The organism is Nocardiopsis sp. RV163, from assembly GCF_001029525.1.
GTDB lineage: Bacteria > Actinomycetota > Actinomycetes > Streptosporangiales > Streptosporangiaceae > Nocardiopsis > Nocardiopsis dassonvillei.
Genome location: NZ_LEKI01000003.1, coordinates 1 through 55749, shown reverse-complemented (window position 1 = coordinate 55749; position 55749 = coordinate 1). Strand labels below are relative to the sequence as shown.

Below are 55749 nucleotides of genomic sequence, written 5' to 3'. Positions count from 1 at the left end.
GCCCGGCGCCAGCGCGTCCGTGTAGGCGCGCACGATGCCCAGGGCCTCCTCCAGGTCGCCGAAGTGGCCCATCGTCCCCAGCAGGGACAGCGCGACCGGTCGGTCCAGGTCCAGGGTCGCGCCGGCGCTCTCCAGCACCCGGTCGGCGTCGCGCAGGTCCGCCCCCACGAACCGCGTCCGTCTGTCGTCGGTGCCCACCAGCAGGGCGCGCGCGTGTGCCAGGACCATGGGGTCGTCGTCCACGTAGACCACGCGCGCGTCCGGGGCGTGCGCCCGCGCCACCTCGTGGACGTTGTCGGCGGCGGGCAGCCCGGCGCCGAGGTCGAGGAACTGGCGGACGCCCTCCTCCCGGGCCAGGTGGCCGACCGCGCGGCGAAGGAAGAGCCGGTCCCCCCGGACGGCCTCGACTATCTGGGGCGCCAGCCCTCCGACGGCGTCGCCCATCTCGCGGTCCACCGGGTAGTTGTCCCTGCCGCCGAGCCAGTAGTCCCGCACCCGCGCGGTGTGGGCGACGCCGGTGTCGATGGGGATGTCCGTCATGGTGGCCTCTCGGGTGGGGCGGACCGTAACAAGCGGTACGCGCAGTCTCATGCGTCCCGCGACCCGCCCGCAACCCGGAAAACCCCTCACGAAGGCGTCGCTCTCCACCCCGCCCTTCCGCGGCGCCGACGCCGGGATCCGAGGCGCCGGCTCCGGACGTGAACGCGAGAGGCCCTTCCCGGGGGCGATTCCGGGAAGGGCCTCTCCTGTGCGGGGTCGGTCAGTCGGAGGACGGCTCCCGACCGGTCCGCGCCGTGTCCGCGGTGCCGACCGTGCTCGTCGGCTCCGTCGGGGACCCGGCCTCCGGGGCCCGTACGGGCTCCTCGGCCCTCCCGGTCCCCTCGGCCTCGGCGGACTCCGCTGCCGGATCGGGCAGGTCCAGGCTGTCCCGCAACTGGACCCGGGGCAGGAACAGCGCGAGCACCAGGCCGACGAGGGCGATGCCCGTGGCGAGCAGGAACAGGTCTCCGGTGGACGTGCCGTAGGCGCCCTCGACGATCTCGCGCAGGAACGGCGGCATGGCGTCCAGGTTCAGGGTGCCGGCGTCCCCGCCTCCGGCGGTGGCGCTCACCCCGGACTCGGACAGTCCGTCGGAGATGTTCGTGGAGACGCGGTTGGCCAGGAAGGCGCCCAGCACGGACACGCCCATGGTGCCGCCCAGGGTGCGGAAGAAGGCGACCGTTCCGCTGGCCGCGCCGATCTCGCGCAGCGGGACGGAGTTCTGCACCACCAGGACCAGGTTCTGCATGGACATGCCGACCCCCAGTCCCATCAGCACCATGCCCCCGCACACGATGAGCAGAGGCGTGGTCGCGTCGATGGTGGCCAGCACGAGGAAGCCCAGGGTCAGCGTGACCATGCCGGTGACCACGTAGGACTTGACCCGACCCGAACGCGAGACCATGCGCCCGGACACGGTCGAGGAGATCATCGTCCCCAGCATGAGCGGGGCGGTCAGCAGACCGGCCTCGGTGGGGGAGTAGCCGCGCGCCAGTTGGAAGTACTGGCCCAGGAAGACCGCGCCGCCGAACATCGCCATGCCGACCGCGGAGCTGGCCAGGATGGCGATGGCCGTCTCGCGCCGCATGACCAGGTGCAGGGGCACGACCGGCTCCGACACGCGCCCCTCCACCCACACGGCCAGACCGAGCAGCAGCAGGCTTCCGGAGACCATGGCCCCGGACTGCCAGGAGATCCACGCGAAGTCGTTGCCCACGAAGGTGACCCACAGCAGCAGGAGGCTGACGCCCGCCGCGATCAGCGCGGCGCCCGCGTAGTCCACCTTCGTGTCGGGGCGGCGCACGTCCACCAGCTTGAGCGTGCGGCTCAGCGCCACCAGGGCCACCAGCATGAACGGCACGCCGATGAGGAAGCACCAGCGCCAGCCCAGGCCCGGCAGGTCGGCCAGCAGACCGCCGATCAGCGGTCCGCCCACGGTGGCCACGGCCATCACCGCGCCGATGTAGCCGTTGAGGGTGCCGCGCTGCTTGGGGCTGACCATCGCGGCGATGATCACCTGTACCAGGACCTGCGAGGCGCCCATGCCCAGACCCTGCACGGCCCGGAACGCGATGAGCTGGCCGGTGGTCTGCGCGAAACCGCACAGCAGCGACGAGACGATGAACAGCCCGATCGAGAGCTGGAGCAGCTTCTTCTTGTCGAAGAGGTCGGCCAGCTTGCCCCAGACCGGAGTGGAGGCGGTGGAGGCCAGCAGGGTCGCGGTCACCACCCACGTGTACTGCGACTGACTGCCGTCCAGCGCCCCGACGATCTGAGGGAGGGCGACCGACACGATCGTGCTGCTGAGCATCGTCACGCCCAGCACTATGAGCAGGCCGCTCAGGGAGCGCAGGATCGAGGGTTGCCCGGTGTCGGGTAAGGGACGGGAAGTGCGCACGGATGGACCTCTGAGGGGAGAAGACGGGGCGGCGCGGGGGCCGCTGGACTACTGGGTTGCCGTGGGTGGCCAAAAATGTGCAGAAGAGGAATTTTTGCACCCACTGTAGAATATCACCGGGTTCACGATCCGAGGGCTGGCCAAACGTGGGAAAGGCGACATCCGTCCCCGGGAATGTCCGCGCCGTGCGCCGGGACGCTCGGTGCCGTCCCGCCCCCTCGCCCCTTGGCTCGCCCACTGCCGACCTGCGGCCTGCGCCACCCCTGGTCGGAGCGCCGTCGCGCCCGCGTGCCGCGTCCTTCGGGCCGGTTCCAGCTGGATGCCTGTCCCGAGGAGGGGCCCTCGGCGGCGGGGGAGGGGGCGAAGGCGGGGCCGATCCGCGCGCATGGCGCTTCCCCGATGGGGCAGACTGCCGAGGTAACCCTCGAAAAACTGTCTTCTCGAAAAGCGAGATAGAAGGACGCGCATGACATCCCTCCTCTTCGCCGCCTTCGCGCTGGCCCACCTGTGCCTGACCGTCTGGCTGGTCCGGCTGGCGCTCTCCCGACGTTCCCCGCACATCTGGTCGGCGGCGGCCGTGGCCGCCGGACTCGTCTACGACAACGGGATCGTGGCGCTGGGCTCCACCATCGGCGCCGGGGACCTCCTGCTCGCGCTGAACCTGCCGCGCTTCGTGGTGCACGCCCTGGTCACGCCGCTGCTGATCGTCTTCGCCGCCGGGGCGGCCCGCGACGCCGGGCTCGCCTGGGCCCGCCCGCGCGCGGTGCGCGCCGGGTTCTGGCTGCTGACGGCCGCGCTCATCGTCTACGGCGTCGTGACCGAACTCGTCGGGCTCGCCCTGGTGCCCGGCCGCGAGGGCGACGCGCTGCGCTACTCGGCCGCCGAGTCGGCCCCGCCGGTCCCGGCCGTGGCGACCGTCCTCGTGCTGCTCGTGGTCGGTGCGGCGCTGCTGGTGCGTGCGCGCAGCGGGTGGATGCTGCTGGGCGCCGCCGTCATGTTCGCGGTCTCTGCCGTGCCCACGGCACCGCTGGCGGTGGGCAACACGGGGGAGGTGGCGCTCATCGCCGGGCTCGCCCTCACCGCGCGAAGGGCTGGTCACGCCTCTTCCCATGCCCTGGCGTGACCTGCACGAACCCGTGCCCGAGCGGTGCGTGACGATCCGTTGAGAGAGCTTCGCAGCCGTTGAGAGCCGTTGGGAGGGGTTCCCGTCTCCCAAGAATCTCCCACTTCCGGATGGGAGACGGGAGCCTTGCACTACGTCGGGCCGAGGGCCCCGCCCCCTCGGTCTGGCTCCTCCAGCACCGGGATGAGCGGGTCGGAAGACCGTCTCCTTCTTGACCACGCAAAGTGACGAAGAAGGCTGCGCCGCTCTGCGGATACAGCACAACGGCGCCCTGCCCGTGTGGGCGTGGTCGTGCGTCGCGCTGTGATCGGCTCGGGTTGTGGCAGCTGACCGGTTGCCGTGGTGCCAGTGAGCCCTCATAAGCTGCCTAGAGTCCTCCGGCTTGGGTGTTCTGCGGGAGGGGTGTTGCGCTGAAGACTGAATCTGGATCAAAGACCGACTTGACCGCAAGAAGCCGTTCCGTGTTGGTGCCGTAGGCCTCGGTGACCTGCTTCTGGTGCTCAGGCCCGAGGAAGTTGACGTATCCGCCCGGGAATGAGTGCTGAGCCAGCGACTCGTGCACGGCCTCGGCCCATCGAAGATGTTCTTCGTCGCCGCGGCCATCACCCTCCCACAGTGCGATGAGTTCGACCATCCGGTGAGGTCGGCGCAAACCGAACGCTGTCGATGCGAGGTCAGGCAGTGTCGCAGCTCCGTGGAAGTCGTGTGCGAGGACCGCAGAGAAGGGTGAGGTGAATCTGCCAGCAGCGTCTTCAAGGCGGGCGCCGATGTCTTCGGAGATGTCCTGCACTGTCCTTGTCCGGATGGCTCCCCTTCGACCGACGGGGAACATCGCGTCCGTCGCCGCCAGGGTCGCCGAGCGAGCGACCGGCCCGATTTCTGCACTCAGCGGTGTCCCGAGCCGGGCCAGCGTGCGGACCGGGCCGTCGTCGGCGTCTCCCGCCGCGATGTCACCGGACCAGGTGGGTGCCACGTAGACCACGGGACACCCACTCGGGCCGGGCAGGAAACCGACGTCCACCGACAGCTCATCCGCGCTCTCCTGCCGGACCTCGCTGAGGTCAGCCAGTAGTCGGCGACTGTGCGTACCGGAATACAAGATGGTGCCGGAGACCACTGTCGGCACCGGATGCAATTGGATCCTCGCTGAGGTGACCACACCGAAGTTGCCTCCCCCACCACGCAAGGCCCAGAACAGGTCCGGATGGTGCTCAGCGTCGGCGTGTACCAGCGATCCGTCGGCGAGTACGACGTCGGCACCGAGCAGGTTATCCGCCGCGAGTCCGAAGCGCCCGATGAGCGGACCGTACCCGCCCCCGAGGGTCAGCCCGACTATGCCCACCGCCCCCGCTGTGCCCGTAACAGCCGTGAGCCCGACTCCTTCAGCAGCGGACACGACATCCGAGGACAATGTTCCGCCCCCTATTACAGCGTGCCGCTTCTCAACGTCGATACGGATACCACGCATGCCGGTCAGGTCCAGAACGATGCCACCAGGCCGGACCGCACGTCCCCAGAAGTCATGACCTCCGCCGCGTACCGATAACGGAACCTGATGGTCGCGGGCGGCTCGCACAACGGCCTGCACATCGGCCGTGCTCGTACACCGGACAACGACGCGCGGAATGGACTCCGCAGCGGCGTTGAACAGCGTGATCGCCCGATTGAATTCAGGGCCCGCTGTGTGGACCGAGCCGGTGCCAACGGTGGCGTGCAACTGAGCAGCAAGTTTCGGTTCGGCCAATGCCCGGCCGAAAGGATCGGGGTGATGTGAATGCACGGGTTCTCCAGGACGAGTGATGAACGATCGTGAGGTGCGATCGCCGCGAGTCGGTGTGTCGTCCGCCCTCTCCTCCTCAGGCAAAGCTCTGCTCCTCAACCGAGGCAACCTGCTCACGACGATTTTCCGGGTCCACTCGTTTGGACATGGGCCCATCGAGTCTTTATCTAGCATGGCTATGCTAACATGCCTGGCGTGCGGATCACCGAGGGGTCTGATGACCGTGCTGCACGCAGCCAGCACCACCCCCGGCCCGAAGGAACCGACCGACTCCAGTAGCTGGGCCTATGGGGATGGAAAGAGCGCTCGCCTCCCTCATCGCCGGCTCCACGACAGCGCATCCACCAGCTCGCACGGTGAACGCCGTGTGGGTCGAGGAGAAACACATGCCACGAGATCACCACTCCAGCCCATCCAGGCCTTCGACGATCGGGAGCGCCGGCAACGGCAATCGCGATGGCACGGCGGTCCTGCCACCGGGGCCGACCGAATACCACCAGTTCCTGCGTGCTCCTGGGTACCGCTGGTGGAAAGCCGTGCTGGCGATCGTGCTGATCCCCGTCGCCTATGTCGTGAGCACCTTGACGCTTACCTGGGGATTGACCTTCGTCTCCGAGTCGTTCGACCTCAGCCTGGTGCCGCCGGAGACGCCGGGCGACGGAGTGGTGACGATGAGCCCGGCTCGGCTGCTCGCCAGTAATCTCGCGATCGGATTGCTGATCCCAGTCTCCCTCGGCCTGCAGCGGCTCCTGTTCGGGCAATCCGGGCGATGGATGCACTCAGTGCACGGCCGCTTCCGGTGGAAGCTGGCGCTGACCTTGGCAGGCGCGCTGGTACCGGTGTGGACCGTATACGGCATCGTCTGGACGATGCTGAATCCCGAGGCGGCCGGTGTCAGCGGGCCATCGGCCACGCTGGTGAGCACCTTCACTCTGTTCGTGATCGTGCTATTCACCAGTCCCTTGCAGGCCGCCGGCGAAGAGTACGCCGCGCGCGGTCTGCTGGCACGCAGCTTCGGCTCCTTCACCACGCAGCCCGCACCCGCCCTACTGCTGGCCCTGCTTGCGCCGAACCTGATGTTCACCGTGATCCACGGTCTGGCAGACCCCTGGCTGTTCGTCTACACCTTCACATCCGGGCTAGCGTGCGCGGTGATCACTTGGCGCACCGGTGGAGTCGAAGGGGCCGTCGTGCTTCACGCAGTGAACAACACCATCCTGCTCCTGGTCGCCTCCTTCTTCTCCAGCGAGGTCACCATCGACCGCAGCTCCGGACACGGCGAGGCGATGGTGCCCGGCATCCTTCTGATGGTGCTGGCCGCCGCGGGGGTCTGGCTCTGGGCGCGGCGCCGCGGTATCGCCCGCTCCGCCGATCCGTTCGGTGACCACCCGACAGGCGAGTGAATTCCTGGGGTGCATTCATCGGCTCGGACCCACATACCGCAAGGAGCTACTACATAGCGTCCAGCTTGGCAGCCAGCGCATCGCCAATACAGCTCATCGGTCTCCGGGCCCTGGATAACCGCTAGTGCTGTGACCGGGAAGGTTCACCGGGTTGGTGGCACCTGCCAGGGTTAGACCCGACACTGCGCCTCCGCCCCCAGAAGGCACCCGGTGGCCGAGCCCGTCCGAGCCCGCAGACTCACCCCATCCGAAGGACGAGAACTCCAGCGCATCGTCCGCCGGGTCAGCACCGACACCGTGCGCTACCGGCGGGCGATGATGGTCCTGGCCTCATCCAGCGGCGACACCGTCCCCGCGATCGCCCGCCTGGTCCAAGCCCACGAGGACACCGTGCGCGAGGTGATCCACCGCTTCAAACGGATCGGCATGGGCTGCCTGTACCCGAACTGGGCGGGAGGCCGTCCCCGCCTACTCACCCGCGAGGACGAAAAACTCGTCGTCCAGACGGCCACCACCGGCCCCACCAAGCTCGGCCAACCCTTTACCCGCTGGTCGCTGCGCAAGCTCGCCACCTACCTGAACACGAGACGCGCACACCCCGTCCGCATCGGCCGCGAGCCCCTGCGCACCCTGCGCCACCGGCACCTGGAAGGTGACGCCCTTCCCCGAGTTGGACGCCAAACCCGACCGGATCTAGCGCGTCACCACCCACTTCCCCGACCGGATCTTCGCCTTTGACGAGTTCGGCCCGCTCGGCATCCGCCCCGACCACGGCGCCGACTGGGCTCCGCGAAAACCCCCGGACCGGATCCCGGCCGCCTACCACCGCACCCACGGGGTGACCTGCTTCCACGGCTGCTACTGCGTGGGCACCGAAACCCTGTGGGGCACCAACCAACGGCGCAACGGCGCGAACAGCACAATCACCGCGCTCAAGTCGATCCGCGCCGCCCGCCCCGACGGTGCTCCCGTCTACGTCCTCTTGGACAACCTGTCCGCGCACAAGGAGGACCCCAAGATCCGCGCCCGGGCGGCCAGGAACAAGGTCGAGTTGTGCTTCACCCCGACCTACGCCTCCTGGGCCAACCCGATCGAGGCGCATTTCGGGCCGCTGCGCCAGTTCACCATTGCCAACTCCCCCCGACCCAACCGCACGTTGCAGACCCGGGTCCTGCACGCCTACCTGCGGTGGCGCAACGCCAACGCCCGCCATCCGGACGTGCTCGCGGCCCAGCGCCACGAGCGCGCCCGGGTACGCAGTGAGGAAGGCGTCCGCTGGGAAGGAGGGCCGGTCGACCTCGCGGCCCGATCCTCAACCCGCTGAACCTTCCCGGTCACAGCACTAGGCAGCGGGAGGACACCCATAGTTTCCACCTTCCGGACCGCATGGTGCTGATATAGGAAAGTGCTTATTTCGCGACCTGTGGTACGGCGTTCGAACCGCCGCCTGACCCGTTCTCGCCCCACCGCCAGCCACGGGTGCGCGATCCCGTCGGGGCAGGCGGTGGCGAACGCTTGGTCAACGGCCAGGGTGTCCTCGTGCAGGTCCATCCGTAAGATCTGGCCGTCTTCAACCAAAGGTGCATGGCCGACGGCGTGGTGAACGTTCTGCCGGACGACGCTATCGTGTGCGTGAAGGTCCCCGGAAGGATCACGTCACCCTCGTCGACCAGGAATTACTCCAGAATCAATCAGCTCTTGCCTGGCAAGTAATGGGGCCGCATCGCGGCGAAGAAGGAGGCAACCTCCTGCTGACGGTAACGGCGGCCGGTCCAAGGCAATGTGTCGCTACCCGGGACTTACCAGTCGATCTGGTCCCCGAACGGCTATGGAGCCCATTCGCGTCCTGTCCTCCCAAACGACCCACGAACTACTCAACCACAGGGCGTGGCTTCGGTTTGTCTGTTGCCAGCGCCCTGTCCTCTCCTGCTGTTCTTGTGTGTCTTGTTCGTCGCCAGCCAAGGAGATACGGATGCCTCGCCGCGGGGTGGGTCACCGTTGATGGAGCCGGACCGTCAAGGGTTCGAGGCGGTTCCGTTGACATGCGGATAGGCGTCGCGGAGACGCTGTACGGTGGATGTCACCACGGCGCGCACATCGGACTCTTGCAAAGGCGCTGAGCGCAGTGAGGCGCTAAGCGAGAAACCTTCGACGAGGGTGACCAGGAGGGATGCTTCCCGTTGGAGTGCTTCCTCGTCGATGGCGCGGTCGGCCAGGACCTCACGCAGGATGGAACGGATCGCCGTGCCTGCCGCGACAGATGTCGCAGCGATCTCAGCTCCGATCTCCGGGTCGGTGCGCCCCAGTACTCGGTACTCGACAAGGGCGGTGTTCTCCTTGAGTTCCTGCTCGGTCGTCGGCGCGGTGAATGTGATCAAGTCGACGATCCGGATCGCCGGGTCGCTGGACAACTGGGGGGCGCGATTCTGCGCGCGTTGGATCAGGACGCTCAGTGTGAACCGCATCACCTCGCTCAAGGCGTCCCCGAAGTAGTGCCGAATGCTCCCGATCGCGAAGCCGCTCCGGGCAGCGATCCGCGCGAGGGTGACGGACCGGAGGCCGTGCGCGGCGATCTCCTCGATCACCGCGTCGGCGACTTCTTCCCTGCGTACGTCAGGATCCACTCGTTTGGGCACGCCCCCAGTTTAGCCGAAACTAACATGAGCATGCCGGGCTTGTAGCATGAAAATGCTGAAAAGAGTACGCCTTCCGTTGGCGACCTGTGGGTGTGCATCGTGAACGGCCGTGCCATCCCGCAGATGACCAGTCACCGCAGGGCCTGTGGGGGCTCGCGCCAGTCGATGGGAGCTCGGAGGAGGAGTGGCGGGTCTACCCCGGCTCCAGGGGCGGAGTTCCCTCCGTTTCGTACATCCCCTCATTGCAGCGCACGCGGTTCACGGCCAATCTTGGTGACGAATCGATCGTGAAGGTCGACATCGGTCACGCGTCAGGCCGCTTCGCGTGAGGTCATTCGGTTCGTGTGACCGATGGCGCGGCCCATCGTGTTCCGAATCATGAGGCCTGCGCGGGTACTGGGCACCATGATTCTGGAGACACGGCCGACGCGTCGCTGCCGCGGTCGCACTTCGCGGCGGAGCCGCGACTCGTAGGCGGCGAAGCCACGGGCGTGGTCTCCACGGTGGGAGGCGAGTTCTTCCGCGAGGGCATACGCTCCCGCCATCGCCATACTGGAGCCGTCGCCGAGCAGGCCTGTGGCGGCCGCCGCATCTCCGAGCAGTACAACTCGTCCGCGGGACCACGAGGGCATCCGGACGGTCGTCAGGGAGTCGAAGAACGGGGCTGGGTGGTCGAGGTAGGCCGCTACGAATTCCGGCGCCCGCCATCGCACGTCGGCGTACGTCTCGGCCACGGTCTGCTTGTGAAGGGCGATGTTCTTGCGGTCGTGGATCCCCTGTCCTGTGGCCCGGAAGGTGAATATCGCTAGTGGGGTATCGCGGGAAGGGTGGATGACCAGCATCCGGTTTGGCACGGTCAGCATTGTCAGCTCGCTCGGGTCGTCCACGGCGTCCGGTTCCAGAGGGACCGTCGCGCCGTAGAGACCCAGATCGCTCACGAACTGCCGTTCGGGTCCGAACACGAGACGCCGCATGGTGGAATGCGTCCCATCGGCACCGACCACCAAGTCGAAACGCCGTGGCGCGGACCGCCTAAAGACGACGTCGACTCCGCCTTCGTCCTGTTCGAGTGCGGTCACGGTGTCGTCGAACACGAACTCCGCATCGCCCTGCGCCGCTCGGTGGAGCACCTGGGACAGGTCGGCCCGGGTCACCTCGACTGTCGGCGACCCCCCGGAATAGGGGAGCCTGAGGACTCGTTCGCCGGCTGGGTCGAGCAGGGTCAACGACCGGTTGCGGGTGGCGAGCTGGCGGAGCTGCGGAAGAATCCCCATACGCTCGGCGACCGGTGACGCGGGCCCCTTCACGACGATCGCACTGCCGCCGGAGCGCAGTTGTCGGGCGTACTCGACGACGGTCGGCCTGTATCCATTCCGCGCGAGCCAGAAGGCTAGCGCCGGCCCTGCGATTCCGGCACCGAGTATCAACACCTCGGGCTTCTTCATGACCACACCTTCCTCTGATCGTTGACGGCTATCGTTCAGCCGCCCAAGGTACGGTTGTTTTCGTACCTTGGTCGAGTAGAGCACGTCCCGAGGTTCGATGCAAGTCGTACCTGAAGGAGCCGTTCGTGGCCAGTAAGAACAGCGTCGGCCTGGGGGTCGATGCGCTTGATCTGGGCGTGGTGCTTCACCCTTCGGCGGACGGGCATCGCCGTGCCCTGATGACGGAGTCGGCCGTTGACCACACCCCGCCGACGGCTCCCACCGTGCTCGTGACGGCAGTGGGCCCCACCTTCTCGTCGGTGGAGACGACATCCGAGGGCCACGCCCCACCTCCGATGGGGGCGTGTCGCCTGTCGGCGTCTACCCGAGCCCACCGCATGCCGGTCAGATCCAAGACGGTGCCGTCGGCGCGGTGGGCGATGGTCGCTTTGATCCCACGCCGACGCAGGTGGGCCCGGTTGGCGCGGCTGGAGTAGGCCTTGTCGCCCAGGACCCGGTCCGGGCGGGTCCTGGGCCTGCCCACGCTGCGGGCCAACCGCAACGCGGCCATCAACGGCTCGAACATCGGGCCGTCCCCGCGCTGGCCCGGCGTGGTGGCCAGCACCAGGGGCCGCGGGCCGGAGTCGGCGAGCAGGTGGACCTTGGTGGTCAGCCCGCCCCGGGGGCGGCCCAGGGCCTGGGCCCCGTCCGGTTCGTCCCGCGCTATCTCCCCTTTTTCGCCGCTCCGGCGGCGTGCTGGTGGGCCCGCCCCGCGGTGGAGTCGATGCCGACGATGAGTTCCTCGCCGCTGTCGGCGTCGATACGCAGCAGGTCGGCGATTCTCTGCCAAGTGCCGTCGATGGACCAGCGGCGGTGGCGGCCCGCGACGGTCTCCCAGGGGCCGTAGCGTTCGGGCAGGTCCCGCCAGGGGATGCCGGTGCGGGCGCGGAACAGGATGGCGTTGATGACCTTGCGGTGGTCGGCCCACTTCTTGCCCTTGTGAGGGTCGGCGGGCATGAGCGGGGCGAGCAGGGCCCACTCGGCATCGGAGAGTTCATGACGACCGGCCATGACACGACCCTGTCAGAGCAGGCCCCACCACACACCCACTTCTACAAAACAGTGCCTAGGCCGCGGTCGAGGTCGCCCAGTCCCAGCGCACCACCGTCAAGGGCGAGAAGACCGCCGCCGCGGTGGTCTCCAAGCTCACGGAGGAGGTGATCGCCCTCGAGACCGAGTTCGCCCAGACCGGTACGGCCATCGAGGGCCGGTTCTGCGAGCACGAACAAGCTGCGATGATCACCAGCCATGCCGGGGATCGGCAACCTGCGTCGGCCGCGGCGTTACAGCCGGCGCCTGCTGCGAGTCTTCTACACGTTCGCCCAGGTAAGCACCCGCTGTTGCCCGGCCTCGAAGGCGTTCTACGAGCGCAAGCGGGCTGAGTGCCAACGGCATGTCCGGGCAGTGCTCGCGTTGGCCGGGCGTCGGGTCAACGTGCTCTGGGCGATGCTCCGCGATGGTCGTCCCTACGTGGCCTCGCCTGTCACACGGCTGTCCGCGGCGGCCTGAACCACTCGCGGTCGGTTACCGTTCGGGGTTGACAACTTCATCGGCAGTCCTCTCGGTGATCTCTTGACGTCGTGCGGTTGCTGCGCCGGGAAGGAACGTTCGTCGACCGCGGTCCGGCGCCGGACGACGAACAGCGTCGGGCCCCGACCCGCTTCTTCGCCCTCGCGAGTGCGCGACCGCCCGGAGCTCAGACGGCGGCGAACGCCTGTTCGATGACGAGGGTGTCCTCGTACAGGTGCATCCGGACGATTCGGCCGTCCTCGACCACCAGGTGCAGGGCCGACGGCGTGGTGAACTTCCTGCCGGATGATGCGATCACGTGCGTGAAGGTCCCCAACAGGATCACGTCTGTCTCGTCGACGACGAATCGCTCGAGGGTCACCTCACTCTCACCCGGCGCGTAGTGGGGCCACATGGTGGTGAAGAAGGAGGCGACGTCGGCCCGCCGGGTACGACGGCCCGTCCACGGCAAGGTGTCGCTGCCCGGGACGTACCAGTCGATCTGGTCCGCGAACAGCTTCTGGATGCCCTCCGGATCCTGCCGGACCAGGCGCTCCACGAACTGCTCGACCACGGCACGGGGGCTCTTGGTGTCTGCTGCCATCGTCTTTTCCTCTTTCGCTCTCGTGCGTCATGTAGTCGCCACCGCAGGAAGCACGGCCGCCGTCTCGTCGTGTTGGTGCTGCAGGAGGACGTGCTTGCCGCTCAGGGTCCCCGGAGCTGTACGAGTGCGCCGCCCTCACCCAAGCCGCCGAGAGCGACGGGCGCGAAGCCGAATCCTGTCGGCATCTGCCCGATGGCGATCCTGGCCGTCTCGTCGTCCCGGGCGCAGAGGACCGCCTGGTGGCCTTCGGTGTGGCGAGGGTCAGGCGCCGTGAAGCCGGCGAACATCGCGTTGAACGCCTTGGCCAATGTGACCCCGGCCATCTGATGCTCGCCCCATTGGCTTCCGATCGGCGGCGCGCCGTCGGCGAAGCCACGGTAGGGCTTGGACTCGGCGGGCTGGTTGGTCATGTCAACCATGATGCGACCGGCCCGGCCCCAAGACGCCGTCCGACCACGGCGGCGTGGCCGAAGGGGACGGCGAACAACATCACGCCGACCTCCACCGCCCCCTCGAGCGCGGCCATCGATGCTTCAGGCCGACGTCGTCGGCGACGGCACGCACCGACCTGGGATCGCGGCCGTCGCTGAGCAGTACTCGGTGTCCGGCGCGCAGGGCGTGAGCGGCGATCGTTCTCAACTCCATGGGCCCTGTTCCTCTCGGTCAGTCCGGTCAGCACCTTCAAGCGCCTGGAAGTAACTATTTATGTTACATCTGTGGGCAGGGGTTCGAAGCAGCAACGGCAGGCTGGGTCGGTGTGAGAACCTCGCGCAGGACGTCCTCGAGCGTGACTTTCGACAGTTCGTCGTTCAGGGCGGACTCGATCCTGTCGTACACCCTTGTCATCGCCGGCCTGATACCGCGACCGATGACACACTCGGGATCGGGCGTCGAGCGGTGCAGGCCGAAGACGTGCCCAGGCTCGATGGCGCGATACACGTCGAGCAGCGTGATCGAGGCCAGGTCCCGAGAGAGCACCCATCCCGCACCCGCGCCTCTTCGTGAGTCAGCCAATCCTGCCCTGCGCAACTGGGCCAGCAGACGGCGAATCACCACGGAGTTCGTGTTGACGCTCGTCGCAATCTGTTCTGAGGTGGCCACCTGGTGACCACGGCGTTGGTACAGCCCGATCCAGGTCAGGGTGTGGGCTGCCACCGTCAGCCTGCTGTTCGCGCTCATCTCTTCTCCTCCGGGGCCGCCTGCGATCCGTCAGTGTAACCGTAAAGGTAACAACCAACCGTCCGGTGCTGACTCTCAGGTGATGCGGACCGTCGGAGAGCTCGGCGTCGCCCGGGCCGCGTAGTGAGAAGGTCCGATCCAAGGCATGCAGTGGTCGACGTGCGTCCACATTGCTCATCCGGCGCTCTGCGGGGCCGTGCGCTGTAAGGATTCGAGTCCGTGAGGGTCTCCGAACTTTGCCGGCTGCTCGGCGTCCAGGAGTCCGACGTCAGATGTGCCATCGCCGCTCGGAGTATCCCGACGAAGCCCGCAGGGGGTCGCCTCGCACTCTCGATCGGTCCGGTGAGGACGACCATGGCAACATGAGGCGCTCAGCCGGGCTGGTGCGCGTCCCTGAGGCGGTGCAGGGAGGACGTGATCGCGTGGAGAAGACTCAGCTCGTCCATGCTGACGGGACTCAGCGTCAGATCGGCCCCGCACCGGGGGCACGGGAGCACCCACGGGCGCAGCTGTTCTGGCGGCACCCCGGCATCGGGCGGTCCCCGCGGTGCTCGGAACGACCGAGCGAGCGCTCGCATTCCAGCACCGCGAAAACCTGCACATCGAGATGGACGGGCTTGATGCGTAACGTTGTCGCCCCGTGTGGTCACAGCTCTCGAGCCGACGGGTCCCGAGCCCCATTCCCGGAGCACACTTGAGCGCTTCGCCCCGGATCATGGCTCGCGCAGAGGAGCAACACATGCGTTTGCATCCCCCACGGCCGTGCCCAGGAGAGCCAGGACACGGGTGCGCCGCTTGCCTTCGTAGGCGTGGGAAAGGATCGAGGTGCCTCCGGTCGCGATGGAAGCAGCGCCTATGTCGGTGACGGTCCGTGCGATGCGAGGCTCCCGGCAAGCGCGCTCCAGCCCCCTCCGAACAGGACCGTGGCGAGACCGACCGCCACGGTCCGTCGCAGCCCGACCCGATCGCCGGTCCATCGCCAGAAGAGCGTCGAGATCGTCAGGGCGAGGTTGAAGCCGTTGACGACTCCTCGCAGTTTGGCCGGGTCACTGCCGAGTTCCCGCGAGACGTCGGGAAGCGCAATCGCAGTCCCGGGGAAGCCATCGGGGATCACGAAGACGCTCCACGGCACAACCGGCAGCAGCAGCCGCGACGGCGATCAGTGGTCGGCCGTGGCGTGCGGGGCCGACGTCAGAGCTCCTCCTTGGTGCTAAGGCTGCCGTGCCTACGCGAAAGCACATCGCTAAGGTACGATGCTAGCCAGACTTGAAAGGTGTGGCAGCAAATGGCGAAGGAACCGATTTCGGGCCCGACGGCCGCGCAGATGGAGCTCGGCGTGGTGCTCCGGGCGCTCTCGGACGAGCACCGTCGAGCGGTGATGATCGAACTCGCCACGGACGGGGAGGATCGCGAGCGCACCTGTAATTCTTTCGACCTTCCGATCTCGAAGCAAACCCAGACGCATCACTTCCGGGCACTTCGGGAAGCCGGGCTGATCTGCGAGATCGACTACGGCAATCGGAAGGGTATTCGGCTACGCCGCGCAGACATCGACCGACGTTTTCCTGGCCTGCTCACCCTTCTCGCGGCGGAAGCTCGTACCTCGGACTATGCGAACGGCTAAGGGTTGTCCCGAAGTCGTGTCCGACCTGTCAGAGCTGATCCGACGGGCAGCGGGGGCTGGCTGGGTGGCCGGAAAGGACGAGACGACGCTGTTTGCCGTACCTGCTCCGGAACGGGTTGTGTGGTCACGGTGGCGCCCTGGGTGGGGACTGCGTGCGAGGCGTGAGGCACGAGGCTCACGCACTGACCGCCCGGACACCGTGTCTTCGCTGCCAACACGCCACGTGATCCAGCGGACAGCTCTTGGACGGCCCGTTCACAGGTACGGAAAAAGCACCTGCGAGCACCCCGGACGCCATGCTGGGATGGATCATCACGAACCGCATGCACATCCCGTCCGTCAATGAATCCGACCTTCCGCTCGCGATGGAGCTGAATCTCGCCGAGCACGCCTGCCACCTGCACCGAACCCTCAAGGGTGCGTCCGTTACCGATACCGACGACCTGCTGATCGCCGACAGCGGTCTCGACGACGACACCTTCAACATCGTCGCGGGGGCCCGCTTCACCCCGGGCACCGCCCCGGCCCGCGCCGCGGAGACGGCCCGGACACCGGCCGCCACCGGTCGCCCCTTCTCCTGGTGGGTGGGCCCCGCCTCCAGGCCGGGCAACCTCGCCGAGCATCTTCAGTCCGCCGGTCTGGATGCGTCGGAAACGGAGGCGGGCATGTGGAAGGACCTGTGCGACCCCCTCCCCGACGCGCACGTCGACGGTCGGCCCGTCTGCTCGGCGGAGGTCTTCCTGCACGCGGGCGTCGCCGGGATCTACAACATCGCCACCCTCGCCACCGACCGCCGCCGCGGCTATGGCTGCGCCGTCACCGCGGCCACCCTGCGCACCGCCCGCGACGCGGGCTACGAGACCGCGGTGCTGCAGGCATCCACCGACGGGGAACCCGTCTACCGCCGCCTCGGGTTCACTGTCAGCGGCCACTTCATCGAGTACGCCCTCACCTCCTGACCCGTCACGGCAACTGCTCCGCCGCTCACAAACGCCTGGTAGTCCGTCGGCAACGCTTCACGCCCGGGGCATCGGCCTGAAGGGCCTCCAGCTTCGACCTCATGTCTGACCAGCGAGAACCACACATGGAGGTCGGAGAAAGAACGCCCTCTAAGCCCACAAGGGCCAGGTTGCGCAGGCGCGCGATGCCGGGCATCGCGTGGTGCACGCCGTCGCCCCTGAGACGGCAGTCGTGCAGGATCCTCCACCCCTTCATGCGGGCGAAGGCGTGCTCGACACGGGCCCTGACCTGTTTGCGGGAGCGGTCGTGCTCTTGCTTCCAGCCCGGCAGTTCGGCTTGGCCGTTCGCGCGGCGGTGGGGAATCACTGTCTCGTACCGGGACGGTCCTATAGATGCCAAGCGAGGCCGAGGTCGGTCTTGAGATCGTAGCGGCGGTGTAGGCGGCGGCATCCGGCCAGCCAGGCCATCGTGCGCTCGACCTGCCACCGGTGCCGCCCCGACCGCTGCGAGGACTCCACTCCCTTGCGGGCCGGGCGGTGAACGATCCCCCGTTGGCGCAGCCATCGGCGCAGGTGGTCATAGTCGTAGCCCTTGTCTCCGTGCAGCTTGGCCGGGCGACGACGTCGTGGTCCACGGCGGGACCGGACCGGGGGTATTCCTCGCACCAGGGGTTGCAGGGCCTGGCTGTCGTGGGTGTTGGCCCCGGAGATCGCCGCGCACAGGGGCAGACCGGCCCGGTCGGTGATCAAGTGGATCTTCGACCCCTTCTTGCCCCGATCGACAGGATTCGGACCCGTCAGGTCCCCCCTTTGAGGGCTCGCATGTTCACCGAGTCGATCGCGCACCGCGACCAGTCCAGCTCACCGCGGGAACCGAGTTCGTCCAGCACGAGTCGGTGGAGCTTGGCCCAGACCCGGGCGCGGGTCCACTCGGTGAAGCGCCGGTGTGCAGTAGGCCCGGACGGGCCGAACACCGACGGGAGTTGCGCCCAGGTGCAGCCGCTGGTGGCGACGAAGATGATCGAGGCCAGCACCTCGCGATCGCCGTGTCTGCGCCTGCCGCCGCCCTGGGGACGTGTGGGCGGTTCGGGCACCACTCGCTGGAATAGTTCCCACAGCTCATCAGGCACAGGACGTTCAACCATCGACACGCGGTCAGGCTACCGAGAATCCAAATGAGATGAGCTCACCGTAAAGGGGGGATCGGCGGTCCGTGGTTACCGCCGCGCGCGCGAGGTAGACACGGAGCAGCACCACCGGGAAGAAGGAGCGCCGTGATCGATCGCACCGGGCTGGCCGAGTTCCTCCGCACCCGCCGGGAGGCGCTGCAACCGGAGGACATCGGCCTGCCGCGCGGGCAGCGCCGAAGGACCAGCGGCCTGCGGCGAGAGGAGGTCGCCGCGCTCTGCCACATGTCGACCGACTACTACTCCCGGCTGGAACGGGAGCGCGGACCGCGGCCGTCGGGCCAGATGCTCTCCTCCATCGCCCAGGGGCTGCACCTGTCACTGGACGAGCGCGACCACCTGTTCCGCCTCGCCGGGCACAACCCGCCCCCGCGCGGCACGGTCAGCGACCACGTCAGCCCCGGACTGCAGCGGGTCCTCGACCGCCTGGACGACACGCCCGCGGAGATCGTCACCGAACTCGGCGAGACCCTGCGCCAGTCCCCGATGGGCGTCGCGCTCACCGGCGACACGACTGTCCACACCGGGCCCGAACGCAGCGCTGGGTACCGGTGGTTCACCGATCCCGACTCCCGGCGGATCTACGCGCCCGAGGAGCACCCGTTCCTCACCCGCATGTACGCCTCGGGTCTGCGCGAGCTCGTCACCCTGCGCGGCCCCGACTCGCGGGCCGCCCACCTCGCCGACCTGCTCCTGGGCCGGAGCGAGGAGTTCCGGCGGGTGTGGGAGGACCACGAGATCGGTGTGCGCCCCCACCACGTCAAGCGCTTCGTGCACCCCGAGGTCGGACCCCTGGAGCTGAACTGCCAGATGCTGGTCGACCCCGGCCAGGCCCACTCGCTGCTCGTCTACACCGCCGCCCCCGGCAGCGAGAGCCACGACAGGCTGCGCCTGCTGTCGGTCGTCGGGGCCCGGACGCCGGGCTGAGCGACCAGCCGCCACGCGCCTGCCGCCCGTCACGGGCCGGAGGCGGCGATCTCCTGTCCCCTGTCCAGGACGGCGCGCGGGTCCCCGTCCGGGGCCACGGCCGTGCCCAGCTCCCCGGCCATCGTGCCGCGCAGCTCGGCCCAGACCGGTTCGTAGGTGGGGTCCAGCCGTGCCTCGGGGATCTGCTCGACGTACTGTCCCACGTCGGGGTCGTCGCGGAACTCCTCGACGCCGGACTCGGTGGTCGGCAGCAGCCCCTCGACCTCCAGGTAGGCGGTGTAGTTCTCCGGTTCGTAGAAGTAGTCCAGGAACTCGGTGACCAGTTCCTGGTTGCCGGGGTTGTCGAAGGCCACCAGGTAGTCCTGGATGCCGTGGGCGGAGGGCTCGGCGCCGCCGTTGGTCGGGTGGGTCGTCGTGCCGTAGTCGACGCCCGCCTCGTGCACCGGGTCCAGGAACGCGCTGCCGCCCAGCGGCGCGTACACCATGGCGGCCCTGCCCTGGGCGAAGAGCGGCCACGTGCCGTCGGGGCGGTTGGTCTGCCCGGGGTTGGGCTGGGTGGCTTCGTGCTCCACCACCAGCTCCCGGAGGAACTCCAGCGTGGCGACGTTGTGGTCGCTGTTGACCGTCCACTCGCCGTCCCGCTTCCAGCCGCCGCCGTTGGAGCGCGCCCACGTGCCGAATTCGTAGTCGCCGCCGTCGAAGCCCAGCGCCAGCGCGTAGGGGACGTGGTCGCCGGGCAGCGCCTTGATGCGCTCCGCCGCCTCCAGGAACTCGTCCCAGGTCCCCGGGGGCTCGCTGATCCCGGCCTCGGCGAGGATGGTCCGGTTGTAGTACATCGCGTTCACCGTCGCGACGAACGGCAGGGCGTACTGCTCGCCCTCCAGCGAGGCGTTCTCGGCCAGGGCCGGGACGAAGTCGGTGAACTTGTCCTCGGGCAGGACGTCGCGCGCGGGGTGCAGCAGGCCCGCTTCGGCGTAGTCGGCGAAGAGGTTCGTGTTGAGGACGTCGGGGAACTGCCGGGTCTGCACCATCGTGTTGACCTGGTTCTGGAGGTCGTCCCAGCCGATCACCCGCAGTCGGACGCTCGTGCCGGGACGTTCGGCCTCGAAGGACTCGATCAGGCCGCTCCAGTAGGGCTGCGTCCCCTCGGTGTACTGCGCCACGACCAGTTCGATGGTGCGCGGGTCCCCGCCCCCGTCCCCGCCGCACCCCGCGGCGAGCAGCGCGGCCGCCGACAGCGCGGCGGCCAAGGCGGTGGCCCGCGGCCTCGGTCTCCTCATCGGCTGACCTTCCCTTCCGCTCCCCGGCGGGGACGCGTCATCGAACACTGCCCGTGGTCAGGCCGCTGACCAGGTATTTCTCGATCAGGGCGAAGAGGACCACCGTGGGGACGACGGCCATCAGCCCGGCGGCGAAGAGGTACTGGTAGTTCGTCTCGTACAGGCCGATGAACTGCTGGACCCCCACGGTCAGCGCAACCCTGCCCTGCGAGGGGTCGTTGAACAGGGTCAGCGCGACGATGAACTCGTTCCACACCTGGATGAAGGTGAAGACGGCCACCGTGGTGATCCCCGGCGCCGACAGCGGGACGACGATCCTGAGCATGGTCCGGAAGCGGCCGAGGCCGTCCAACATGGCCGCCTCCTCGGTCTCCCTCGGGACCGCCCGGAAGTGGGTGTTGAGGATCCACACCGCGAAGGCGATGTTGAAGGCGGAGTTGACGGCGATGACGAACCAGTAGGAGTTCACCGAGCCGAGGAAGAGCGCCTCCCGGTACAGCCCGATGATGAGCGCCACCGCCGGGAACATCTGGGTGATGAGGATCAGGCCGAGGAAGGCGCCCCTGCCGCGGAAGCCGGAGCGGGCGACGGCGTAGGCGGCGGGCGCGGCCGCGGCGAGCACGACCAGGGTCGAGGCCCCGGCGACGGTGAGGCTGACCCGGAAGTACTCCGCCAGCGGGATCCGGCTCCACACCTCGACGTAGTTCGACCACGCCCAGTCCCGGGGCAGGTAGGTCGCGGGAACGGCGAACAGCTCCGCGTCGGTCTTGAGCGAACCGAGGAACATCGCGGCGTAGGGGGCGAGGAAGAACAGGGCGACCAGCGCCCCGGCCAGGGGGAGTACGGCCCCCCTGACGCGGCGCCACACCCGGCCGCCCGCGACGGCCGCCGGGCCCAGGAGCGGAGCGCACGCGCCCGCCGCGCGCCCGCGCAGGGACGACCACGAGCGCGCGGCCCGGCCGGTGAGCGAGCGGACGCCGCCGGGCACCGCCGAGGCGAGGGCGCGGCCCGCCCCGCGGCGGCGGCCCGGCCGCAGCAGCCAGGCCAGGAACGCGATCAGCCCGACGAGGAAGGCCACGTTGAGCACCGCGAGCGCGGCGGCCTCGCCCGGGTCCAACTGCTCCTTGAAGGCGATCTTGTACATCCACGTGACCGTGGTGTCGGCGTGGTTCCCGGCGATCGAGCCGGTGATCACCCAGATGAGCGTGAACGCGTTGAACACGTGCAGCATGTTCAGCACGAACGCGACCAGCAGCGAGGGGCGCAGCAGCGGCAGGGTGACGTGCAGCCACCGCCTCCAGGCCCCGGCTCCGTCGATCCTGGCCGCCTCGTGCACCTCTGCGGGGATCGTCTGGAGGCCGGCCAGGAGGACGTAGGTCGTGAAGGGGACCGACGTGACGACGCCGACGACCATGATCGAGGCGAAGGCCGTGGCGGGGTCCTTGTACCACTCGTGCGGGGCGTCGAGGAGCGACAGGTCCATCAGCAGGCGGTTGAGCAGGCCGTTGCCGCCCTCCAGCAGGAACCGCCAGACCGTCGCGGTCATCACCAGAGAGGCCGCCCAGGGCACGACGACGGAGAGCCGTACGAGTCGGCGCCCGAGGAACTCCTTGGTGAGGAACTGGGCCAGGGCCAGCGACACCAGGATCGTCGCCGCGAGGACGACCACCAGCCACACCAGCGTGTTGGCGACCACCCCGGGCAGTGCGGGCTCCGCCAGCAGCCGCCGGTAGTTGTCCAGCCCCGTGAACCCCTGGATCCGCCCGATCCGGTCCACGGCCAGGAAGGACAGCCAGATCATGTAGAGCGCCGGGAAGACGATGACAAGGCCGATGAGGGCGGTGGCGGGCAGCAGCCAGCGCGTCGCCGAGGTGCGCCGCCACAGGTCGCGGGCGGGCCGGACCGGGGAGTACCCAGTCCGGCCGCCCGGGTGGTCCGGCGGAGGGGCCGGGGCGCGTTCGTGCTCCGCACCGACCCGGCCGGTGGGCCGCGCGGTGTCAGCCATGTCCGTTTCGGGCGTACGCGAGAACCATGGTGAGCGCTCCCTCCGGTAGTCGGTGAGTGACTATCGTCACGTTCTGGTTGATTGGTGTCAAGCTTTATATCCTTCTTCTGTTCACTAGTAATCATCATGTGCTCATGTAATGATCGTTGGGAGCGACCGACCCGAGCCCGGACCCGACCGGGCGCTGTGCCCGTCCGCCGGAGCAGGCGAGCAGCCGCCGCGACGGCCTCGGCCTCGGGGGCGGCGGGAAGGGGGACCGAGCATGCCCGACGACGCCGACCGACCCGCGATCATCACGGTGCCGACGCGGACGCAACCGCGACCGGGCGCCCTCCGGCTGGACCGCGGAATCTCCCTTCGCGCCGAACCGGGGGCCGCACTGGCGGGCGCGCTGTTACGCGAGCTCCCGGCCCCGCTGACCGGACCGGGGAGCGGACCGGAGCCCGAGGGCGGACCGGGCGGTGATCCGGTCCCCGCCACCGTGCGCGTGGACCCCCTGCGGGCCCGCGGACACGGCTGCGCGCCCACCGTGGACACCGACCGCGCCGAGACCGTCGGCGCGGACCCGGTCGGGGCCTTCCACGGCGCGCAGACCCTGCGCCAGCTCCTGCCCGCGCGGCTGTGGAGGACGGGTGGGTCCGCCCGGGGCGCGGGCGTCCCCCGCACACGGGTCGGGGACCGCCCCCGGCCGCGCTGGCGCGGCCTCATGCTGGACGTGGCCCGGCACTTCCCGCCAAAGGACTTCGTCCTGCGCCTGAGCGACCTGCTCGAACCCGACCTCCTGCACCCGCACCTGACCGACGACAAGGGCTGGCGGATCGGGGCGCCCGGCTGCCCCCGGCTGGTGGAGGTCGGCGCGTGGCGGCCGCGACCGCGCCGATTTCCTCGCCCGGCTGGGCGTGCACTCGGAGCGCCTGGAGGCCCTCGGGGCCGGCTACCGGCCGCTGGACGGGAGGAACGACCCGTGAGCCCTCCGGAACCGGGCCGCGGTTCAGGCCTGGACGACCTCGACCCCGGCCCTGGTGAAGCCGTCCACGACATCGGGGTCCGCGTCCTTGTCGGTGACCAGGACGTCGATCCCGGCGACCGGCAGGATCCGTGCGAAGGCCCGCTGGCCGATCTTGTGGCTGTCCGCGGCCACGATGACCCGCTCGGCGCGCCGGGCGAGCAGCGTGTTGGCGGCGGCCTCGTCCTCGTCGAAGGCCATGGCGCCGACGTCGGCGCCCACGGCGTCGGCCCCGATCACGGCCACGTTCAGGGAGAGCGCCTCCAGGACCCGTTCGGCGAGCGGACCCACCAGCTCGTAGGAGCGGGGGCGCACGACCCCGCCCACGACGACCACCTTGATGTGGGGGCGCACCAGCAGTTCGGTGGCGATGTTGAGCGCGCTGGTCACCACGGTCAGGCCGCGCCCGGGACCGTCGCCGCGGAAGCTCTCGTGCAGGGCCAGGGCGCGCGCGACCTGGGTGGTCGTGGTGCCGCCGTTGAGGCCGACGACCGAGCCCGGGGGGACCAGGTCCGTGATCGCCTGGGCGATGCGCTCCTTCTCCTCGGCGTGCCGGGCGGCCTTGTAGCTCAGCGGCAGGTCGTAGGAGACGGAGGAGGCGAGGGCCCCGCCGCGCGTGCGGGTCAGGAGCTGCTGCCGCTCCAGGTGGTCCAGGTCGCGCCGGACGGTGGCCGGGGAGACGCCCAGCTCCTCCACCGCCTCGTCGACGGAGAGGGACCCGCGCTCGGAGAGCAGTTCGAGCACAGCCGTCAAACGCTGGTGGCGGTCCATGACGTCCCCCAAGGACAAACTGTTGATCCAATCTGACTGACAACCGACTATATCGATCAAAAGCAATCAGAGTTACGAAGCTTGGTGCGCGCCGTCGCGCACCGCACGCGGAGAACGGCTCGTCCGAGCACTTCTACCCGACCCGGGAGCGGGGCGCACGGCGGGACACGCCGCGAACGGGGCCGCGACGGGGGCGGGGGCGGTGCCCCCCGCGTCCGGACGAGGGCGCCGGTCCGCTTCCGCGGCGGGTGCGAAGGGCCCCGCCGTCAGCAAGGGAGATCACAGATGAGCACCCATGTCACCGCGGAGATCGCCAGCCAGCCGCAGTGCTGGCGGCGCGTCGCGGACGCGCTGGCGTCCGCGGAGCCCGCGCTGCCGCGTCCGGGGGAGCGCACGGCCGTCGTCGGCTGCGGCACGTCCTGGTTCGTCGCGATGTCCTACGCCGCCCTGCGCGAGCGGGCCGGACAGGGCCTGACCGACGCGTTCCCGGGTTCGGAGGCGCCGCCCGGACGCTCCTACGACCGCGTCGTGGCCATCAGCCGATCCGGCACGACGACCGAGGTCACCGACCTGCTCCGGGCGGCCCGGGACGTGCCCACCACCGTGATCACCGCCGTGCCCGGCTCACCGGCCACCGAACTCGCCGACCTGAGCGTGGTGCTGGACTTCGCCGACGAGAGGTCGGTGGTGCAGACCCGCTACGCCACGACGGCGCTCGCCCTGCTGCGCGTCCACCTGGGCCACGACGCCGAGGGCCTCGCCCGCGACGGCGAGCGGGCCCTGGAGGTCCCGCTGGACCCCTTGGCCCGCGCCGAGCAGATCACCTTCCTCGGCCGGGGGTGGACGGTGGGCCTGGCGCACGAGGCGGCCCTGAAGTCGCGCGAGGCGGCGCGGATGTGGACGGAGTCCTACCCGGCGATGGAGTACCGCCACGGCCCCCTCACCATCGCCGAGCCGGGACGGCTCGTGTGGTCCTTCGGCGAGCCGCCCGCGGGCCTTGCCGCCGAGGTCGAGGCCACCGGCGCCGCCTTCCGCTCCAGCGGCCTGGACCCGCTGGCCGACCTCGTCGTGGCCCAGCGCCTGGCCGTCGCCCTCGCCCGACGTCGGCGGCTCGACGCGGACCGGCCCCGCAACCTCACCCGTTCGGTCGTACTCCCGGACGGGCGGACGTGAGCGCCGTCGTCGCCGTCGACGTCGGCGGAACCCTGACCAAGGCGGCCCTCGTGGACGCCGACCACGGGGTGCTCCTCACCCGCAGGACGCCCACCCCCACGGGGCCCCGCGTCGCCGATGCCGTGGTCGACACCGTCGCCGCCCTCATCGGGGCGCTGCGCTCCGCGTCCCGGGACGTCCCGGTCGCTGCCGTCGGGGTGGTCGTCCCCGGCATCGTCGACGTCGGGCGCGGGGTGGCGGTGTGGTCGGAGAACCTCCTCTGGCGCGACGTGCCGGTACGCGACCTGCTCGCCGAGCGCTGCGGGCTGCCCGTCGCCCTCGGGCACGACGTGGCCGCCGGAGGCCTGGCCGAACAGCGGCTCGGCGCCGCGCGCGGCCACGAGGACGCCGTCTTCGTCCCCATCGGCACCGGCCTGTCGGCGGCCCTGCTCCTGGGCGGGCGGGCGCACACCGCGGGCGGCTTCGCGGGCGAGATGGGACACGTGGACGTGGGCCACGGGGGGCCGTGCGCCTGCGGCGCCACCGGGTGCCTGGAGGCGATCGCCTCGGCGGCGGCCATCGCCCGCCGCTACTCCGAGCGCACGGGCCGACCCACCCGGGAGGCCCGCGACGTGGCCGACCTCCTCGTGCGGGGCGACTCCGCCGCCGGGCGGGTGTGGGACGAGGCCGTGGACGCCCTGGCACTCGGCTTCTCCTGGATCAGCGCCGTGCTCGCCCCGCAGGTCATCGTGGTCGGCGGCGGCCTGGCCCGGTCCGGTGAACTGCTGCTCGCCCCGCTGCGCGAACGGCTCGAAGCCCGCCTGACCTTCCACCGGCGCCCGGACGTGGTCCCCGCCGCGCTGGGCGACGGGGCCGGGTTCCTGGGCGCGGCGCTGCTGGCCCGGGAACTGCTGGAGCACACGTGAACAGGATCCGTCACCGTGACCGCGCCCGGACCGCGCCCCGGGTCGCCCCCGGCAGCGGACACCGCGGTCCCCAGTCCCCGGGGAGGAGCACGTGATCGTCACCGTCACCGCCAACCCCGCCGTCGACGTGACCTACGAGGTCGACGCCCTCGTCCCGGGCCGCTCCCTGCGGGTCTCGCGCGTGTGGGAGCGCCCGGGCGGCAAGGGCCTCAACGTGTCCCGGGTGCTGCGCGGGCTCGGCGAGCCCGCGCTCGCGGTCGCCCCCCTCGGCGGATCGACCGGCCGGTGGATCGCCCGATCCCTGGCCGAGGGCGGGCACCGGCTGCGGGCGGTGCCCGTCGAAGGCACGACCCGGCGCACACTGACCGTCGTGGGCACCGAAACCACGGTCCTCAACGAGCCGGGTCCGCGGTTGAGCACCGGGGAGCTGGCCGCGCTGACGGGGGCGGTGCGCGACGCGCTGGACGGTGCCCGCGCGCTCGTGCTCTCCGGCAGCCTGCCCCCGGGAGCGCCGGACGACCTGTACGCGGAGCTGGTGCGCGTCGCCGCGCGGGCGCGCGTGCCCGCCGTCGTCGACGCCGCGGGTCCGGCGCTGCTGGCAGCGGCGGCGGCCGGTGCCTCGGTGGTCAAACCGAACGCGGCCGAGCTGCGCGCCACCACCGGCGGGTGCGGCGCCGACGCCGCCCGTCGGCTGCTGCGGGCCGGTGCCCGCAGCGTGGTCGTCTCCCTCGGGAGCCGGGGCCTGCTGGCCTTCCACGGTGACCGGGGGTGGCGGGTGGACGCGGTCCCGGGCGTGACCGGCAACCCGACCGGAGCCGGGGACGCCGCGGCCGCCGCGATCGCCCTGGGCGCGGCAGCCGCCGACCCGTGGCCCCGGACCCTGGCCCGCGCCGCCGCTCTCGGCGCCGCCGCCGTGCTCGCCCCCACCGCGGGGGAGGCCGACCCGCGGGCCTACCGGGCGTTCCTGCCCACCGTGCACGTCGAGGAGTACGCATGACACTCGTTGGGATCACCACGCTGCTGGAGCGGGCCGTCGCCCGGCGCGGAGGAGTCGGCGCCTTCAACGTCGTCCTGCTGGAGCACGTCGAGGCGCTGATCGCCGGAGCCGAGCGGGCCGCGGCCCCCGTCGTCCTCCAGATCAGCCAGAACTGCGTGCGCTACCACGGGGCGCTGGAACCCCTCGCCCTGGCCGCGCTCGCCGCAGCCCGCGAGGCGGCCGTGCCGACCGCCGTCCACCTGGACCACGCCACCGAGGTCCCGCTCGTGCACGAGGCGGTCGGGCTGGGCGTCACCAGCGTCATGTTCGACGCCTCCGCGCTGGACTACGAGGACAACGTCGCGGCCACCCGCGCGGTGGTCGGCTACTGCCACGCCCGAGGCGTCGCGGTGGAGGCCGAACTCGGCGAGGTCGGCGGCAAGGACGGCGTCCACGCTCCGGGCGCGCGCACCCGGCCCGAGGAGGCGGCGGAGTTCGTCCGCGCGACCGGGGTGGACTCGCTGGCCGTCGCGGTCGGCACCTCGCACGCCATGCGCACCCGCGACGCCCGGGTGGACCACGACCTCATCGGCCGCCTGAGCAGGGCGGTCCCGGTGCCGCTGGTGCTGCACGGGTCGTCGGGTGTCGCCGACGCCGACCTGGTCAGGGCGGTCGAAAGCGGTATGACGAAGGTCAACATCGCCACCCGTCTCAACGCCGCCTTCTCAGGGGCGCTGCGCCAGCGGCTGGAGGAAGGGCCCGGCCTGACCGATCCCCGGGCGTACCTGGCACCCGGCCGGGAGGCGCTGGCGGCCGAGGCGCACGCCCTGCTCCGACTCCTGCGCGCGGGATGAGGATCTGTCCGCCGCGCCGCCGCGCGATTTTACTTTCTTGTTGAGAGGTTGCGGACCTGAACACTCTCGCGGGCGTTTTCCAGTGCCGTTGAGCCTGGATCCCCTGCTGTTCCCCGCTTTCCCGCACCCGGTGGAACACCCGGAGCCCCGGCGTTCCCCCGGTTCCCCGGTTCCGGGCGCTCCCGTCCTGCCCGTCTGCGCCCGCCTTGACCCCGGGAAGGTTTTGTCGCGGTCTTTCTCGGTAGTGGGTAAAGCCAAGGGCACGGCAAGGGAAATCGGATAATGGCCGACGGCCAGGAGATCCATGAGTCAGGACAGCAAGGACGACGGTTCCGCTCCGCGCGGGGAACGGCGCAAGACGATGATGCAGCGTCTGCGCGAGGCCCAGGAGCAGTTCGAGGAAGTGACCGGGCTGGAGGTCGAGGGCGTCTCCGGGTTCCAACGATCCGGAGACGGCTGGGACCTGACCCTCGAAGTGCTCGAACTGCGCCGGGTTCCGGACACGGTGAGCCTGCTGGCCACGTATTCCGTGGAACTCGACGCCGACGGGGAGATCGAGGGGTACAAGCGCGCCAAGCGCTACACCCGCGGCCGCTCCGACGGCTGAGCCCGGCCGACCCCGGGCGGACGGGTCGCCTGCCCCCCACAACCTCACCGACGAAAGGTGCATGATTCCGATGACGGTGATGCAGCAGCAGTCATCCGGAGGCGGCCGCAGTTCCGGCAACCTCTACGACGTCCTCGACCTCATCCTCGACAAGGGACTGGTGATCGACGTGTTCGCCAGGGTGTCCCTCGTGGGCATCGAACTCCTCACCGTCGACGTGCGCATCGTGGTCGCCAGTGTCGACACCTACCTGCGTTTCGCCGAGGCGTGCAACCGCCTCGACCTGAGCAATAGCGGCGGGGCCGGACTCCCCGACCTGCTCGACAGCGGTATGGAGAAGGGGGCGCGCAGCAAGTCCAAGGGCGCGCTCTCAGGGGCGGCCGAGGCCATCTCCGAGTCCTTCTCCAAGGGGCAGTCCGACGAGCAGGAGAAGCAGCCCGCGCGCACCCGCCGCCGCTCCTCCGCCAAGAAGGAGGGCGGGGAGTGAGCACCTACGTCTACGGGATCGTCCGCGACGACGAGTCCCTCGACGCCATGAAGCTGTCCGGTGTGGGCGAGGACGCGGCGCCGGTGCGCTTCGTGCGCGCCTACGGCGTGGCCGCCGCGGTCAGCGACGCCCCCGAGGGCCTGCGCGCCAAGCGGCGCGACCTGACCGCGCACCAGAACGTGCTCCAGGACCTGGCCCTGGGCCACGGCGTCCTGCCCCTGCGCTTCGGTGCGGTGAGCGAGGACGACGACGCGGTCGCCGCCGAGCTGGCCCGCTTCGCCGACCACTACTCCGTCCTGCTGGACCAGCTCCAGGACCGGGTGGAGTTCAACGTCAAGGCCAGCCACAACGAGGAGGCGGCCCTGCGCGCCGTGCTGCGCGCCGACGAGGGGCTGCGGGCCCGCAACGACGAGCTCAAGGCGGCCGGGGGCGGCACCCCCTCCGAGCGGATGGCCTTCGGTGAGCAGGTCTCCCAAGCGGTGGAGGAGCTCAGGCGCCGCGACGCCGAGACCGTCCTGGAGCCCCTGGAGGGCCTGGCCGAGCGAGTGTCCGCCTGGCCGGCCGTGGACGGCGGCCTGGCCAACGCCTCCTTCCTCGTGCACCGGGACCGCACCGAGGGGTTCCTGCGCGAGGCGGCCCGGATCCAACAGGAACTGGCCTCCTACATGGAGGTCCGCGTCAACGGACCCCTGCCGCCCTACAGCTTCGTGGAGACCCCCCAACAGTGACCCCGACGGCAGGGGACACCGAACAGGAGTCAGGGGCATGGGCCTCCTCAGCATGATCCTCACCGCTCCCGCCGCGCCGGTCCGGTTCGTCGACTGGACGGCGCGCCAGGTCCTGGACGCGGCGGAGCGGGAGATGTACGACCCCTCACGCATCCGACAGCAGTTGGCGGAACTGTCCGAGCGCTTCGACGCGGGAGAGCTGTCCGGGAGCGAGTTCGACCAGGCGGAGGACGAGCTGCTGGACCAGCTTGAGGAAGCGGAACGGTACCAACAAGGTCTTCGATAGACGATATTGGGGTGAGATCCCGTGGGGGACACCGCGAAAATCGTGGCCGCCGCAGTGGGCGGCTACGTCCTGGGCCGGAGGAAGAAGTTCAAACTGGCCCTGGGGCTGGGCCTCTACCTGGGAGCCAAGAAGCTCGACATCAAACCCGGACAGCTCGCCCAGGGGCTGCTCAAGGAGGTCTCGGCGCTCCCTGTGGTGGGTGAGCTCAAGGGCCAGTCCCGCGAGCAGCTGCTCAACGTCGGCAGGACCGCGGCGGGCAACATCGCCGGCAAGTGGGCGGGCGGCCTGGCCGACTCCCTCAACAGCCGCACCGAACGCCTGCGCGACGGAGCGGCCGGGGACGCCTCCGACTCCGAGGAGGACGGCGTCGCGCGGGCCGAGGCCGACGAGGACGCGGACGAGCCCCGGGACGACGGCGACGCCGAGGCCCGGCATGAGACGGAGCCGAGCGAGGCCCCCGCCCGCGGACGCAGGACCGGGGCCAAGACCGCGAAGGCGTCCCGCAGCGCCGCCTCGGGCGGTGCCACCCGGGCCAAGGGAACCGCCGCGAGGACCAAGGGCACCGCCAAGCGCGCCTCGGGCTCCGCCAAGCCCGCCCGGCGCAAGCGCGCCTCGGGCACCGGCGGACAGGGGGGCGACGATGGCCGCGACGACTGAGCCCCAGGGGCCGCTGACCCGGCTGAGGTCGGCCGCCGACAGGAACGAGGGCACCTCCAAACTCGCCGACGCCCTCCAGGACTACCTCAGCGCCAAGGCCACCAGTGTGGTCAACGGCGCGGCCCGCAGGCTCGGGGCCGCGGTGGAGCGCCTCACCGGCGAGGGCGCCTCCGCCGACCCCGTCGCGGCCGGGGTCGGCGGCAAGCTCGCCCGGGGCGGGAACCCGGTCAACGCCGTGGTCGCCGGCGGGGCCAAGGGCCTGAAGGACAAGGCCGCGAAGGGACTCAAGGACAGGTTCGGCCGGGGCTCGGGCACGGGTTCCCCTGGAGGCGGCGGCAAACCCGCCAAGATGGTCAACATCGTCGAGGACGTCGACGTGGGCGTCCCGGTCCGCGTCGCCTACAACCAGTGGACCCGCTTCCCCGACTTCGGCTCCTTCGCCAAGGGCGTGCAGAGCGCGGAGCGCACCGGGGACACCTCCTCCCACTGGAGGGGCAAGGTCTTCTGGTCCAGTCGCAGCTGGAGCGCCGAGGTCACCGAACAGGTCCAGGACCAGCGGATCGCCTGGTCGACCGAGGCCGCCAAGGGCACCATGAAGGGCGTCGTGACCTTCCACCCCATGGGGGAGGACCTCACCCGCGTCCTGCTGGTGGTGGAGTACTACCCCAAGGGTCTCTTCGAGCGCACGGGCAACATCTGGCGGGCCCAGGGCAGGCGTATGCGCCTGGACCTCAAGCACTACCGGCGCCAGGTGATGATGCTGCCCCGGGACGAGGCGGCCGAACTCCGCGGCTGGCGCGGAGAGGTCCGCGAGGGCGAGGTCGTCCTCTCCCACGAGGACGCCGTCGCCCTGGAGGAGGCGGACCTCACCGAGGAGCAGTGGGACGAGCTGGAGGAGCTGGACCCCGAGGAGCGGGAGGACCTCGCCGACCTCGACGACGGGAGCGGGGACCACTTCGACGACGAGCCCGAGGACGGGTTCGAGGAGGGGACCGAGGACGAGGACGACGAGGAGCCTGAGGAAGAGCCCGAGGACTACGAGGAGCTTGAGGAAGAGCCCGAGGACTACGAGGGCGAAGAGGAAGAAGAGGAGGAGTTCCCCGATGACGAGGCTGAGGGCCAGGACGCTGATGAGGCGGACGAGCAGGACCTGGAAGACGAGGAGGACGAGTACCCCGATGAGGGGGATCCGCCCCCAGCCGAGCGCTCCTGAGCCGGGGGCCGCCTCCGCACCGCAGGCCGCCACCGCGACGGCGGTGCGCGCGTGAACCGTGGCCGTGACGGCTCCGCGGGACCGGGAGGGAACTGGTACGCATGAGTGAACCCACGCCCTGGCGGGGCGAGCCGAGGCCGATCCGCTCCTCGGGCGGCTCCTCCTCCGCCAACCTCGCCGACGTGCTCGAACGCGTTCTCGACAAGGGCGTCGTGATCGCGGGCGACATCAAGATCAACCTGCTGGACATCGAACTCCTCACGGTCAAGCTCCGGCTCCTCGTCGCCTCGGTGGACAAGGCCAAGGAGATGGGCATCGACTGGTGGGAGCACGACCCCGCCCTTTCCTCCCGTGCCTCCCGGCGCGAGGACGACGAGTTGGCCGAGGAGAACAGGCGCCTGCGCGAGCGCATCGAGGCCCTGGAGGAGCACCGCACCGCGCAGGTCACCGCGGCCGAGGAGAACCCCCCCGCCGAGGAGGGGGCCGAGAGCCCGCACGGTGAGGGCTCCGGCGCCCGGCGCACGTCCGAGCGGACCCGGGAGGAGGACGGCCATGGAACGGCCTGAACAGGCGAGCTACGTCTACGCGGTGTGCCGCCCCTTCGGCAGGGCGACCACCGACGGCCTGAGGGGCGTGGGCGGCCACCCCGTGCACCTGGTCGTCGAGGCAGACCTGGCCGCCGCGGTCAGCACCGTCCCGCTGGACGAGTTCGACGAGCAGGCGCTCCACGCCAAGTTGGAGGACCTGCGCTGGCTGGAGCAGGTGGCCCGCGCCCACCACGGCGTCGTGGACGCCGTGGCGCTGCGGTCCGTGGCCCTGCCGCTGCGGCTGGCCACCGTCTACCGAGGGGAGGAACGGGTCCGCCAGGTCCTGCGCGAGAACGCGGAAGCCTTCGCGTCGGCCCTGGACGAACTCGTGGACCGGGTCGAGGTCGGCGTGAAGGTCTACGCCGAGGCGGGCGTGCGCACCGCCGCGCCGCCCGAGCCGCAGGCCCCCGCCGACGAGAGCCCCGGCAAGGCCTACCTGCGCAGGCGCAGGGAGCAGCGCGACCGCCGCGACGACACCTGGCAGCGGGCCTCCGCGCTGTGCGAGCGGGCCGACGAGGTCCTGACCGCGATGGCCCGGGCGCGCGCCCAGCACCAGGCGCAGAACGCCGCGCTGTCCGAGGCCCCCGGCGAGAACGTCATGAACAACGCCTACCTCGTGGACGGGGACCGGGTGGCGGAGTTCCTCGCGGCGGTGGACGAGCTGAACACCCGTGCGCCCGAGGGCACCAGGATCGAGGCGTCCGGGCCGTGGGCCCCCTACTCCTTCTCCTCCCCCCGAGTCGTGGAGGCGGGCGCATGAGTGCGGTGGACGGAACCGGCGGCTTCCCCGGCCGGGCCCACTCCCTGACCACGATGCTGGACGAGGACCACCCCCTGGCCAACCGGGAGATCTCCCTGGTCGACCTGCTCGACCGGGTCCTGGCCAAGGGGGTGGTGGTCTCGGGGGACCTGACCGTCTCCATCGCCGATGTGGACCTGGTCCGGGTCTCCCTGCACGCCCTGGTGTCGTCGATCAACGAGAACGTGCCCTCGCCCTGGGAGCACGGTCACCCCCTGAGCGGATGGATCCGGCAGGAGTGAGGACCGGCCCCGGAGGGAGGGGGAAGGAGGCGGTATGGCAGACGTGAACGGGGACCCGATCCGCGCGGCGCGGGGCCCCGATGGGCCCGCGTCCGTGCGCGTGGCCGACGCCGACACGGTTCCGGGAGGCGGGAACGACGTTCTGGGACGCCTCCAGGACGCCTTGGACGGGACGGCGGCCCCGGACCGGTCCGGCCAGGGGGCTCCGGAGTCCGAGACGCAGGGACTGCGCCACCGGATCGAGACCGAGCCCGACACGGTCGAGCGCGACCTGATCAAGCTGGTGCTCACCGTGGTGGAGCTGGTGCGCCAGCTCATGGAGCGCCAAGCCCTGCGGCGCGTGGACCAGGGCGACCTCACCGAGGACCAGGAGGAGCGCATCGGCATGACGCTGATGCTCTTGGAGGAGCGCATGACTGAGCTGCGCGAGCGCTACGGGCTCTCCGCCGCCGACCTGAACCTGGATCTGGGCCCGCTGGGGTCCCTGCTGCCCCGGAACGGGGAGTAGGCGGACGTGCGCCCGGTGCCCGTCTCAGGGGGAGGCTCCTGACAGAGGACGGGCACCGGCGCAGAGGTCGTCCGGGCCACGCGCGGCCTCGGCCGCCGGGCGGGAGCGGAGCGGCCCGGGGCTACTTTCCACCGACCCCCATCATGCCGCGCACCAGGGAGCGGCGCGCGAAGAGGTAGACGAGGAAGAGCGGCAGGGTCGCCAGCACGACCGCGGCCAGCATGCCGGGCACGTCCACGCGGTACTCGCCCTGGAACTCGAACAGGCCCATGGTGATCAGCCGGTTGTCCGACGACTGGGTGAGGATCAGCGGGAACAGGAACCCGTTCCAGGCCTGGAGCGCGGCGTACACGCCGATGGTGCTCAGCCCCGACCGCGACATCGGCACCACCAGCTGGAGGAAGGTGCGCACCGGGCCCGCACCGTCCAGGGCCATGGCCTCGTACAGTTCCTCGGAGATGTCGCGCATCGACCCCACCAGGATCAGCACGCACACCGGCAGTGCGAACGCCGCCGTGGGCAGCACGATCGCGGTCAGGGTGTCGTACAGCCCCAGTTCGATGATGATCAGGTACACCGGGATGATCACCGCCTGGGACGGGATCGCCAGCCCCAGCAGGAACATCCGGAACACCCCCGTGGTCCACCGGGTGCGCGAGCGCACCACTGCGAACCCGGTCATGGAGGCGAGCACCAGCACGATCGCCACCACCGCGACGGTGACGATCGCGGTGTTGAGCACGAAGCCCAGCACCCCGTTCTCGACCGCCTTGACGTAGTTGTCCAGGGTCGGGTCCGTGGGCGGGGTGAGCGGCCCGGCGGAGGTGTAGTTCTCTGAGCGCTGCACCGTGGCCACGAACAGCGCGTACAGCGGCACCCCCACGACGGCCAGCCACACCAGGGCGCCCAGCCCGGCCAGGAGGTTGGGTCGCCGGCGGCCCGGCCGTCGGCGCGGGAGGGCGGGGCGGCCGCCGCTGGGGAGCCGCCGTGCGGCGGGCCTCTCGGCCGTACTGGCGGTCAAATTCCCTCCCGGGTGCTGCGCATGTCGCCGAAACCGGTGAAGCGGACCAGGAGCAGCGCGATCAGCGTCGCCGTCACCACCAGGGTGAACGCGACGGCGCTTGCGTAGCCCAGCTCCCAGCTCTGGAAACCGGCCTGGTACATCAGGTACGGGACGATCGTGGTGTTGGTTCCGGGCCCGCCCCCGGTCATGATGAGTACGGTGTCGAAGTAGGTCAGCGCCCCGACCACCATCAGCACCGACGACGTGGTGATGGTGTGCCTGAGCTGGGGCAGCGTGATGTACAGGAACGCCCGCAGCCTTCCCGCCCCGTCGATCTCGGCCGCCTGGTACAGGGTGGCCGGGATCTGCCGTGCGCCGCCCTGGTAGAGCAGCATGTGCAGCGGGATGAACTGCCAGGCGCTCACGAACACGATGACCAGGAACGCGCTGTCGGAACCGCCCAGCACGTCCACCGACGACAGCCCCAGGCGGGGCCCCAGCCAGGCCAGCGGGCCGAAGTTGGGGTCGAGCAGGGCCCGCCAGACGAGGGCGATCGCCGCCGAGGACAACAGCAGCGGCAGGAAGAAGACGGCGGAGAGCACCGCGCGGTTGCGCTGTCGACCGGCGGCCCAGACACCCAGGAGCAGGCTGATGGGGGTCTGGACGATCCAGGAGAGCGCGGTCAGCAGCACGCTCAGCCACACGGCGTTGTGCATCAGCGGGTCGCCCGCCAGGCGCGACCAGTTCTCCAGGCCGATGAAGCGGGGCGAGCCCAGCCCGCCCCAGGAGGTCAGGGACAGGTAGGCCACCAGCACCATCGGCAGGGCGGCGAAGAGCCCGAAGTACAGCAGGCCGGGTACCGCCCACAGCGGGCCGGGCCGCCCCGTGCGGGGGGCGGCGCCCCGCGCGGCGGCTCCGCCGCGCGGGAGGCCGGGCCGGGGTCCGGGGGAGGCGGAACCGCCCGCCCCGGCGCCCCCGGCCGCCGGGGCGCCGGTCATGGTGGCACCGGTCGCCTGGCTGTCGGTGCGGCCGGTCACAGGGCTGCCAGCGCGTCGACGAACTGCTCGGGCGTGCTCTCACCGTTGAACAGCGACTCGATCTCTGTGACCATCGGCGTGGCCACCTCCGGGGGCAGCGCCTGGTCCCACGAGAGCTGGAAGTGCGGCGCGTCGCGCACCATCTCGTACTGGTAGGTGGCGAAGTCCGGGCTGGGGCTGTCGGCGACGGCCTCCTCGGCGTTGGTGGTGGTGGGCACCTCGCCGTTCTCCACCATGTCGGCGACGTACTCCTCCTGGGACATGTACGTCAGGAAATCCATCGCCTGGTCCGTGTACTCGGTCTCTGCGGAGACCGAGAAGTAGTTGGTCGGGTTGCCGACCACGTTGGCGGGGTCGCCCTCGCCGCCCTCGATCGGCGGGAAGGCCACGTACCCCAGGTCGTTCGTCGCGAACTCCTCGTTCTGGTCCAGGATGGTGGAGTACTCCCACGAACCCATCAGGTGCATGGCGGCCCGGCCCTCGGACAGCAGTGCGGAGGCCGCCCCCTCGGTGTAGCTGACCGAGGCGTAGGAGTTGCCGAACGCGCCCTGGTCCACCAGTTCCCGGACCATGCGGGCGGCCTCCAGCACGGCGGGATCGCGCCAGCCCTCGGAGTCGCCCTCCACGATGCGCGCGAACACCTCCGGCCCGCCGATGCGGTCCACGAGGTACTGGAGCCACATCTGCTCGGTCCAGGGGTCGGCCCCGGCCAGGGCGAAGGGGGTGACGCCCTCCTCGGTGAAGGTGTCGACCAGGTCCAGGATGTCCTGCCAGGTCTCGGGGGGCTCCGCTCCGGCCTCCTCGAACACCGTCTCGTTGTAGAAGAGGATGACCGGCTGGGTGCCGCGCAGGGGGATGCCGTACTGCACGCCGTCGACCTTGCCCGCCTCCAGGATGGAGGGGATGAAGGAGTCGGCGAACTCGGGGTTCTCGGCGAGCATGTCGTCCAGGGGTATGAGCATGTCCTGCTCGACGTAGGGCTCGATGCTGCCGCCGCCCCAGTTGAAGAACACGTCGGGCTTCTCGCTGGAGCCCATCGCCGTGCGCAGGCGCTCCTCGTAGCTGTCCCCGGGAACCTCGTCGATGACCGCCTCGGTCTCGGAGGCCCCGTTGAACCTCTCGACGGCGCCCTCCTGCACCACCACCAGGGTGTCCTGGTACATCCACACGTGCATGCGGTCGTCTCCGCCGCCGCCACCGGAACAGGCGGTGACGGCGAGCAGGCAGAGCGCCGTCGCTCCGGCGGCGGAGCCCAGGCGGGGGGTTCTCATGGCCACTCCTCTTTCGAAACTATCGGTAAGTATTTCGAAATATTTGCGCCCGAATGTACGCGGCGTCACCCCGAGCGTCAATAGGAGGATGAGAGCTGGGTCACCCGCGGCCGCGCGGAGTTGCCATGACCGCGTAGGATCAGGCGTCGTGAGTGCAGACTCGACCCCCGATCCCGCCCGGACCACCCTTTCGGAGCCGGTCACCATCTCGAAAATTGCGGAAGCCGCAGGCGTATCGGTGCCTACGGTCTCGAAGGTGCTGAACGGACGCGCCGACGTGGCCAGCGACACCCGCGCACGCGTGGAGGAGCTGATCCGCCGCCACGGCTACCGGCGACGCCGGGGCCCGGGCGGAGGCCGTTCGTCCATGGTCGACCTGGTCTTCCACGAACTCGACAGCGCCTGGGCGGTCGAGGTCATCCGGGGCGTGGAGAGCGTGGCGCGCTCGGAGGGGCTCAGCGTCGTGCTGACCGAGTCCGGGGGCGCCCAGACCCCCCGCGACGACTGGGTCGACGCCGTGCTCGCCCGCCAGTCCACCGCCGTCATCCTGGTCTTCTCCGACTTGGCGCCCGAGCAGCGCACCCGCCTGACCGCGCGCGGCATCCCCTTCGTCGTGGTGGACCCGGCGGGGGACCCGGGGCCGGACATGCCCTCGGTGGGCTCGGCCAACTGGAACGGCGGCCTGGTCGCCACCCGCCACCTCATCGAGCTCGGCCACCGGCGCATCGGCGTCATCGGCGGGCCACGGCACGTGCTGTGCAGCAGGGCCCGCATCGACGGCTACGCCTCCGCGCTGGACTCGGCCGGGCTGACGGCCGAACCCGCGCTCGTGCGCTACGGCGACTTCCACGTGGAGAGCGGCCGCGACCGGGGCCGCGAGCTGCTCCGGCTGGACGACCCGCCCACGGCCGTCTTCGCGGGCAACGACCTCCAGGCCATGGGCCTGTACGAGGCCGCCCGCGAGCTGGGCGTGCGCATCCCCGAGGACCTGAGCGTGGTCGGCTACGACGACCTGCCGGTGGCCCGCTGGATGGGGCCGCCGCTGACCACCGTGCGCCAGCCGCTCACCGAGATGGCCGAGGAGGCGACCCGGATGGCGCTCACCCTGGCGCGCGGCGGCACCCCCGCCAACCTGCGCCTGGACCTGGCCACCGACCTGGTGGTCAGACGCAGCAGCGCCCCGCCGGCCGCCTCCTGAGGCGGGCGGTCGGCGGGGCCTCAGTCAGTCCTCCGGGAGGACTCTGTACAGTCCGGCCTCGGCGGGGCCGTGGGGCAGGACCCGCAGGCGGTGGGGCTCGGTCTCGGCGCGCAGCGCGTCCTCGGTGAGCGTCCACCAGTCGTAGCGGACCTCGTCGCGGGTCAGGACCCGGTCCCCCTCATGGACCTCGTAGGTCATGTGCCACTCGACCCGTTCGGGTCCGCTGGGCTCGGCGGCGGCCCAGCCGACGTAGGAGCGGGCGCCGACGCGGACCTGGCTCATCCGCGCCCGCTCCACGCGTTCGGGCCGCAGCGGGGCGGCGAGGTTGAGCAGTACGAAGGCCCCCGGGGCCAGCCTCGGGGCCAGGTCCTCCCACAGGCGGTCGCGCTCGTGGGGGCTGAAGTGGCCGATGAGGTTGGCCATCACCATGCCGCCGATCCGGTCGGGCAGGTGGGCCGAGAGCAGGTCGTCGCCGTCCACGGTCACCCTTCCGCGCAGGCCGGGGTCGTCGGCGATCCGGGAGAGCAGCACGGCCCGCAGCAGGAGTGAGGGCTCCACGGCCAGGACGCGGGCCGTGGGCAGGGCCGCGGCGATGAGCCGGGTTCCGTGGCCGCCGCCCGCACCCGCGTCCACGACGGGGCCGCAGTCCCCGGGCAGGGAGGCCAGTGCCTCGGTCAGGACCGCCCGGTGGTGCTCCCACCACCCGGCGATCATCGGGTCCAGGTACTGCCCGGAGCGGGCGTAGGGGTCGTCGTACTCAGGCATGGCGTGCCTCCTCGCCGTGTCGGATAAAGGTAATGATAATCATTTCCGCACTCCAGCGGTCCCCGTCGTCGGAGCCGTACGGCAGGGGGCGGCCCCCGCCACGGAGGAAATGAAAAGCACAATCATTTCTCCGGGGTCCGGTGTGAAATCCCCATGGGAGGCGGATAAATTCTCCGTGCACCGCCCCGGCGGCGCTTGATGCGCGATCGCTGATCGAATAGTCCTGGATGTGTTCCCGCTTTTTCCGCTGGTCGTTTTCGAGGGGGAGAGATGGCCACACGGCATTCCGTCCACGAGGGGCACGCGCACGAGCACGGTCACGGGTGCGGGCACGTGGCCGTGCCGCACGAGGACCACGTGGACTACGTCCACGACGGCCACCTGCACCATGAGCACGGCGGTCACTGGGACGAGTGCTCCGCTGAGGGGCATTCCGTCCACGAGGGGCACGCGCACGAGCACGGTCACGGGTGCGGGCACGTGGCCGTGCCGCACGAGGACCACGTGGACTACGTCCACGACGGCCACCTGCACCGCGAGCACGAAGGCCACTGGGACGAGCACGCTCCCGACCGCTCCTGACCGCGCCGGCCCGTCCGGGGGCTCCCCGGGCGGGCCGACGGGTCCTCAGGACCTGTGCGTCGGCGTGTTGGACGGGTAGGGCAGCAGGGCCGTCTCGCGCGCGTTCTTGACCGCCGCCGCGATCAGCCGCTGCTGGCGTGCGGTCACCCGCGTGACCCTGCGGCTGCGGATCTTCCCCTTCTCGGAGATGAACTTGCGCAGAAGAGTGGTGTCCTTGTAGTCGATGTAGTCCATGTCTCCCAGTGGATTGGCGAAACTCCGCGTGGGCTTGCGCTTGCCCGGACGGTCTGCTGAAGAGGGCATGTTCACCTTTCTGAGATTCGCGTTCCCGAGGGCGCACGGGCCGTGCGCGCCTCTCTGCCGGGCCGTCGGCAAGCGTCCTCCCCCTCCTCCCCGCCGCCGCCCGTGGTGCCTGAAAACGATTATCGTTCCCAAAATCCTACACGCTCCGCGGGCGGAGCGGACGAGCTCCCGGGCTTCGGAGCCCCTCCCCGGGGGCGTGTGCGAGCACGGCCCCGGATTTCGGGGAGGGCGATGACGCTGACCACCGCGGACGACGGGCTTGGCGTCGAGTACACCGAACACGGTGACTCCCGGGGCGCCCGGTCGTCCTTCTTGCCGGGTTCAAGGCCCCCGCGACTTCCCGGCGCCACCAGGTCCCCGCGCTCTCGGACGCCGGATACCGGGTCTTCGCCGAAGGCATCCCCGCCACCGGCCACGGCACGCCCCTGTGGCGGCGCGGCGTGCGCTCGGTCGGGACACTGCGCGCGATGCGCGGCACCGACCGCGAGACCACCCCGGCCGAACTGGAGCTGCCGGGTGCCTTCAACGCTGGGCTGCTGCGCTTCCTCGCCCGCGTCGAGGGCCTCTGAACGGGGTCGTATCCGCCTCCTCCCGGGCGGGGCGCCGCCGCGTCGGCGGGTCAGGAGGTGTCGGGTCTCCTCTCGCGCCCGACTCCGAGCCGCCCGGGGGAACCCTCCCAGCGAGCCCGGACCCCACCGCGGGGGCCGGAGACGACGGCGGATTCCGGCGTGGTGGGATGTCGGTATGGCTCCGCGGTCGAAACCCCCTGAGGACGCGCACCCCCTGCCGTACTCGGTCCGTAGCACGTTCGGGCCTTCGCACCCGAACCCCGAACCGGCCTCCGGGCCCGCACACGCGGTGACCGCTCCCGAAGCGGCGTTCAGGGTCGCCTCCGGCGGCGGCATCCACGCCTTCCTGATCCTCTTGGCGCCCTTCTCGATCGCGGAAGGCGTCACCTCCGGGTTCTTCCTCGCCGTGCTCACGACTGCCTACGCCGTCCTGCTCACGGTCACCACGCTCCCCGGCCTGATCGCTTTCCTCCTGGAGCGCGGGCGCGCGTCCGGCCGCAGGCGCGAGTCCGAGCACGGGCGCGCGTGCGAGCACGGGCACGCACCCGACCGCGGGGCTCCCACGCTCAGAGCCACGAAAGCCGCTCCCTCCGCGGTCGCGGCCCTGCTCTACGCCGTCTTCCCCGCGTCCATGATGATCACCGAAGGCCCCGACGCCTTGACCATCGCCTTCTCCCTGTTCATCGGCCTGTTCGGCTACCTCGTCCACCGGGCCTGCCTGGCGGTCGCCTTCTCCTTCGCCGCGGGAGCCGTCGTCCGCGTCGCGGCGCTGCTCGCGCCTCCGCTGTTGATCCTGGGCATGGCGTCCGCCCTCCCCTGAACCGGCGGTGATCCCCACCGGCTCCCGTAGCCGGGCACGGGCGGGCCCCGGCGCCGATGCCGACACACTGGTAGGCATCCACGAGGGAGAGAACCGCACCGGTCCCGCCGCGCGTCAGCGGCGGCCGACCGTGCGGTCCGGGTCTAAGGAGGGCGTGGTGAACGGTGGCGCTGGTGGTGTGGATGGTGCGGGTGGTTCCGGCCGGACGTACCGGAAGGCCGAGAAGAGGCGGTCGCAGATCCTGTCGCGTGCGATCGAGGTGTTCGCCGAGCACGGGGTGGGGGCGTCCCTGAGGGCGATCGGCGATGCCATCGGGGTGTCCCACGCGGCGCTGCGCTACTACTTCGCCTCCCGCGACGAGCTCCTGGTGGAGGTCTACCGCGAACACGAGGCGGCGGGGCGCGAGCCCTCGAATCCTGACACCGTCTCGGCGGTCGCGGTGATGGAGCGCAGCGCCGAACGCAACCGCTCCATCCCCGGCCTGGTCGAGCTGTACGCGACGCTGACCACGGACGCGTTGCAGGAGCAGCGGCACCCTGCGACGCGGGAGTTCGTCCGGGCCCGGTTCCGGGCGCTGCGCGCCGACCTCGCCGAGCGCGTCCGCGCCGGTCAGCGCTCCGGTGAGATCGCGGCCGACATCGACCCCGACGATGCGGCGGCCCTGGTGATCGCCGCGTCCGACGGGTTGCAGTTGCAGTGGCTGCTCGACCCGGGGGAGGTGGACGTCTACCGCTCGCTCCAGGTCCTGGAACGGCTGCTGCCCGGCGGGGGAGGGGGAGCCGAGGCCGGAGCCGACGGAACCGGAGCCGACGAGAGCGGCAGGGGAGCCCCGTCGGCCCAGACCCCGTGAACGCGCCCGGGCGCCGTCGCCGGCCCGCGGCGACGACGCCCGAGGTTTCCGCGTCAGGCGCCCGCCGCCCGCAGCGTCGGGCTGGCCGGGTCCCACCCCCGGGGTAGGGGAGCCACCGGCTCCACCGCGGAGGTGATCTCCACCGGCGTTCCGCCGGCCGCCGCGTCGCGGATGCCCAGCAGCACGTCGAGCACGTGCGAGGCCACGGCCCCCGACGCGCGTTCGGTCCCTCCCGCGCGTACCGCGCGGACCAGGTCGACGACCCCGGCCCCGCGACCGTACACGGGTCCCTCGGCGGGCATGGTGACCGGCTCTTCCCGGTCGTAGCGCCACAGGGTCGTGTCCCCGCCGAACGTGTTGGGGTCGGGCAGGACGATCGTGCCCTCGGTACCGTTGACCTCCACCATTCCCGCCCTGTGCAGCGCGTGCTGGAACGAGAACGTGGACTGGGCGGAGCGGCCCGGTCCGAACTCCACCAGCGCGGCGTGGTGCGTCGGCACCTGCACCTCGAACACCTGGCCCGCGCGGGGACCGCTCGCGATCGTGCGGGTCGCGCGGCCGGTGGAGGCCACCGCCTGCACCCGGGTCGCGGCGCCGAAGACGTGCACGAGCGCGGTGACGTAGTAAGGGCCCATGTCGAACAGGGGCCCCGCCCCGTGGGCGAAGAGGAAGTCCGGGTCCGGGTGCCAGGACTCGGGCCCGGGCACGTGGAACATCGTGGTCGCGGTCAGCGGCTCCCCGATGTCGCCGCGGGCGATCGCGCGCAGCGCGGTCTGCGTCCCCGCCCCCAGCACCGTGTCCGGCGCGCATGCGACCCGCAGCCCCGCCTCCCCGGCTCTGGCCAGCAGCGCGGCGGCCGCGTCGTGGTCCAGGGCGATGGGCTTCTCGCTCCACACGTGCTTGCCCGCGTCGAGGATCTGGTGCCCGACCTCGGTGTGCACGGCCGGGACGGTCAGGTTGACCACGACCTCGACGTCCTCGCGCTCCAGCAGCTCCGCCACGCTCCCGGACGCCGGGACGCCGTACGCGTCGGCCTGCGCGGCGGCGCGCGCCAGGTCCAGGTCCGCGACGAAGCGGACCTCGACGTCGGGGAAGCGGGTCAGGTTCTCCAGGTACTGGGTCGAGATGTTGCCCGCGCCGATGACACCGACCCCGGCGGCCCCGCTCCCGGTGCGCGTCATCGGTCGTTCTCCCCGAGCCAGGCCATCGACCGCGCGATGCCGTCGAACACGTCGCCCGCGTAGGCGTCGAACTCGACCACGCGGATCGCCCTCGGCGCGGCCTCCAGGACCGCGCGGACGTCGACTTCGCCCTCGCCCGCCGGCCGCTGACGTGTCACGTCGCCGTCCAGGGTGCCGTCCTTGACGTGGATCAACCGCACCCGGTCGCCGAACGCCCGCAGCAGCGCGGCTGCGTCGGCGCCGCCGACCCCCGCCCAGTAGGTGTCCACCTCCAGCACGACCCTCGGCTCGAGGTGCTCCACGAACACCTCCAGCGCGTGCCTGTCGCCGATGCGGGAGCTCAGCTCCCAGGCGTGGTTGTGGTAGCCGAAATCCAGGCCCCGTTCGGCGGCCAGCTCCGCCAGCCGGTTCACGCGCTCGGCGAGTCCGGCCACCTGGTCGGCGGTCTGCCACCGCTCGGCCGGGACCAGCGGGTCGATGACCGTCGCGATGCCCAGTTCGGCGGCCGCGTCGAAGACCGCCTCGGGGGTCTGGGAGTCGATCACGGGGGCGTGGCCGGAGGGCGCGGTGACGCCCGTCGCGGCGAACACGCGCCGGTACTCCCCGGTGTCCAGGTGGAACGCGTACGGCTCCACGTGGGCGAACCCGATCTCGGCCAGGCGTGCGACGGCGCTCTCCAAGCCGTCGGCGAGTTCGTCGCGGACCGAGTACAGCTGCACGGATGTTGTCGGCACGGGGGGCTCCTTCGTTGGCTCGGGCATCGCCCTGTCGCTCGCATCGCGGCACGCCCCCGAGGGTGCGGGGCGGGACCGCCCACCCAGATTCTTACATTGGAAGATTTTTGTCCAGGGTTTTTCCGTGCGCACGGCCCGGGCGCACGGTCCGGGCGGGCGCGCCCCAGCGCACGGCAGGACCGGGAGGGCACGCCGAGGGGCCGGGCGGCGCCCCGGCGGAGGGGGTGCCGTCCGGCCGTGCGCACGCGCGCGACTGGTCCGCGGGGGATCCCCGGCGGAGCGGGGGTCAGGCGGTGGGGGCCTCCGCCTCCTCGTCGGCCTCCCGCTGGGGTGTGACGACCTCCAGGCCCACGCCCAGCTCCCGGATCGCGCGCACGGAGGACTCGGAGAGGCGGTCGTCGGTGATCACCGAGGCGAAGCTCGTGAGCGCGGCGACCTTGAACGTGCCGAAGGCCCCGTACTTGTCGGCCCCGGCGACCAGCACCGACGTCGAGGCCGCCGCCATGGCCGCGCGCTTGACCGCGACCTTCGCGCGCGAGGGCGTGGTGGTACCCCGGCTCAGGTCCCACGAACTCGTCGAGACGAAGGCGACGTCGATGTTGAACTCCTCGATGGTGGCGGCCGCGATGTCGCCGACCGAGGAGCGGTTCTCGCGGTCGATCTGCCCGCCGATGAGGAAGAGGGTCACGTCGGGGTGGTCGGTGAGGGAGGCGGCGGTGGTGATGTCGTTGGTGATGACGGTGAGGCCGGTGACGCTCCACAGCGACGGCACCAGGTGCCCCAGCGTCGTGCCCGCGTCCAGGTAGACGGTCTGCCCCTCGCCGACCAGGGCCGCCGCAGCACGGGCCATCGCCCGCTTCTCGGCCACGTCCACCCGCGACTTGTCGCGGTAGGAGGGCTCCGAGCGCACCTGCGAGACCAGTTCGACGCCGCCGGGCACCGAGCGGACCCGCCCCTCCTCCTCCAGCGTCATGATGTCGCGGCGCACCGTCATGTGCGAGACGTCGAGGATCTCGCACAGCTCCTTCACGCTCAGCACGCCCGTACCGCGCAGCTCACGCACGAGCAGCTCACGCCGTTGCGCCGGAATCATCGCTCTCCCTCGGTTCCACTCATGGGCATCATGGTAACGAGTGTTCTCAGATGGTACCAGTCGTGATAATTATTGACTCTAATGTTCCGCTGGTGTTAAACATGGCGTGTTGCCGTAGCGGCTTGGCACACACGTGCCCCCGCGGGGCCGGAAGAAGGAGAACCCATGCAAGCCACCGACGCCACCACGGCGCCGCCACCGCCCGTGCGCTACGCGCTCACCGGAGCCCGCGGCGGTTTCGCGCGCACCCTGCTCGCCCAGACCCCGCGGATGGAACGGCTGCGGCCCTCGGTCCTGTGCGACCTGGACACCGAGGGGACGATCGCGCTGTGCGCCGAGCTCGGCTACCCCGCCGACGCGCTGACGGTGTGCTCCAGCGCGGACGAGGTGGCCGCGCTGGCCGACGGGCGCATCGCGGTGATCGCCGACGCCGGCCTCCTCGAACACGCCGGCTACGACGTGCTCGTCGAGGCCACCGGCAGCCCCGAGGCGGGCACCCGGGCCGCGCGGACCGCCATCGCGGCCGGACGCCACGTGGTCATGGTCTCCAAGGAGGTCGACTCCGTTTCCGGGATCGCACTGGCCGACCTCGCCCGGGAACGGGGCGTGGTCTACACCCCCGGCATCGGCGACCAGCCCGCCAACCTCATCGAGTGGTACGAGCGGACCCGCCTGCTGGGCCTGGACGTCGTCGCGATCGGCAAGTCGGGCGAGTACGACCTGGTCTTCGACCCGGACACCGGCCGCGTGCGCCAGCTCGACCAGGAGGTCGACGCACCCGGCCTGGCCGCTCTGCTCACCCTGGGCGAGAACGTGCCCGCCACGCTCGCCGCCCGCGCCCGCGCGGTGGCGGGCCTGTCGCGCTCGGCCGCCGCCGACTACTGCGAGATGGGGGTCGTGGCCAACCACACGGGCCTGGTGCCCGACACCGAGGCGCTGCACTACCCCGTCGCGCGCGTCGCCGAACTCGCCGACGTCTACTCCCTCGCCGAGGACGGCGGAATCCTCTCCCGGTCCGGTGCCGTGGACGTCTTCAGCGTGCTCCGCCTGCCCGAGGAGGCCTCCTTCGCCGGAGGGGTCTTCGCCGTCGTCCGCACCGGAGACCCCGTCTCCTGGGCACTGCTCGCGCAGAAGGGCCACGTGGTCTCGCGCTCGGGGCGCTACGCCTGCCTGTACCTGCCCTACCACCTCATGGGCGTGGAGACCCCGCTGAGCCTGCTGGACGCCGTGGACCGCCGCCGCGCGGTGACCCCCCGGCGCCCCGCCCCGCACGCGGTCCTGGCCGGGCGCGCCCGGCGCGACCTCACCGCCGGGACCAGGCTGGACATGGGCGGACACCACCACGACGTCCAGGGGGTGGCCCCCGTCCTGCTGGACACCGCCGACGCCCCTGACGACGTCGCACCGCTCTACCTGGCGGCCCACGCCACCCTGGGCCGCGACGTCGCGGCGGGCGCACTGGTGCGCCTGGACGACCTGGCCGACGCCAGCGCCCCCCTCCTGGACGCCTGGCGCCACGCCCGCACGCACCTGTGAACGATCGGACCCACTGACATGTCGGACATCTACACTCTGTTGGCGTTCCTCACCGCCATCGCGGTACTCGTACTGCTCATCGCACGCTTCAAGGTCCACCCCGTGGCCACGCTGTTCATGGTGGTCGTGGCGCTCGGCCTGGTCCTGGGCATGGGCGGCACCGAGACCATCGAACTCGTCACCGAGGGCTTCGGCGGCACGCTCGCCAGCGTCGGCCTTCTGGTCATCTTCGGCTGCGTCCTCGGCAGGATGCTCGAACTGAGCGGCGCGGCCACCAAGATCACCGAGACCGCCCTGAACATGTTCGCGGAGAAGAGGGTGCCCTGGGCGATCGCCCTGGCCTCGACCGTGCTGGGCATCCCCCTCATCGCCGACACCGCGGTCGTCATGCTCATCCCGATCGTCTCCGCCCTGGCATACCGCACGGGCATGTCGATGATGAAGCTCGGCCCGATCCTCTACCTCGGCGCCTACATCATGACCTCGGTCGTCCCGCCCGGCCCCGGCCCGCTCGCGTCGGCCTCGCTGCTCGGAGTCAGCATGGGCGAGGCCATCCTCTACGGCCTGATGGTGGGCGTCCCCGGCGTCATCGCCGCGACGGTCTACCTGTCCTTCATCAAGACCTACGTGCCGCCCAAGCCGGAGTTCGTCGAACACCTGGCGGGCGCGGGCGGCCCGGGCGCCCCCTCCGCCGGCGCCCCGGGGGACTCCGAGGGCACCGGCCCCAAGACCGCCTCCGACGGCGCCGCGGCCCCCGCCAACGTGGGCCTGCTCGGCTCCCTGGTGCCGATCCTGGCCCCCATCGTCCTCATCATCGTCGCCTCCACGGCCGGTCCGGTGCTCCCGGAGGGGGCCTGGTTCACCGAGGCCGTCCTGTTCGTCGGCGAGCCGACGGTGGCGCTCTTCCTCGCCTGCCTGCTGGCCCTGCCGCTGTTCCGCGGGCGCTGGAAGGACAAGGCCACCCTCAACGACCTGTTCGAGGCGGGCCTGCGCATCGCCGCGATGCCCCTGGCCCTCACCGGCGTCGGCGGAGCGCTGGCCACCATCATCCGGGAGACCGGCGTGGCCGAGAACGTCGCCGCGGGCATCGAGGGCACCGGCATGTCACCGGTCGTCATCCCCTTCCTCGTCGGCGCGGCGGTCTGCACGATCACCGGCTCCAACATCCTGGGCGTGATGACCTCGGCGGCCATCATGCAGCCCCTGATGGACGACCTCGGCCTGGCGCCGATCGTGGTGTACCTGGCCTGCGCCACCGGCGCCCAGATCATGAAGCACGCCAACTCGTCCGGGTTCTGGGTCACCACCACGCTGTCCAACATGACGGTGGGCCAGGGCATCCGGTCGATCGGTGTCGCCTCGTTCCTCTCGGGCGTCACCGGGTTCCTCGTGCTCAACGTCATGATCGCGACCGGCGTCGTCTGATCCGGCCCGCCCGTTCCACAGAGGGGTTCCGGCGCGCCCGGCCACAGGGCCGCACGGCGCGTCGGAACCCCTCCGCCCGACCGATCAGCCCCGACCACAGGGAGTACCTCACATGGCGACCCTCGGCGTGATCGCCGACGACCTCACCGGAGCGACCGACGTCGCGATCGCCCTCACCGCGTCCGGCCACCGGACCACGGTCGTCCTGGACACGCGGGACCCCGGCGGCGCCGACCCCGTCGCCGCCGCGGCGGAGGGGGCCGACGCCGTCGTCGTGGCCCTGAAGTCGCGCACCACACCCGCCGACGCGGCGGTCGCGGCCTCGCTGGACGCCCTCGCCCGGCTGCGGAGCGCGGGGTGCGAGCGGTTCTACCTCAAGTACTGCTCCACCTTCGACTCCACCCCGGACGGCAACATCGGCCCGGTCGCGGAGGCGGTCCTCGACGCCCTCGGCGAGGACGTCACGGTCGTCGCACCCGCCTTCCCCGCCAACGGGCGCACCGTCTACCGAGGCCACCTCTTCGTGGGAGACGACCCCCTCGACGAGTCCCCGATGCGCCACCACCCGCTCACGCCCATGACCGACTCCAGCCTTCCGCGCCTGCTCGCCCCCCAGGTCAGCGGCGGCGCGGACGACGTCGCGCTGGTGCCCTGGCCGGTGGTGGCCCGAGGGGCCGACGCTGTGCGCGGCGCCATCGCGTCGGCCAGCGCGGAGGGGGCCCGGTTCGTGGTCGTGGACGCCCTGACCGACGCCGACCTGCGCACGCTCGCCGACGCGACGCGGGACCTGCGCCTGCTGACCGGCGGCAGCGCCCTGGCCCAGGGGCTCACCGGCCCCCACGGGACCGGCCGCCTGCCGCTCACCCCGCCCCCGGGGCCGCGCGTCGTGCTCTCGGGCAGCGCCTCGCGTGCGACCCAGGGCCAGGTGCGCCACGCCCTCGCCCACGGCGGGGGACACCACCTGCTCCCGTCCGACCTGCGCCGGGACTTCGGGGCGACGGTGTCGCTTGCCGTGGAACGCGCACTGGAGGGCGGCGAGTCCCCGTTCGTTGTGTACGCGACCGCCGCACCCGAACACGTCGTGGACACCGCCGACGCGCCGCTCATCGAGGAGGCGCTGGCCGAGATCGCCGCACGCCTGGTCACCTCGGGAGCGCGCGCGCTCCTGGTAGCGGGCGGGGAGACCAGCGGAGCCGTCGTGCGGCGCCTGGGAGTGGCGTCGCTGGCGCTGGGGCCCGAGATCGACCCGGGCGTCGCGTGGACGCTCGGAAACAGCGACGGCGAGGACGTCCAGCTCATGCTCAAGTCCGGCAACTTCGGTCGTGAGGACCTGTTCGTCCGAGCCTGGGAGGGGGACAAGTGAACCGCGAAGCGCGCGAGGCGGCCCGGGAGCTGTGCGCGGTCGGACGCCGCGCCGTCGAACTGGGGCTCAGTCCGGGCGCCTCGGGCAACGTGTCCGCGCGGGCCGGGGAACTGACCCTGATGAGCCCCACGGGGGTCTCACTGCGCGACCTCGACCCCGAGGGACTGTCCGTCCTGGACGGGGAGGGCGAGCACGTCGCCGGTCCGCCCCCCTCCAAGGAGTTCCCGCTCCACCAGGCGATGTACCGGCGGGTCGCGGACGCGGGCGCCGTCGTCCACCTGCACTCGCCGCACGCCTGCGCGGCCTCGTGCCTGCCCGCCTGGTCGGAGGCCTCCGCGCTGCCGCCCGTCACGCCCTATCTGGTCATGCGGGTCGGCCAGGCGCCCCTGGTGCCCTACGCGGCGCCGGGCAGCGACCGGCTCGCCGACAACCTCTCCCGCCTGCCTGGGCGGTTCCGCGCGGCCCTGCTGGCCAACCACGGTTCGATCGTGGCCGCCGCCGGTCCGGCGGCCGCCCTGGACGGCGCCGTCGAGCTGGAGGAGGCCTCGCGCATCGTCGTGTCGCTGCGGGGGAGCGAGTTCTCCGTGCTCTCGCCCGAGGACGTGCGCGAGCTGACCGGGCGCTACGGCACCGAATGGGACCTGTGACTCCGCGTCGGGGGTGACCTCCCCGCCCGCCCCGTACGCGACGGTGGGGCGGGCGGGAAAGTCCCAGGAGCACCGCATATGGCACCGACCGAAACCGTTGCCTGTGCGACGTGAGGGCCTTGGCCTGCGGTGACCCTGTGCCTACAGCGAGTCCGGAGCGCCGGACCCCGCCACAGGCGCAAGACCCCGGTGGAGGGGGCGGTCCATCGCTCCCCTGCGGTGACCGAGTCAGGGGGAAGGGGACGGCCCCGCCGGCGCCGGCACACCGGCGAGACCGAGTATGAGGTCGCGGACCTCGGTGGCCGCGACGCGCTGCCGGGCGGAGCCGGGGTCGGAGCACAGCACCAGGGGGCCGTCGTCGGGGTCGGAGTGCGCGCGCCCGTGGGTGCCGCGCACGCAGCCCGGATCGAGCGGGACCACGTTCATGGCGTAGCGCAGGCCCGCCTTCTTGCGGGCGAGGTTGGCCGCCGCGCGGGCTCTGACCAGACGGTCGGCGGGATCCAGGAAGAGTTCGGCGGGGTCGTAGCCCGGCTTGCGGTGGATGTCCACGCCCCGCGCGAAGTCCGGCGCCGCCGCGTCGCGCAGCCAGTAGTAGTAGGTGAACCAGGCGCCCGGATCGGCGACGAGGACCAGCTCGCCGGAGCGCTCGTGGTCCAGCCCGTGCTCCGCCTGCCCGTCGCGGTCCAGGACCAGGTCCACCCCCTCCACGCCCGCCAGGAGGCGGGCGACCCCGGGCACGTCGCCGGGTTCGCGGACGTAGACGTGCGCGCACTGGTGGTCGGCCACCGCGAAGGCGCGCGACTCCCACGGGTCCAGGTACTCCATCCCGTGCTGGGTGTACACCTCCAGCAGTCCGGCCTCGCGCAGCACCCGGTTGACGTGCACGGGCCTGTCGGCGGGGGTGATGCCGTACTCGCTCAGGACCATCACGGCGGTGCCCGAGCGCTCGGCGTCGTCCAGCAGGGGAGCCAGGGCCGCGTCCATGTCGGCCACCGCCCGGCGTGCCTGCTCGGAGCCGGGCCCGTACCGTTGCAGGTCGTAGTCCAGGTGGGGGACGTAGCACAGGGTCAGGTCGGCCCTCGGCATCAGCCTGCGGGTCGCGGCCACGATCCACTCGGTGGAGCGCAGCGACGCGGTCGGCCCCCAGTACTGGAAGAGCGGGAAGGGCCCCAGCTCCGAGGTCAGCTCGTCGTGGAGGTCGGGCGGGCGGGTGTAGCAGTCGGGGGACTTGCGCCCGTCGGCGTGGTAGACCGGCCTCGGCGTCACGGTCCAGTCGGTGGTGGCGCCCATGGCGTACCACCAGCACACGTTCGCGGTGCGAAAACCCGGTCGGTGCCGCCGGGCGGTCTCCCACACCTTCTCTCCCCGGACCAGGCGGTTGTGCTGGCGCCACAGGTACACCTCGCCCAGGTCCCGGAAGTACCAGCCGTTGCCGACGGCGCCGTGCCCGGCGGGGGTCCGGCCGGTCAGGAACGTGGACTGGACGGTGCAGGTCACGGCGGGCAGGACGGTCTCCAGCGGTGCCTGCCAGCCCTTCTCGGCCACGGCGCGCAGCCGGGGCGCGTGCCGCAGCAGCCGGGGCGTGAGCCCGACCGCGTCGACCACGAGCAGGCGCGGTTCCTCCGTCGGCATGGGGGTGTCCCTTCGGTTCGCGGGGTCTCAGAGCGGGGTCAGGCCCAGGTCGGTCAGCCGGTCGCGGGTCCAGGCCACCTCGGCGGCTATGCCCTCGGCGAGTCCCTTCCCGTCGGCCGGGCGCCGCTCCCTCGGCAGCACCGACCAGGTGTAGGTCTCCACTTCCACGTGGTCGGTGCGCGCGCCGCCGGGCCCCAGAAGGAGCCCCAGGGTGTCGGTGAGGTGCCCGTTGGTCCCGCGCAGCGGGCCGGTGGCGGGCGCGTGCAGGGGCACGTGGAAGTGGGTGCGCCAGGGCGCGCCGCCGGGCAGGGGGTCGGCGCCGCCCAGCGCCTCGTCCAAGTCGTCGCGGCCCTGCCGCGCCCCGTCCCGGCCGTGCACGCGCGTCTGGTGCAGGAAGCGGTCCTCGGCGAAGGCGGCGAGGGCCTCGCGCGCGGCCGGGTCGGCGGGGTCGGGGACCTCCACTGCCGCCGACGCCTGGGTCTTGACCACGGGCAGGCCCGCGCCGGAGAGCCGTTCCAGGGCCGCTCCCGGCTCCTCGAAGGCCGTCGCCAGGTGGCAGGTGTCCAGGCACACTCCCAGGTGCGGCGGCGGGCCCCCGAGCAGGCGGGCCGCGTCCCGGGTGGTCTCGACGACGCACCCCGGTTCGGGCTCCAGCCCCACCCGCACCGGGCGTCCCCGCCGTGCCAGGTCCTCCAGGGCGTCGGAGAGTTCGGCCAGGTGCGCGCGGGCTGCGGACAGGCGGCCGGGGTCCCACGGTTCGCGCCAGGCCAGGGGAAGGGTGGAGACGCTGCCGCGCGCGGCGTCGTCGGGCAGCAGCCGGGCCAGCACCCGGGCGCAGTCCACCGTGTAGTCCAGCCGGGCCCGGTCGGTCCAGTCGGGGAGGTACACGGCCCGTTTGACCACGGGCGCGTGGAACCCGCTGTAGGGGAAGGCGTTGAGGGTCACCGTCTCCAGCCCGGCGGCCTCCAGCTCCGCGCGCAGCCGGTCGGTCAGGTGCGGGTCCGCCGCCAGCTCCCGGGCCAGCGGGGCGGGCAGCCACAGGCCCAGGCCGAGCCGGTCCGCGCCCAGGGCCTCTCGCACCCCGCCGCCGTGGACGCGGATCTGGCGCAGGACGCCGTCCAGGTCCTCGGCGGGGTGCACGTTGGTGCAGTAGGCCAGGTGGACGACCGTTCCGTCGGGGTGGCGCAGCCTCACGCGGCACCTCCGCCCGCGCGCTCGCCGCGCAGCACCGAGTTCCCCGAGTAGGTCGCGGTGCGGTCGGCCCCGTGCACGTCGTCCAGCAGCAGGCGTCCGCTGCGGCCGTAGAACTCCACGGGGTTGTCCCACAGCACGCGTTCGACGTCGCGGTCGGTGAAGCCCGCGGCGAGCATGGCCTCGCCGGTGCGCAGCGTGGCGAGCGGGTCGCTGCGGCCCCAGTCGGCGGCCGAGTTGACCACCATCCGCTCCGCGCCCCACTCCGACAGGACGCGCACCATGCGCTCCGGGCTCATCTTGGTGTCGGGGTAGATGGAGAAGCCCAGCGTGCAACCCGACTCGTGCACCATGGCCACGGTCGCCTCGTTGAGGTGGTCCACGAGCACCCGCTCGGGAGCGATCCCCGACTCGGCGACCAGTCGGAGGGTGCGGCGGGTCCCGGCCGCCTTGTCCCGGTGCGGGGTGTGCACCAGGACGGGCAGCCCGAACTCCCCGGCCAGCTCCAGCTGGTGGCGGAAGGCCCTCTCCTCCTCAGCGGTGCCGGAGTCGAAGCCCACCTCGCCGACCGCCACCACGCCGTCCTTGGCCAGGTAGCGGGGGAGCAGGTCCAGCACCCCCGACAGGCGGGGGTCGTTGGCCTCCTTCGGGTTGAGCGCGATCGTGCAGTGGTGGCGGATCCCGAACCGCTCGGCCCGGAACCGCTCCCAGCCCACGAGGCCGTCGAAGTAGTCGCGGAACGAACCCACGCCGGTCCGGGGCTGGCCCAGCCAGAACGAAGGCTCGACCACCGCACGCACCCCGGCGGCGTACATCGCCTCGTAGTCGTCGGTGGTGCGCGAGGTCATGTGGATGTGCGGGTCGAAGATACGCATCACGCCTCCGTTCGGTGGGTGTCCAGGCGGGCGGCCCGCCCGGGGAAGTGCCGCAGCACCAGGTGGACGTCGTCGGGTACCGGCCGCCCCGCCAGGACCCGTTCCTCGGCGTGGTCGGCGCACATGCGCGCCAGCTCCTCGTCGGCGCGGTCGGGCAGCCCGGCCGCCGACCCCAGCGGCACCCCGGTGAACAGGCACTTGAGGATTCCCTGGCGCCAGGAGTCGGCGTCGAGCAGGGCCGTAGCCGCGCTGGCGGACGCCGCCGCGAGCAGCCGGGTGTCGTTGGCGCGCATCGCGTCGGCCAGCAGCTCGCGCGCCGCGTCGGCCACCTCCTCCCGGCCGTCGCCGAGCGCGTCGAGCGCGTCCAGGCCGCGCAGGACGGCGCGCCGCTCTCCCGCGTCACCGTGGTGGTACAGGTCGCGGACCTCGCGGGCCAGCTCCGGTGGGTCCAGGGCCCCGGCCAGCGCGGACAGCAGCTCCACCCGCGCCATGTCCTCCAGGGTCGGCCCGGCCACCCCGTCGGGGTCGCCCGACGGACCGGCCCCGCGCGCCACGCTCCTGGCCACCGCGGGGAAGAGCACGGCGATCCGCGCGGGCCGCTCGCGCACCTGCCCGACCCGGGCGGCCAGCGCACCGCGCGCCGCGTCCGTGTCCAGGAAGGCGTACTCCCCGCTCACCCCTCCGCCCTCCGCTCACGCGAGTCGGCAAGCGCCCGCCTGAGCGCGCGGATCGACCGCTCGGCCACCAGGGGGGCGGCGTGCCCGTGCCGGGGCAGCTCCACCGACGCCAGGCCCCGGTAGCCGACCTCCTCCAGTGCGCCCAGGACCCCGGGCAGGTCGATCTCGCCCTCACCGAACTCCAGGTGCTCGTGCACGCCCGGCAGCATGTCGTCCAGTTGGACGTTGGCGATCAGGGCCCCGGCCCGCCGGACCGCGCCCTCGGGGCCGTCCGGCTCGTTGCACACGCCGTGCCCGACGTCCACCGTCACCCGCAGCCGCGGCGGACCGCCTAGCCGCTCGCGCAGCTCCAGCGCGTCGGCCACCCGTTCGGCGAACATGCCGGGCTCGGGCTCGAACGCGCAGTCCACGCCCAGGTCGTCGGCGGTGGCCAGGACCCGCTCCACACCCGAGGTCAACCGCGACCAGCCCTGCGCCCGGCTCACCCCCGCCGGTAGGACGCCCGACCAGAAGGAGACGGCCTCTGCCCCCAGGCCGTCGGCGACGCGCACCGCGCGGCGCAGCAGGTCCACCCGCAGTTCGGCGCCCTCGTCGGAGACCAGGGTGGGCTCGTGCTTGCGGCGCGGGTCCATCAGGTAGCGGGCGCCGGTCTCCACGACCACCGCCAGCCCCAGTTCGGACAGCCGCCGACCGATGCGGGCGGTGCGCGCGAAGGCGTCCGGAGCGAAGGGGTCCAGGTGCGGGTGGTCAAGGGTCAGCCCCACCCCCTCGTAGCCGAGGTCGGCGATTACGGCTAGCGCGTCGTCCAGCCGGTGGTCCCAGAAGCCGTTGGTGCCGTATCCGAACCTCAAGTGAACGACACCGCCTTGGACGCCCGCGCCGCCACGGGCGCGCCGACGGCGAGCGCGCACGCCACGTCCGGCGCGCCGTACCCGGCCAGCAGGGCCGCCTGGAGCGGGACCATCCCCCGGATGCCCGCCCCGGTCGCCGCGCGCGCGTGGTGCGCCCCGGGTTCGACCAGCGCCCTGGCCTGCGCGGACCCCACCCCCAGCGCGAAGACC

General features: G+C 71.4%; 56 protein-coding genes and 4 pseudogenes (1 of these 60 only partly in view). 29 read left to right on the top strand and 31 right to left on the bottom strand.

The genetic code is table 11. The features are described 5' to 3' along the window. Together ABD54_RS01190 and ABD54_RS01185 are read right to left on the bottom strand one after the other, a co-directional pair. On the bottom strand, positions 1-540 hold the 5' portion of the coding sequence (locus tag ABD54_RS01190) for an SAM-dependent methyltransferase (protein WP_047867558.1). Its footprint begins 264 nt before the window's first position; the window shows 540 of its 804 coding nt (coding positions 1-540); its start codon is at positions 538-540; its stop codon lies off the left edge, out of view. Between the two features lie 220 nt (positions 541-760). Next, positions 761-2365, bottom strand: coding sequence for an MDR family MFS transporter (locus tag ABD54_RS01185; RefSeq protein ID WP_200904020.1), 1605 nt, complete (start codon positions 2363-2365; stop codon positions 761-763). 538 nt (positions 2366-2903) lie between these two features. On the opposite strand from ABD54_RS01185, the gene ABD54_RS01180 reads away from it, so the two are divergent. Continuing rightward, positions 2904-3560 (top strand): hypothetical protein, encoded by a 657-nt coding sequence (locus tag ABD54_RS01180; protein ID WP_047867556.1) that lies wholly within the window; start codon positions 2904-2906, stop codon positions 3558-3560. 367 nt (positions 3561-3927) lie between these two features. Here the strand turns inward: ABD54_RS01180 and ABD54_RS01175 are convergent, their stop codons facing one another. Then, positions 3928-5424 (bottom strand): FAD-binding oxidoreductase, encoded by a 1497-nt coding sequence (locus tag ABD54_RS01175; RefSeq protein ID WP_200904015.1) that lies wholly within the window; start codon positions 5422-5424, stop codon positions 3928-3930. Between the two features lie 281 nt (positions 5425-5705). Between ABD54_RS01175 and ABD54_RS01170 the strand changes: the two genes are divergently transcribed. Together ABD54_RS01170 and ABD54_RS29455 are read left to right on the top strand one after the other, a co-directional pair. Continuing rightward, complete coding sequence (locus ABD54_RS01170) at positions 5706-6743, top strand: CPBP family intramembrane glutamic endopeptidase (protein WP_160313067.1); 1038 nt, start codon at positions 5706-5708, stop codon at positions 6741-6743. Between the two features lie 210 nt (positions 6744-6953). Next, positions 6954-8067: pseudogene (locus tag ABD54_RS29455) on the top strand (IS630 family transposase). A gap of 691 nt (positions 8068-8758) precedes the next feature. Here the strand turns inward: ABD54_RS29455 and ABD54_RS01160 are convergent. The 9 genes from ABD54_RS01160 to ABD54_RS27685 all read right to left on the bottom strand — a co-directional run bounded on the left by ABD54_RS01160 (position 8759) and on the right by ABD54_RS27685 (position 15269). Continuing rightward, entirely contained in the window at positions 8759-9379 is a 621-nt protein-coding gene (locus tag ABD54_RS01160; RefSeq protein ID WP_047867555.1) for a TetR/AcrR family transcriptional regulator, read from the bottom strand. A gap of 311 nt (positions 9380-9690) precedes the next feature. Further along, positions 9691-10824 (bottom strand): FAD-dependent monooxygenase, encoded by a 1134-nt coding sequence (locus ABD54_RS01155; protein ID WP_047867554.1) that lies wholly within the window; start codon positions 10822-10824, stop codon positions 9691-9693. 184 nt (positions 10825-11008) lie between these two features. Then, positions 11009-11476: a transposase gene (locus ABD54_RS28475; protein WP_327136384.1), complete on the bottom strand. Its 468-nt coding sequence runs from the start codon at positions 11474-11476 to the stop codon at positions 11009-11011. Positions 11477-11526: 50 nt separating this feature from the next. Next, a complete protein-coding gene (locus ABD54_RS01145; RefSeq protein ID WP_047867553.1) occupies positions 11527-11874 on the bottom strand; it encodes an IS5 family transposase in 348 nt (115 codons plus the stop codon). Positions 11875-11929: 55 nt separating this feature from the next. Next, entirely contained in the window at positions 11930-12106 is a 177-nt protein-coding gene (locus ABD54_RS28255) for a hypothetical protein (RefSeq protein WP_160313066.1), read from the bottom strand. A gap of 453 nt (positions 12107-12559) precedes the next feature. Continuing rightward, a complete protein-coding gene (locus tag ABD54_RS01140; RefSeq protein ID WP_047867552.1) occupies positions 12560-12976 on the bottom strand; it encodes a nuclear transport factor 2 family protein in 417 nt (138 codons plus the stop codon). 101 nt (positions 12977-13077) lie between these two features. Then, complete coding sequence (locus ABD54_RS01135) at positions 13078-13386, bottom strand: hypothetical protein (RefSeq protein ID WP_152691964.1); 309 nt, start codon at positions 13384-13386, stop codon at positions 13078-13080. 298 nt (positions 13387-13684) lie between these two features. Next, the gene (locus tag ABD54_RS01130) at positions 13685-14155 is read right to left on the bottom strand and encodes an Rrf2 family transcriptional regulator (RefSeq protein WP_047867551.1); all 471 of its coding nucleotides are present in this window, start codon (positions 14153-14155) and stop codon (positions 13685-13687) included. An 853-nt stretch (positions 14156-15008) separates the two neighbouring features. After that, positions 15009-15269, bottom strand: a complete 261-nt coding sequence (locus ABD54_RS27685; protein WP_152691963.1) for a hypothetical protein — start codon at positions 15267-15269, stop codon at positions 15009-15011. A 171-nt stretch (positions 15270-15440) separates the two neighbouring features. On the opposite strand from ABD54_RS27685, the gene ABD54_RS01125 reads away from it, so the two are divergent. Together ABD54_RS01125 and ABD54_RS01120 are read left to right on the top strand one after the other, a co-directional pair. Next, positions 15441-15779 carry a helix-turn-helix transcriptional regulator gene (locus tag ABD54_RS01125; RefSeq protein WP_047867550.1) on the top strand — a complete coding sequence of 113 codons (339 nt, stop codon included), beginning with the start codon at positions 15441-15443 and terminating at the stop codon, positions 15777-15779. Positions 15780-16075: 296 nt separating this feature from the next. Next, the gene (locus ABD54_RS01120) at positions 16076-16738 is read left to right on the top strand and encodes a GNAT family N-acetyltransferase (RefSeq protein WP_235431920.1); all 663 of its coding nucleotides are present in this window, start codon (positions 16076-16078) and stop codon (positions 16736-16738) included. A gap of 154 nt (positions 16739-16892) precedes the next feature. Here the strand turns inward: ABD54_RS01120 and ABD54_RS26855 are convergent. Together ABD54_RS26855 and ABD54_RS27680 are read right to left on the bottom strand one after the other, a co-directional pair. Continuing rightward, positions 16893-17105 (bottom strand): annotated as a pseudogene (locus ABD54_RS26855) (transposase); the annotation flags it as partial. 20 nt (positions 17106-17125) lie between these two features. Continuing rightward, positions 17126-17883 (bottom strand): IS5 family transposase gene (locus ABD54_RS27680; RefSeq protein ID WP_152691962.1). Its coding sequence is split into 2 segments (ribosomal slippage): positions 17126-17545 and positions 17548-17883, totalling 756 coding nucleotides; the frame shifts between segments, so codons are not numbered across the junction. Between the two features lie 129 nt (positions 17884-18012). On the opposite strand from ABD54_RS27680, the gene ABD54_RS01105 reads away from it, so the two are divergent. Then, positions 18013-18852, top strand: coding sequence for a helix-turn-helix transcriptional regulator (locus ABD54_RS01105; RefSeq protein WP_047867547.1), 840 nt, complete (start codon positions 18013-18015; stop codon positions 18850-18852). Positions 18853-18881: 29 nt separating this feature from the next. Here ABD54_RS01105 and ABD54_RS01100 read toward each other — a convergent pair whose 3' ends face one another. Beyond that, positions 18882-20132 carry an extracellular solute-binding protein gene (locus tag ABD54_RS01100; protein ID WP_047867546.1) on the bottom strand — a complete coding sequence of 417 codons (1251 nt, stop codon included), beginning with the start codon at positions 20130-20132 and terminating at the stop codon, positions 18882-18884. A gap of 37 nt (positions 20133-20169) precedes the next feature. Beyond that, positions 20170-22137: an ABC transporter permease subunit gene (locus tag ABD54_RS01095; protein ID WP_047867545.1), complete on the bottom strand. Its 1968-nt coding sequence runs from the start codon at positions 22135-22137 to the stop codon at positions 20170-20172. Between the two features lie 139 nt (positions 22138-22276). Between ABD54_RS01095 and ABD54_RS26845 the strand changes: the two are divergent. Beyond that, positions 22277-22999: pseudogene (locus tag ABD54_RS26845) on the top strand (family 20 glycosylhydrolase); the annotation flags it as partial. 129 nt (positions 23000-23128) lie between these two features. Here the strand turns inward: ABD54_RS26845 and ABD54_RS01085 are convergent. Beyond that, the gene (locus ABD54_RS01085; RefSeq protein ID WP_047867543.1) at positions 23129-23914 is read right to left on the bottom strand and encodes a DeoR/GlpR family DNA-binding transcription regulator; all 786 of its coding nucleotides are present in this window, start codon (positions 23912-23914) and stop codon (positions 23129-23131) included. A gap of 285 nt (positions 23915-24199) precedes the next feature. Here ABD54_RS01085 and ABD54_RS01080 point away from each other — a divergent pair, with 285 nt between their 5' ends. From ABD54_RS01080 to ABD54_RS01015, 14 genes are all read left to right on the top strand, one after another. Further along, on the top strand, positions 24200-25087 hold the full coding sequence (locus ABD54_RS01080) for an SIS domain-containing protein (protein ID WP_047867542.1): 888 nt from the start codon (positions 24200-24202) through the stop codon (positions 25085-25087). After that, a complete protein-coding gene (locus ABD54_RS01075) occupies positions 25084-25992 on the top strand; it encodes an ROK family protein (protein ID WP_047867541.1) in 909 nt (302 codons plus the stop codon). The genes ABD54_RS01080 and ABD54_RS01075 overlap by 4 nt, the downstream gene beginning before the upstream one ends. A gap of 91 nt (positions 25993-26083) precedes the next feature. Further along, on the top strand, positions 26084-26989 hold the full coding sequence (locus tag ABD54_RS01070) for a 1-phosphofructokinase family hexose kinase (RefSeq protein WP_047867540.1): 906 nt from the start codon (positions 26084-26086) through the stop codon (positions 26987-26989). Continuing rightward, positions 26986-27822, top strand: a complete 837-nt coding sequence (locus ABD54_RS01065) for a class II fructose-bisphosphate aldolase (RefSeq protein WP_047867539.1) — start codon at positions 26986-26988, stop codon at positions 27820-27822. The genes ABD54_RS01070 and ABD54_RS01065 overlap by 4 nt, the downstream gene beginning before the upstream one ends. A gap of 304 nt (positions 27823-28126) precedes the next feature. Next, positions 28127-28429, top strand: coding sequence for a gas vesicle protein (locus tag ABD54_RS01060; protein WP_047867538.1), 303 nt, complete (start codon positions 28127-28129; stop codon positions 28427-28429). 79 nt (positions 28430-28508) lie between these two features. Continuing rightward, the gene (locus tag ABD54_RS01055) at positions 28509-28916 is read left to right on the top strand and encodes a gas vesicle structural protein GvpA (RefSeq protein WP_394324525.1); all 408 of its coding nucleotides are present in this window, start codon (positions 28509-28511) and stop codon (positions 28914-28916) included. Next, a complete protein-coding gene (locus ABD54_RS01050; RefSeq protein ID WP_047867536.1) occupies positions 28913-29644 on the top strand; it encodes a GvpL/GvpF family gas vesicle protein in 732 nt (243 codons plus the stop codon). The genes ABD54_RS01055 and ABD54_RS01050 overlap by 4 nt, the downstream gene beginning before the upstream one ends. A gap of 37 nt (positions 29645-29681) precedes the next feature. Next, positions 29682-29930: a gas vesicle protein GvpG gene (locus ABD54_RS01045; RefSeq protein ID WP_047867535.1), complete on the top strand. Its 249-nt coding sequence runs from the start codon at positions 29682-29684 to the stop codon at positions 29928-29930. Between the two features lie 42 nt (positions 29931-29972). After that, the gene (locus ABD54_RS01040) at positions 29973-30587 is read left to right on the top strand and encodes a hypothetical protein (RefSeq protein WP_235431919.1); all 615 of its coding nucleotides are present in this window, start codon (positions 29973-29975) and stop codon (positions 30585-30587) included. Continuing rightward, positions 30571-31800, top strand: a complete 1230-nt coding sequence (locus tag ABD54_RS01035) for an SRPBCC family protein (RefSeq protein WP_047867533.1) — start codon at positions 30571-30573, stop codon at positions 31798-31800. Before ABD54_RS01040 ends, ABD54_RS01035 begins: the two co-directional genes overlap by 17 nt. 101 nt (positions 31801-31901) lie before the next feature. Continuing rightward, on the top strand, positions 31902-32366 hold the full coding sequence (locus ABD54_RS01030; protein ID WP_047867532.1) for a gas vesicle protein: 465 nt from the start codon (positions 31902-31904) through the stop codon (positions 32364-32366). Continuing rightward, positions 32353-33147 carry a GvpL/GvpF family gas vesicle protein gene (locus ABD54_RS01025; protein WP_047867531.1) on the top strand — a complete coding sequence of 265 codons (795 nt, stop codon included), beginning with the start codon at positions 32353-32355 and terminating at the stop codon, positions 33145-33147. The genes ABD54_RS01030 and ABD54_RS01025 overlap by 14 nt, the downstream gene beginning before the upstream one ends. After that, a complete protein-coding gene (locus ABD54_RS01020; protein WP_047867530.1) occupies positions 33144-33428 on the top strand; it encodes a gas vesicle protein in 285 nt (94 codons plus the stop codon). Before ABD54_RS01025 ends, ABD54_RS01020 begins: the two co-directional genes overlap by 4 nt. A gap of 34 nt (positions 33429-33462) precedes the next feature. Beyond that, a complete protein-coding gene (locus ABD54_RS01015; RefSeq protein WP_047867529.1) occupies positions 33463-33936 on the top strand; it encodes a gas vesicle protein K in 474 nt (157 codons plus the stop codon). A gap of 121 nt (positions 33937-34057) precedes the next feature. On the opposite strand, the gene ABD54_RS01010 is transcribed toward ABD54_RS01015, so the two are convergent. The 3 genes from ABD54_RS01010 to ABD54_RS01000 are packed head-to-tail and all read right to left on the bottom strand — an operon-like array spanning position 34058 to position 37247. Then, positions 34058-34957, bottom strand: coding sequence for a carbohydrate ABC transporter permease (locus tag ABD54_RS01010; RefSeq protein WP_047867528.1), 900 nt, complete (start codon positions 34955-34957; stop codon positions 34058-34060). Further along, positions 34954-35976 carry a carbohydrate ABC transporter permease gene (locus ABD54_RS01005; RefSeq protein ID WP_047867527.1) on the bottom strand — a complete coding sequence of 341 codons (1023 nt, stop codon included), beginning with the start codon at positions 35974-35976 and terminating at the stop codon, positions 34954-34956. The genes ABD54_RS01010 and ABD54_RS01005 overlap by 4 nt, the downstream gene beginning before the upstream one ends. Then, positions 35973-37247: an ABC transporter substrate-binding protein gene (locus ABD54_RS01000; protein WP_047867526.1), complete on the bottom strand. Its 1275-nt coding sequence runs from the start codon at positions 37245-37247 to the stop codon at positions 35973-35975. Before ABD54_RS01000 ends, ABD54_RS01005 begins: the two co-directional genes overlap by 4 nt. Positions 37248-37395: 148 nt before the next feature. Between ABD54_RS01000 and ABD54_RS00995 the strand changes: the two genes are divergently transcribed. Further along, positions 37396-38445 carry a LacI family DNA-binding transcriptional regulator gene (locus ABD54_RS00995; RefSeq protein ID WP_082166612.1) on the top strand — a complete coding sequence of 350 codons (1050 nt, stop codon included), beginning with the start codon at positions 37396-37398 and terminating at the stop codon, positions 38443-38445. Positions 38446-38469: 24 nt separating this feature from the next. Here ABD54_RS00995 and ABD54_RS00990 read toward each other — a convergent pair whose 3' ends face one another. Next, a complete protein-coding gene (locus ABD54_RS00990) occupies positions 38470-39210 on the bottom strand; it encodes a class I SAM-dependent methyltransferase (RefSeq protein WP_047867524.1) in 741 nt (246 codons plus the stop codon). A 270-nt stretch (positions 39211-39480) separates the two neighbouring features. On the opposite strand from ABD54_RS00990, the gene ABD54_RS00985 reads away from it, so the two are divergent. Beyond that, a complete protein-coding gene (locus ABD54_RS00985) occupies positions 39481-39792 on the top strand; it encodes a hypothetical protein (protein ID WP_047867523.1) in 312 nt (103 codons plus the stop codon). Between the two features lie 45 nt (positions 39793-39837). Here ABD54_RS00985 and rpsR read toward each other — a convergent pair whose 3' ends face one another. After that, complete coding sequence (rpsR, locus tag ABD54_RS00980) at positions 39838-40095, bottom strand: 30S ribosomal protein S18 (protein ID WP_047867583.1); 258 nt, start codon at positions 40093-40095, stop codon at positions 39838-39840. Positions 40096-40953: 858 nt separating this feature from the next. Here rpsR and ABD54_RS00975 point away from each other — a divergent pair. Next, positions 40954-41484 (top strand): hypothetical protein, encoded by a 531-nt coding sequence (locus tag ABD54_RS00975; protein ID WP_047867522.1) that lies wholly within the window; start codon positions 40954-40956, stop codon positions 41482-41484. 157 nt (positions 41485-41641) lie between these two features. Next, complete coding sequence (locus ABD54_RS00970) at positions 41642-42334, top strand: TetR/AcrR family transcriptional regulator (protein WP_235431917.1); 693 nt, start codon at positions 41642-41644, stop codon at positions 42332-42334. Between the two features lie 53 nt (positions 42335-42387). Here ABD54_RS00970 and ABD54_RS00965 read toward each other — a convergent pair whose 3' ends face one another. From ABD54_RS00965 to ABD54_RS00955, 3 genes are all read right to left on the bottom strand, one after another. Then, the gene (locus ABD54_RS00965) at positions 42388-43515 is read right to left on the bottom strand and encodes a Gfo/Idh/MocA family protein (RefSeq protein WP_047867520.1); all 1128 of its coding nucleotides are present in this window, start codon (positions 43513-43515) and stop codon (positions 42388-42390) included. Further along, positions 43512-44249 (bottom strand): sugar phosphate isomerase/epimerase, encoded by a 738-nt coding sequence (locus ABD54_RS00960; protein ID WP_235431916.1) that lies wholly within the window; start codon positions 44247-44249, stop codon positions 43512-43514. The genes ABD54_RS00965 and ABD54_RS00960 overlap by 4 nt, the downstream gene beginning before the upstream one ends. Before the next feature lie 286 nt (positions 44250-44535). Beyond that, positions 44536-45342, bottom strand: coding sequence for a DeoR/GlpR family DNA-binding transcription regulator (locus ABD54_RS00955; protein WP_013153364.1), 807 nt, complete (start codon positions 45340-45342; stop codon positions 44536-44538). Between the two features lie 165 nt (positions 45343-45507). Between ABD54_RS00955 and ABD54_RS00950 the strand changes: the two genes are divergently transcribed. From ABD54_RS00950 to ABD54_RS00935, 4 genes are all read left to right on the top strand, one after another. Next, entirely contained in the window at positions 45508-46878 is a 1371-nt protein-coding gene (locus ABD54_RS00950; protein WP_047867518.1) for a homoserine dehydrogenase, read from the top strand. An 18-nt stretch (positions 46879-46896) separates the two neighbouring features. Then, on the top strand, positions 46897-48303 hold the full coding sequence (locus ABD54_RS00945; RefSeq protein ID WP_047867517.1) for a GntP family permease: 1407 nt from the start codon (positions 46897-46899) through the stop codon (positions 48301-48303). A gap of 112 nt (positions 48304-48415) precedes the next feature. Next, complete coding sequence (gene otnK / locus ABD54_RS00940; RefSeq protein WP_047867516.1) at positions 48416-49666, top strand: 3-oxo-tetronate kinase; 1251 nt, start codon at positions 48416-48418, stop codon at positions 49664-49666. Next, positions 49663-50313, top strand: a complete 651-nt coding sequence (locus tag ABD54_RS00935; protein WP_047867515.1) for a class II aldolase/adducin family protein — start codon at positions 49663-49665, stop codon at positions 50311-50313. Before otnK ends, ABD54_RS00935 begins: the two co-directional genes overlap by 4 nt. A 228-nt stretch (positions 50314-50541) precedes the next feature. On the opposite strand, the gene ABD54_RS00930 is transcribed toward ABD54_RS00935, so the two are convergent. The 6 genes and pseudogenes from ABD54_RS00930 to ABD54_RS00905 form a co-directional block, all read right to left on the bottom strand. Beyond that, the gene (locus tag ABD54_RS00930) at positions 50542-51945 is read right to left on the bottom strand and encodes an alkaline phosphatase family protein (RefSeq protein ID WP_047867514.1); all 1404 of its coding nucleotides are present in this window, start codon (positions 51943-51945) and stop codon (positions 50542-50544) included. Positions 51946-51972: 27 nt separating this feature from the next. Then, a complete protein-coding gene (gene eboE / locus ABD54_RS00925; RefSeq protein ID WP_047867513.1) occupies positions 51973-53139 on the bottom strand; it encodes a metabolite traffic protein EboE in 1167 nt (388 codons plus the stop codon). Next, positions 53136-54011 carry a TatD family hydrolase gene (locus ABD54_RS00920; protein ID WP_047867512.1) on the bottom strand — a complete coding sequence of 292 codons (876 nt, stop codon included), beginning with the start codon at positions 54009-54011 and terminating at the stop codon, positions 53136-53138. The genes eboE and ABD54_RS00920 overlap by 4 nt, the downstream gene beginning before the upstream one ends. Then, complete coding sequence (locus ABD54_RS00915) at positions 54011-54688, bottom strand: EboA domain-containing protein (protein WP_053063493.1); 678 nt, start codon at positions 54686-54688, stop codon at positions 54011-54013. The genes ABD54_RS00920 and ABD54_RS00915 overlap by 1 nt, the downstream gene beginning before the upstream one ends. Further along, positions 54685-55539 carry a sugar phosphate isomerase/epimerase gene (locus ABD54_RS00910; RefSeq protein WP_047867511.1) on the bottom strand — a complete coding sequence of 285 codons (855 nt, stop codon included), beginning with the start codon at positions 55537-55539 and terminating at the stop codon, positions 54685-54687. The genes ABD54_RS00915 and ABD54_RS00910 overlap by 4 nt, the downstream gene beginning before the upstream one ends. Further along, positions 55536-55749: pseudogene (locus tag ABD54_RS00905) on the bottom strand (4-hydroxybenzoate polyprenyltransferase); the annotation flags it as partial. The pseudogene ABD54_RS00905 and the gene ABD54_RS00910, both read right to left, overlap by 4 nt.

Bases quoted from the DNA above. Each gene is read 5' to 3' on its own strand.
- ABD54_RS01180 (WP_047867556.1), top strand. From the start codon at position 2,904: ATGACATCCCTCCTCTTCGCCGCCTTCGCGCTGGCCCACCTGTGCCTG.
- ABD54_RS01155 (WP_047867554.1), bottom strand. From the start codon at position 10,824: ATGAAGAAGCCCGAGGTGTTGATACTCGGTGCCGGAATCGCAGGGCCG.
- ABD54_RS01145 (WP_047867553.1), bottom strand. From the start codon at position 11,874: ATGGCCGGTCGTCATGAACTCTCCGATGCCGAGTGGGCCCTGCTCGCC.
- ABD54_RS01140 (WP_047867552.1), bottom strand. From the start codon at position 12,976: ATGGCAGCAGACACCAAGAGCCCCCGTGCCGTGGTCGAGCAGTTCGTG.
- ABD54_RS01135 (WP_152691964.1), bottom strand. From the start codon at position 13,386: ATGACCAACCAGCCCGCCGAGTCCAAGCCCTACCGTGGCTTCGCCGAC.
- ABD54_RS01130 (WP_047867551.1), bottom strand. From the start codon at position 14,155: ATGAGCGCGAACAGCAGGCTGACGGTGGCAGCCCACACCCTGACCTGG.
- ABD54_RS01125 (WP_047867550.1), top strand. From the start codon at position 15,441: ATGGCGAAGGAACCGATTTCGGGCCCGACGGCCGCGCAGATGGAGCTC.
- ABD54_RS01120 (WP_235431920.1), top strand. From the start codon at position 16,076: ATGCTGGGATGGATCATCACGAACCGCATGCACATCCCGTCCGTCAAT.
- ABD54_RS01100 (WP_047867546.1), bottom strand. From the start codon at position 20,132: ATGAGGAGACCGAGGCCGCGGGCCACCGCCTTGGCCGCCGCGCTGTCG.
- ABD54_RS01095 (WP_047867545.1), bottom strand. From the start codon at position 22,137: ATGGCTGACACCGCGCGGCCCACCGGCCGGGTCGGTGCGGAGCACGAA.
- ABD54_RS01085 (WP_047867543.1), bottom strand. From the start codon at position 23,914: ATGGACCGCCACCAGCGTTTGACGGCTGTGCTCGAACTGCTCTCCGAG.
- ABD54_RS01080 (WP_047867542.1), top strand. From the start codon at position 24,200: ATGAGCACCCATGTCACCGCGGAGATCGCCAGCCAGCCGCAGTGCTGG.
- ABD54_RS01065 (WP_047867539.1), top strand. From the start codon at position 26,986: ATGACACTCGTTGGGATCACCACGCTGCTGGAGCGGGCCGTCGCCCGG.
- ABD54_RS01060 (WP_047867538.1), top strand. From the start codon at position 28,127: ATGAGTCAGGACAGCAAGGACGACGGTTCCGCTCCGCGCGGGGAACGG.
- ABD54_RS01055 (WP_394324525.1), top strand. From the start codon at position 28,509: ATGCAGCAGCAGTCATCCGGAGGCGGCCGCAGTTCCGGCAACCTCTAC.
- ABD54_RS01045 (WP_047867535.1), top strand. From the start codon at position 29,682: ATGGGCCTCCTCAGCATGATCCTCACCGCTCCCGCCGCGCCGGTCCGG.
- ABD54_RS01035 (WP_047867533.1), top strand. From the start codon at position 30,571: ATGGCCGCGACGACTGAGCCCCAGGGGCCGCTGACCCGGCTGAGGTCG.
- ABD54_RS01030 (WP_047867532.1), top strand. From the start codon at position 31,902: ATGAGTGAACCCACGCCCTGGCGGGGCGAGCCGAGGCCGATCCGCTCC.
- ABD54_RS01025 (WP_047867531.1), top strand. From the start codon at position 32,353: ATGGAACGGCCTGAACAGGCGAGCTACGTCTACGCGGTGTGCCGCCCC.
- ABD54_RS01020 (WP_047867530.1), top strand. From the start codon at position 33,144: ATGAGTGCGGTGGACGGAACCGGCGGCTTCCCCGGCCGGGCCCACTCC.
- ABD54_RS01015 (WP_047867529.1), top strand. From the start codon at position 33,463: ATGGCAGACGTGAACGGGGACCCGATCCGCGCGGCGCGGGGCCCCGAT.
- ABD54_RS01000 (WP_047867526.1), bottom strand. From the start codon at position 37,247: ATGAGAACCCCCCGCCTGGGCTCCGCCGCCGGAGCGACGGCGCTCTGC.
- ABD54_RS00990 (WP_047867524.1), bottom strand. From the start codon at position 39,210: ATGCCTGAGTACGACGACCCCTACGCCCGCTCCGGGCAGTACCTGGAC.
- ABD54_RS00985 (WP_047867523.1), top strand. From the start codon at position 39,481: ATGGCCACACGGCATTCCGTCCACGAGGGGCACGCGCACGAGCACGGT.
- rpsR (WP_047867583.1), bottom strand. From the start codon at position 40,095: ATGCCCTCTTCAGCAGACCGTCCGGGCAAGCGCAAGCCCACGCGGAGT.
- ABD54_RS00965 (WP_047867520.1), bottom strand. From the start codon at position 43,515: ATGACGCGCACCGGGAGCGGGGCCGCCGGGGTCGGTGTCATCGGCGCG.
- ABD54_RS00955 (WP_013153364.1), bottom strand. From the start codon at position 45,342: ATGATTCCGGCGCAACGGCGTGAGCTGCTCGTGCGTGAGCTGCGCGGT.
- ABD54_RS00950 (WP_047867518.1), top strand. From the start codon at position 45,508: ATGCAAGCCACCGACGCCACCACGGCGCCGCCACCGCCCGTGCGCTAC.
- ABD54_RS00945 (WP_047867517.1), top strand. From the start codon at position 46,897: ATGTCGGACATCTACACTCTGTTGGCGTTCCTCACCGCCATCGCGGTA.
- otnK (WP_047867516.1), top strand. From the start codon at position 48,416: ATGGCGACCCTCGGCGTGATCGCCGACGACCTCACCGGAGCGACCGAC.
- ABD54_RS00930 (WP_047867514.1), bottom strand. From the start codon at position 51,945: ATGCCGACGGAGGAACCGCGCCTGCTCGTGGTCGACGCGGTCGGGCTC.
- ABD54_RS00920 (WP_047867512.1), bottom strand. From the start codon at position 54,011: ATGCGTATCTTCGACCCGCACATCCACATGACCTCGCGCACCACCGAC.